At 54.7% G+C, this 57,671-nt stretch carries 48 protein-coding genes and 1 riboswitch (2 of these 49 running past the window's edge); of the genes, 28 read left to right on the forward strand and 20 right to left on the reverse strand.

From position 1 onward, the window contains the following. The 4 genes from AWR27_RS18400 to AWR27_RS18415 form a co-directional block, all read right to left on the reverse strand. On the reverse strand, window positions 1-1,305 hold the 5' portion of the coding sequence (locus AWR27_RS18400) for a TonB-dependent receptor plug domain-containing protein (protein WP_232325869.1). The gene continues 639 nt to the left of window position 1, outside the view; the window shows 1,305 of its 1,944 coding nt (coding positions 1-1,305); it begins with the start codon at window positions 1,303-1,305; the stop codon falls past the left edge of the window. Window positions 1,306-1,366: 61 nt separating this feature from the next. After that, window positions 1,367-1,569, reverse strand: a riboswitch (cobalamin riboswitch). Between the two features lie 41 nt (window positions 1,570-1,610). Continuing rightward, window positions 1,611-2,186: a Uma2 family endonuclease gene (locus AWR27_RS18405; RefSeq protein ID WP_077132546.1), complete on the reverse strand. Its 576-nt coding sequence runs from the start codon at window positions 2,184-2,186 to the stop codon at window positions 1,611-1,613. Window positions 2,187-2,228: 42 nt separating this feature from the next. Beyond that, window positions 2,229-3,596: a M16 family metallopeptidase gene (locus AWR27_RS18410; RefSeq protein WP_077132547.1), complete on the reverse strand. Its 1,368-nt coding sequence runs from the start codon at window positions 3,594-3,596 to the stop codon at window positions 2,229-2,231. 98 nt (window positions 3,597-3,694) lie between these two features. Continuing rightward, complete coding sequence (locus AWR27_RS18415) at window positions 3,695-5,038, reverse strand: M16 family metallopeptidase (protein ID WP_077132548.1); 1,344 nt, start codon at window positions 5,036-5,038, stop codon at window positions 3,695-3,697. Window positions 5,039-5,085: 47 nt separating this feature from the next. On the opposite strand from AWR27_RS18415, the gene AWR27_RS18420 reads away from it, so the two are divergent. After that, a complete protein-coding gene (locus AWR27_RS18420) occupies window positions 5,086-5,856 on the forward strand; it encodes an SDR family oxidoreductase (protein WP_077132549.1) in 771 nt (256 codons plus the stop codon). A 72-nt stretch (window positions 5,857-5,928) separates the two neighbouring features. Here AWR27_RS18420 and AWR27_RS18425 read toward each other — a convergent pair whose 3' ends face one another. From AWR27_RS18425 to AWR27_RS18435, 3 genes are read right to left on the reverse strand one after another with little or no spacing between them, the layout of a single operon-like run. Further along, a complete protein-coding gene (locus AWR27_RS18425) occupies window positions 5,929-6,852 on the reverse strand; it encodes a sugar phosphate isomerase/epimerase family protein (protein ID WP_077132550.1) in 924 nt (307 codons plus the stop codon). A 54-nt stretch (window positions 6,853-6,906) separates the two neighbouring features. Next, a complete protein-coding gene (locus AWR27_RS18430) occupies window positions 6,907-8,619 on the reverse strand; it encodes a hypothetical protein (protein ID WP_077132551.1) in 1,713 nt (570 codons plus the stop codon). Window positions 8,620-8,671: 52 nt separating this feature from the next. Beyond that, window positions 8,672-9,910: a hypothetical protein gene (locus AWR27_RS18435; RefSeq protein WP_077132552.1), complete on the reverse strand. Its 1,239-nt coding sequence runs from the start codon at window positions 9,908-9,910 to the stop codon at window positions 8,672-8,674. Between the two features lie 162 nt (window positions 9,911-10,072). Between AWR27_RS18435 and AWR27_RS18440 the strand changes: the two genes are divergently transcribed. Beyond that, window positions 10,073-10,657, forward strand: coding sequence for a hypothetical protein (locus AWR27_RS18440; RefSeq protein ID WP_077132553.1), 585 nt, complete (start codon window positions 10,073-10,075; stop codon window positions 10,655-10,657). Between the two features lie 5 nt (window positions 10,658-10,662). Here the strand turns inward: AWR27_RS18440 and AWR27_RS18445 are convergent, their stop codons facing one another. Together AWR27_RS18445 and AWR27_RS18450 are read right to left on the reverse strand one after the other, a co-directional pair. Beyond that, complete coding sequence (locus AWR27_RS18445) at window positions 10,663-11,415, reverse strand: LytR/AlgR family response regulator transcription factor (RefSeq protein ID WP_077132554.1); 753 nt, start codon at window positions 11,413-11,415, stop codon at window positions 10,663-10,665. Window positions 11,416-11,427: 12 nt separating this feature from the next. Then, on the reverse strand, window positions 11,428-12,588 hold the full coding sequence (locus AWR27_RS18450) for a sensor histidine kinase (RefSeq protein ID WP_077132555.1): 1,161 nt from the start codon (window positions 12,586-12,588) through the stop codon (window positions 11,428-11,430). A 258-nt stretch (window positions 12,589-12,846) separates the two neighbouring features. On the opposite strand from AWR27_RS18450, the gene AWR27_RS18455 reads away from it, so the two are divergent. Further along, on the forward strand, window positions 12,847-13,185 hold the full coding sequence (locus AWR27_RS18455) for a hypothetical protein (RefSeq protein WP_157579266.1): 339 nt from the start codon (window positions 12,847-12,849) through the stop codon (window positions 13,183-13,185). Between the two features lie 6 nt (window positions 13,186-13,191). Here AWR27_RS18455 and AWR27_RS18460 read toward each other — a convergent pair whose 3' ends face one another. Continuing rightward, window positions 13,192-14,544 carry an Nramp family divalent metal transporter gene (locus AWR27_RS18460; protein WP_077132557.1) on the reverse strand — a complete coding sequence of 451 codons (1,353 nt, stop codon included), beginning with the start codon at window positions 14,542-14,544 and terminating at the stop codon, window positions 13,192-13,194. After that, window positions 14,541-15,653 carry a PAS domain-containing sensor histidine kinase gene (locus tag AWR27_RS18465; RefSeq protein WP_077132558.1) on the reverse strand — a complete coding sequence of 371 codons (1,113 nt, stop codon included), beginning with the start codon at window positions 15,651-15,653 and terminating at the stop codon, window positions 14,541-14,543. The genes AWR27_RS18460 and AWR27_RS18465 overlap by 4 nt, the downstream gene beginning before the upstream one ends. Window positions 15,654-15,727: 74 nt before the next feature. On the opposite strand from AWR27_RS18465, the gene nfi reads away from it, so the two are divergent. Genes nfi through AWR27_RS18480 form a run of 3 tightly spaced genes read left to right on the forward strand, consistent with a single transcriptional unit; the run spans window position 15,728 to window position 17,939 of the window. Next, window positions 15,728-16,438: a deoxyribonuclease V gene (gene nfi / locus AWR27_RS18470; RefSeq protein ID WP_077132559.1), complete on the forward strand. Its 711-nt coding sequence runs from the start codon at window positions 15,728-15,730 to the stop codon at window positions 16,436-16,438. Then, on the forward strand, window positions 16,435-16,869 hold the full coding sequence (locus tag AWR27_RS18475) for a hypothetical protein (RefSeq protein WP_077132560.1): 435 nt from the start codon (window positions 16,435-16,437) through the stop codon (window positions 16,867-16,869). The genes nfi and AWR27_RS18475 overlap by 4 nt, the downstream gene beginning before the upstream one ends. After that, complete coding sequence (locus AWR27_RS18480) at window positions 16,866-17,939, forward strand: saccharopine dehydrogenase family protein (protein WP_077132561.1); 1,074 nt, start codon at window positions 16,866-16,868, stop codon at window positions 17,937-17,939. Before AWR27_RS18475 ends, AWR27_RS18480 begins: the two co-directional genes overlap by 4 nt. A 25-nt stretch (window positions 17,940-17,964) precedes the next feature. Here the strand turns inward: AWR27_RS18480 and AWR27_RS18485 are convergent, their stop codons facing one another. Further along, window positions 17,965-19,809, reverse strand: coding sequence for a glycoside hydrolase family 2 protein (locus AWR27_RS18485; protein ID WP_077132562.1), 1,845 nt, complete (start codon window positions 19,807-19,809; stop codon window positions 17,965-17,967). 108 nt (window positions 19,810-19,917) lie between these two features. On the opposite strand from AWR27_RS18485, the gene AWR27_RS18490 reads away from it, so the two are divergent. The 3 genes from AWR27_RS18490 (at window position 19,918) to AWR27_RS18500 (ending at window position 25,773) form a co-directional block, all read left to right on the forward strand. Beyond that, the gene (locus AWR27_RS18490; protein WP_077132563.1) at window positions 19,918-20,259 is read left to right on the forward strand and encodes a winged helix-turn-helix domain-containing protein; all 342 of its coding nucleotides are present in this window, start codon (window positions 19,918-19,920) and stop codon (window positions 20,257-20,259) included. A gap of 150 nt (window positions 20,260-20,409) precedes the next feature. Further along, complete coding sequence (locus tag AWR27_RS18495) at window positions 20,410-23,052, forward strand: beta strand repeat-containing protein (protein WP_083732907.1); 2,643 nt, start codon at window positions 20,410-20,412, stop codon at window positions 23,050-23,052. 168 nt (window positions 23,053-23,220) lie between these two features. Continuing rightward, window positions 23,221-25,773, forward strand: a complete 2,553-nt coding sequence (locus tag AWR27_RS18500; protein WP_077132565.1) for a TonB-dependent receptor plug domain-containing protein — start codon at window positions 23,221-23,223, stop codon at window positions 25,771-25,773. 53 nt (window positions 25,774-25,826) lie between these two features. Here AWR27_RS18500 and trxA read toward each other — a convergent pair whose 3' ends face one another. Beyond that, window positions 25,827-26,129 carry a thioredoxin gene (trxA, locus tag AWR27_RS18505; protein ID WP_077132566.1) on the reverse strand — a complete coding sequence of 101 codons (303 nt, stop codon included), beginning with the start codon at window positions 26,127-26,129 and terminating at the stop codon, window positions 25,827-25,829. A gap of 338 nt (window positions 26,130-26,467) precedes the next feature. Here trxA and AWR27_RS18510 point away from each other — a divergent pair, with 338 nt between their 5' ends. Next, window positions 26,468-27,283 (forward strand): M57 family metalloprotease, encoded by an 816-nt coding sequence (locus AWR27_RS18510; RefSeq protein ID WP_077132567.1) that lies wholly within the window; start codon window positions 26,468-26,470, stop codon window positions 27,281-27,283. Window positions 27,284-27,466: 183 nt separating this feature from the next. On the opposite strand, the gene AWR27_RS18515 is transcribed toward AWR27_RS18510, so the two are convergent. Beyond that, on the reverse strand, window positions 27,467-29,809 hold the full coding sequence (locus AWR27_RS18515; RefSeq protein WP_077132568.1) for a S8 family serine peptidase: 2,343 nt from the start codon (window positions 29,807-29,809) through the stop codon (window positions 27,467-27,469). 149 nt (window positions 29,810-29,958) lie between these two features. On the opposite strand from AWR27_RS18515, the gene AWR27_RS18520 reads away from it, so the two are divergent. Genes AWR27_RS18520 through AWR27_RS18530 form a run of 3 tightly spaced genes read left to right on the forward strand, consistent with a single transcriptional unit; the run spans window position 29,959 to window position 34,069 of the window. Beyond that, entirely contained in the window at window positions 29,959-31,608 is a 1,650-nt protein-coding gene (locus tag AWR27_RS18520; protein WP_077132569.1) for a hypothetical protein, read from the forward strand. 10 nt (window positions 31,609-31,618) lie between these two features. Beyond that, window positions 31,619-31,954: a tRNA-binding protein gene (locus AWR27_RS18525; RefSeq protein WP_077132570.1), complete on the forward strand. Its 336-nt coding sequence runs from the start codon at window positions 31,619-31,621 to the stop codon at window positions 31,952-31,954. 42 nt (window positions 31,955-31,996) lie between these two features. Then, window positions 31,997-34,069 (forward strand): plastocyanin/azurin family copper-binding protein, encoded by a 2,073-nt coding sequence (locus AWR27_RS18530; protein ID WP_077134070.1) that lies wholly within the window; start codon window positions 31,997-31,999, stop codon window positions 34,067-34,069. A 146-nt stretch (window positions 34,070-34,215) separates the two neighbouring features. Here AWR27_RS18530 and AWR27_RS18535 read toward each other — a convergent pair whose 3' ends face one another. Continuing rightward, the gene (locus AWR27_RS18535; RefSeq protein WP_077132571.1) at window positions 34,216-36,750 is read right to left on the reverse strand and encodes a tetratricopeptide repeat protein; all 2,535 of its coding nucleotides are present in this window, start codon (window positions 36,748-36,750) and stop codon (window positions 34,216-34,218) included. 122 nt (window positions 36,751-36,872) lie between these two features. Here AWR27_RS18535 and AWR27_RS18540 point away from each other — a divergent pair, with 122 nt between their 5' ends. The 15 genes from AWR27_RS18540 (at window position 36,873) to AWR27_RS18610 (ending at window position 51,443) form a co-directional block, all read left to right on the forward strand. Next, on the forward strand, window positions 36,873-37,127 hold the full coding sequence (locus tag AWR27_RS18540; RefSeq protein WP_077132572.1) for an AbrB/MazE/SpoVT family DNA-binding domain-containing protein: 255 nt from the start codon (window positions 36,873-36,875) through the stop codon (window positions 37,125-37,127). Next, complete coding sequence (locus AWR27_RS18545; protein ID WP_198045029.1) at window positions 37,121-37,444, forward strand: type II toxin-antitoxin system PemK/MazF family toxin; 324 nt, start codon at window positions 37,121-37,123, stop codon at window positions 37,442-37,444. Before AWR27_RS18540 ends, AWR27_RS18545 begins: the two co-directional genes overlap by 7 nt. Further along, window positions 37,411-37,995 (forward strand): hypothetical protein, encoded by a 585-nt coding sequence (locus tag AWR27_RS18550; RefSeq protein WP_232325870.1) that lies wholly within the window; start codon window positions 37,411-37,413, stop codon window positions 37,993-37,995. Before AWR27_RS18545 ends, AWR27_RS18550 begins: the two co-directional genes overlap by 34 nt. A gap of 54 nt (window positions 37,996-38,049) precedes the next feature. Continuing rightward, window positions 38,050-38,913, forward strand: a complete 864-nt coding sequence (locus AWR27_RS18555; RefSeq protein WP_077132574.1) for a tetratricopeptide repeat protein — start codon at window positions 38,050-38,052, stop codon at window positions 38,911-38,913. A 10-nt stretch (window positions 38,914-38,923) separates the two neighbouring features. After that, entirely contained in the window at window positions 38,924-40,330 is a 1,407-nt protein-coding gene (locus AWR27_RS18560; protein ID WP_077132575.1) for a M20/M25/M40 family metallo-hydrolase, read from the forward strand. A gap of 34 nt (window positions 40,331-40,364) precedes the next feature. Then, entirely contained in the window at window positions 40,365-40,682 is a 318-nt protein-coding gene (locus tag AWR27_RS18565) for a hypothetical protein (RefSeq protein ID WP_077132576.1), read from the forward strand. Beyond that, on the forward strand, window positions 40,679-41,023 hold the full coding sequence (locus tag AWR27_RS18570; RefSeq protein ID WP_077132577.1) for a toxin-antitoxin system TumE family protein: 345 nt from the start codon (window positions 40,679-40,681) through the stop codon (window positions 41,021-41,023). Before AWR27_RS18565 ends, AWR27_RS18570 begins: the two co-directional genes overlap by 4 nt. A 96-nt stretch (window positions 41,024-41,119) precedes the next feature. Continuing rightward, the gene (locus AWR27_RS18575) at window positions 41,120-42,286 is read left to right on the forward strand and encodes a glycoside hydrolase family 172 protein (RefSeq protein WP_077132578.1); all 1,167 of its coding nucleotides are present in this window, start codon (window positions 41,120-41,122) and stop codon (window positions 42,284-42,286) included. Between the two features lie 113 nt (window positions 42,287-42,399). Continuing rightward, a complete protein-coding gene (locus AWR27_RS18580; protein ID WP_083732908.1) occupies window positions 42,400-42,867 on the forward strand; it encodes a lipocalin-like domain-containing protein in 468 nt (155 codons plus the stop codon). A gap of 233 nt (window positions 42,868-43,100) precedes the next feature. Beyond that, complete coding sequence (locus tag AWR27_RS18585) at window positions 43,101-44,357, forward strand: pyridoxal phosphate-dependent aminotransferase (RefSeq protein WP_077132580.1); 1,257 nt, start codon at window positions 43,101-43,103, stop codon at window positions 44,355-44,357. Beyond that, window positions 44,354-45,916: a flavin monoamine oxidase family protein gene (locus AWR27_RS18590; RefSeq protein ID WP_077132581.1), complete on the forward strand. Its 1,563-nt coding sequence runs from the start codon at window positions 44,354-44,356 to the stop codon at window positions 45,914-45,916. The genes AWR27_RS18585 and AWR27_RS18590 overlap by 4 nt, the downstream gene beginning before the upstream one ends. Window positions 45,917-45,933: 17 nt before the next feature. Then, window positions 45,934-46,929, forward strand: coding sequence for a Hint domain-containing protein (locus AWR27_RS18595; RefSeq protein WP_077132582.1), 996 nt, complete (start codon window positions 45,934-45,936; stop codon window positions 46,927-46,929). 190 nt (window positions 46,930-47,119) lie between these two features. After that, window positions 47,120-48,328, forward strand: a complete 1,209-nt coding sequence (locus AWR27_RS18600) for an acetyl-CoA C-acetyltransferase (RefSeq protein ID WP_077132583.1) — start codon at window positions 47,120-47,122, stop codon at window positions 48,326-48,328. A gap of 68 nt (window positions 48,329-48,396) precedes the next feature. Continuing rightward, window positions 48,397-49,251 carry a WG repeat-containing protein gene (locus tag AWR27_RS18605; RefSeq protein WP_077132584.1) on the forward strand — a complete coding sequence of 285 codons (855 nt, stop codon included), beginning with the start codon at window positions 48,397-48,399 and terminating at the stop codon, window positions 49,249-49,251. 26 nt (window positions 49,252-49,277) lie between these two features. Further along, entirely contained in the window at window positions 49,278-51,443 is a 2,166-nt protein-coding gene (locus AWR27_RS18610; protein WP_077132585.1) for a 3-hydroxyacyl-CoA dehydrogenase NAD-binding domain-containing protein, read from the forward strand. A gap of 85 nt (window positions 51,444-51,528) precedes the next feature. Here the strand turns inward: AWR27_RS18610 and AWR27_RS18615 are convergent, their stop codons facing one another. The 5 genes from AWR27_RS18615 to AWR27_RS18635 all read right to left on the reverse strand — a co-directional run. After that, window positions 51,529-53,997: a M12 family metallo-peptidase gene (locus tag AWR27_RS18615; RefSeq protein ID WP_077132586.1), complete on the reverse strand. Its 2,469-nt coding sequence runs from the start codon at window positions 53,995-53,997 to the stop codon at window positions 51,529-51,531. 60 nt (window positions 53,998-54,057) lie between these two features. Further along, window positions 54,058-54,633 carry a ribonuclease HII gene (locus tag AWR27_RS18620; protein WP_077132587.1) on the reverse strand — a complete coding sequence of 192 codons (576 nt, stop codon included), beginning with the start codon at window positions 54,631-54,633 and terminating at the stop codon, window positions 54,058-54,060. 108 nt (window positions 54,634-54,741) lie between these two features. Then, on the reverse strand, window positions 54,742-55,824 hold the full coding sequence (locus AWR27_RS18625) for a VWA domain-containing protein (RefSeq protein WP_077132588.1): 1,083 nt from the start codon (window positions 55,822-55,824) through the stop codon (window positions 54,742-54,744). 18 nt (window positions 55,825-55,842) lie between these two features. Beyond that, complete coding sequence (locus AWR27_RS18630; protein WP_232325871.1) at window positions 55,843-56,814, reverse strand: hypothetical protein; 972 nt, start codon at window positions 56,812-56,814, stop codon at window positions 55,843-55,845. A 7-nt stretch (window positions 56,815-56,821) separates the two neighbouring features. Then, window positions 56,822-57,671, reverse strand: partial view of a DUF58 domain-containing protein gene (locus AWR27_RS18635; RefSeq protein WP_077132589.1) — the 3' portion only. The gene runs 11 nt beyond the window's last position; 850 of the gene's 861 nt are visible here — the last part of the coding sequence; its start codon lies beyond the right edge, outside the window; the stop codon is at window positions 56,822-56,824.

Here is a 57,671-nt window from a genome sequence, read left to right on the forward strand (position 1 = left end):
TTCGTTCAGCGTTGGTACGCGGTAGCTGCGCCCAACCGAGCCTTTGGCAGTCAGCGTCAGACCTTCCCGGCGCAGCAGCGTGTACTCGGCTCCCAACGAAGGCGTCAGGGGCGGGTTGAAGCCCGTCACGAACGCCTGCCGAATGTTGGCCGATACGAGCCAGCGGGCCGTTTGCAGCCGCAGCAGTGCATACAAGTCCTGTCGGTTTTCGGTAATCAACTGCCCGCCGTAGCCATCGGTATAGGTCCGAAAGTGCGACCATTCGCCACCAAGCCGCAGGTTTAGCTGCATCGCCGACCGACCCGGCCACAAGGCAAATTCCCGTTCGGCGCGGCCAATAAAACGGTCGGTACGGGTGCGGTCGTTCTGATTGAAGTTACCCACAGCATAATCGAAGCGGTCGCGCAGCCAGCCGAGCCGGAGCGTGAGCCGGTCGGTTTCGTAACTCGTTAGCAACCGGGTGGCCTGTGTGCGGGTGCGGGTACGCGATACCGTATCCTGGGGCGACACCACGAGGTCGTTGTCCGTCAGCCACGCATTCACCGACAGTACGTTGCCACTTTTGTGACGGAAAAACAAATCCTGCACCAGCCCGCGCTGCGCCGTCTGCGACTGTTCGACAAAGTAGTTGCGCCGTTCGCGGTAGGGATAATCGTTGTTGAGCTGACTCCGGTACGCGAACGACTTCCCCGACACCTGCCAGTTCCGGCCCAGCGCACTGCCGTAACGTAGCCCAAGCTGCGTCTGACTGTTTCGGAAGCTTGCCACCTGCTGCCCCAGCGTCACACGCAGGCCGCTCATATCGACCGGCCCACTGCCGAGCAGCACGCTGCCACCCACCGCATCGGACCCGACTACGCTGGCCGACGAGCCATACTGCACCGCCAGCCGGTCGAATCCGGCCACGGGCAATGTCGAAAAATCAGACTGGCCGAGGTTGGGCTGATTGATGTTGATGCCGTTCCAGAGTACCGCCGTATGGTTGGCCGACGTGCCGCGAAAGGCCACCGTTGCCAACTGACCGGGGCCGTAGTTTTTAAACGCTAACGGGGTGTTAAACGTCAGCAGGTCGGTGAGCGAGCCAAACCGAAACTGAAGCAGCGTGGTGGAGTCAATAAGTTGCCGTTTTTGCCCCGCCAGAAATCGTTCGGGCGTGATGGCCCGGACCGTCACCACCGACAGCGACTGCACACCTGATTCGCCGGACGAATCAGGCAATGATGCGTTCGGTTGTGCGCCGACGCCGGATATGGCCCCAACACCAACGAACAGCGTAACCCACCAGTATGGGGTTCGTTTTATCACGATCAAACCGTAAAAAAAGTGCTACATAGCACGCGGTTGGGGTGTTTCCTCCGAACACCGAAACAACGGATCGTCGTCGGCAGGTCTCCTGGCTTATCTTTCCGGTTCGGGCCTTCCCGCACCGAAGCGCAGTGACCATGCAGAAGAACCGGATGTTACTAAGACGTACAGTTGCGGGGACAGCTCCGGCCTTTACCGGATTCCCTTTTAAGCCGTGAAAGCTACCATGAAGCAGCATCAGGCACCGAAAACTCTGGGACAAAGGTAAGGATTATATAATCACAAAGACGTGGAGATTTTGTTGGCTACAACAAATCACTCAGCCTTAACGTAAAACCGGGCAAGACATCTTCGCCAGTTAGTGTGTCCACAAATAGCATGGTTGTCGTTTCCTGTCCGGGGCGGTAAACAAGCGTTTGCTTACCAAATGGATCAATGAGCCAGCCCAGCCGAACACCGTTTTTTATATACTGGCTCATCTTCTTTTTCAAATGCACCAGATCATCAGATTCAGACGCCAGCTCGATAACGAAATCGGGGCAGACGTGGGCGAATTTTTTCAGGTCATCAGGCGATACCGTAGCCAACCGTTCGTGGCTAACCCAGGCCACATCGGGCGCACGCATCGACGTGTCGGGCAACGTGTAGCCGCCGTTCGAGTCGGAGACTCGGCCTAACTTTGTTTGCCGGTTCCATAAACCGACCTCCATACCAATATCGAAATTGCGAAAACTACCTTCTATTCCGGTGGGCATATTGATGTATATCTGCCCGTCTGCATCGCGTTCGATGCGGAGTTTGGGATTCATCTGGCAGAACGCAAACAGTTCATCGTCTGACAGGCGACTATCCTGAACGGGCAGATTAATAGGCATGATCATAGCAATCTGACGGTTTATTTTTCCGATGTAACGCAAAATACCCTAAAAACCTTCGGCTTTGATTTCCCGCTCCGTAACGGTGCCGTATTTTTTTACCTTGTCGCGAATGGCGTCGGCTTTGCCAATCAGCACGAATTGCAGGTTGTTCTTCGGAAAATACTGGTCGATAATCTGGCGCGTTTTTGCCACTGTCAACCCGTCGACGTTCTTCTGGAAATTGTTGATGAACGACTCATCGAAACCTAAGCTGAACATATCGGTCAGCAGGCCGGCCAGTTCCGATGCCGATTCGTAGCGGGGCGGGAAGTCGGCTTTGACGTAGTTTTTGGCCGAGGTCAGTGTTTTTTCGTCGATACCAGTTTTGTGCAGGCTGTCGAGTACGACCAGCGCGAGGTCGATAGCTTCGGTCGTCGTGCTAACCTTCGTAAACGTCGAAATGGCGAACGTGCCGCTGTTTCGGTATGTACCGAAGCGGCTTCCCGCGCCGTAGGTCAGGCCCGAATTCACGCGCAGGGCGTCGTTGAGCCACGACGTAAATCGCCCGCCCAGAATAGTATTGACCACCGTAACCGGAATAAAGTCGGGGTTATTTTGGGTAATACCTTTTCCCCCAATCAGGAACGTGGTTTCGCGGGCATCGTCTTTGTTGACCAGCAGCACCCGGCTTTTGTCGAACGATACGGTTGGCTCGGTCAATTTCGGGGCCGATGCTGCCGCCGTTTTCCAGCCGCCAAACAGAGCGGTCAACCGTTTTTTCATGTCGGCAGTATTGAAATCGCCCACAACGGCAATGGCCGCCCGGTCGGCGGTGTAGTAGGTCTGGTAAAATTGCCGCGCATCGCTGGCTGTAATGGCCGACACCGCCGAGGGCGTTCCGGCAATGGGGTTGGCATAGGGGTGCGCGTTGAAGACCAGCCGGTTGAAATAATTGTTCACCACGGCGCGGGGGCTTTCTTTCTGCTGTGTGAGCGTAAGCAGTTGCCGCTGTTTGTATTTGTCGAACTCGGCAGCGTCGAACGTAGGCTTCGTCAGCACGTCCTGAATCATGTCGAACAGCAAATCCTGGTCTTTTACGGCAAACGAAGCCGATACTTTAGCCACTTCTTTACCTGCGTAAGTGCTCAGGTCGGCACCAACGTACTCGGCTTTCTCCTCAAGCTGGGCTTTTGTGTATTTCGCGCTACCGAACAGCAGCGCATCGGCGGTCATATTGGCTAAACCGTAGCGGTTGCCATCCTGCACGGCTCCGGCATCAAACACCGCCGACACGTTAATGAGCGGCACTTCGCGCTGCTCCATCAGGTAGATGGTCAGCCCGTTTTTGAGTTTGAACTTCTGGTACGGCGGCACCTTGAACGTCTGCGCCGTAGCGGCTCCGGCAAGGAGCAGAAAGAGAATGATGTGTTTCATAGAAAGGGGTTAAACGCAGAGAGACAGAGATTTACGCAGAGTACACAGAGACCCTCAGCGACCTCTGCGTAAATCTCTGTCTCTCTGCGTTTAAATTTTCAGTTAGAGCCAGCCGATTTTTTTGGTTCGGGAAGCAGGTAGCCTACCGTGCGGTTGCGTTCGGTGAGGTAGGTACGGGCCACGCGCTGCACGTCTTCTTTGGTCACTTTTTCGTAGAGCGACGGAGCTTCGTAGAGTTTTCTGTAGTCGCCAAAAAACAGTTCGTAAGTACCTAAGCTGTTGGCTTTGCCGTTGATGGTTTCCATTGTCCGGTAAAACTCCATCAGCTTCTGGTTTTTCAGCTTTTGCAGTTCAACGTCGGTAATCCCTTCATTGACGAGCTTATCGATCTGATATAGCACCGATTTCTCCAACTGCGGGGCCGATACGTTGCTGGCGGCAATGGCGTAAATCGAGAACAGGTTCGGATCGAACGACTCGCCAAAGCTGCTGAACGCCCGCGACGCAATCGTAGAATCGAGTACGAGGGCTTTGGTCAGCCGAGACGAGTTGCCGGTGGTTAGAATGCCGCTCAGCAGATCGAGCGCGTAGTAGTCGGGGTGGCGGGTTTCGGGGGTGTGCCAGGCCAGCAGAATATTAGGCGTCGCTATGTCTTTATAGGTTGTTACACGCCGTTCGCCATTTTGGGGTGGCTCAACGGTACGCAGACTATCGGGCAGTTTCTGGGCCGGAATGGGTTCGATATACTGCTCGGCTAATTTGCGTACCTGTGCTGCCGTAACATCACCAACCACCACAGCCACAGCATTGTTGGGCGAGTAATACGTTTTGAAATACCGCTCCAGGTCAGCCTGCGACCATTTTTTAATGTCGGACTCAAACCCAATTACCGGAAACATATACGGATGTTCCGAAAATGCCGTAGCCTGAACTAATTCGCTGATGACCCGGTAGTTGGAGTTCTCTAAACCCGTACTGCGCTCCGACAGCACCACGCCCCGTTCACTTTCTACCATCTTCGGGTCGATGGCGAGGTCGCGAATACGGTCGGCTTCGAGGTCGAAGATGGTTTCGAGTGCCCCGCTCTGAAACCAGTCGGTATAGACCGTCGTATTTTGGGTAGTATAAGCGTTGTTGGAGCCGCCGTTGGCCTCCATAACCCGGTCGAACTGCTTGGGGCCGTATTTTTTGGCTCCATTGAACATCATGTGCTCGAAAAAGTGCGACAAGCCCGTAACACCATGTACCTCGTTGCGTGAACCAACCCGCCAGAAGGTGTAAAAGTTAGCGTTTGGGATGGAGTGGTCTTCAAGGACCATGAACTTCATGCCGTTTTTGAGCGTAAAGGTCTGGACGTCTTCGGGTTTCGGCTTGTTTTGGGCAACTGCCAGAAAACTCGCTGAGAGCAGCAGAGCCACCAGCAGCCCGGTTCGTTTGTTCATTTGTGTTGATCGATTGGGAGAATGCCTAAAATTAGGCAACTTCCCGTATGAATCAATCTCTCTGGACCCTCAACGGGCAACGCGCCCTCGTTACGGGCGGCACAAAAGGCATTGGCGAAGCTGTTGTCCGACAGTTTCTCGACCTCGGCGCATCGGTTTTCCTCGTAGCCCGCGACAACAACCGGCTACAAGCCCAACTCGCCGACTATCGGCAACAGGGCCACTCGGTCGATGGCATGGCCGCCGACCTCAGCCAGCCCAATGCCGTAGCGGAGGTCGTATCCGCCCTAAGCGACCACTGGGGTGCGCTCGACATCCTGGTGAACAACGTTGGCAGCAACATCCGCAAACCAACCGTTGCATACACACCCGACGAGTACGACTACGTACTGAACACAAACCTCCGTTCGGCCTACGCGCTCACGCAGGCGGCTTACCCGCTGTTGCGGGCGTCGGGCGATGCAAAGGTGGTGATGGTATCGTCGGTATCGGGCCTGACCCACACCAGCAGCGGGTCGCTGTATGGCATGACCAAAGCGGCTATGCTGCAACTGACGCGCAATCTTGCCGTTGAGTGGGCTGGCGATAACATCCGGGTCAATGCCGTGGCTCCGTGGTACATACGAACCCCATTGGCCGCCCCCGTGCTGAATAATCCCGAAAAATTGGCTGGCATTCTGGCCCGCACGCCCATGAACCGCATCGGCGAACCGCACGAAGTGGCATCGGTAGTGTCGTTTCTGGCGATGCCTGCCTCGGGCTACGTAACCGGGCAAACCATTTCGGCTGATGGCGGACTGCTGGCGTGGGGATTTTAACAGTTGACAGTTAACAGCCATCAACCAACAGTGTTTCCGGTACATTCACTGTTGGTTGATGGCTGTTAACTGTCAACTGTTAGCGGCCATTGCCTGCATTTTCTGGAACGCCGTTTTTGCCACCACGTCGGCGGGTTGGGCGTAGTAGGTCTTGTTAAAAACTTCGAGCGAAAGGACGATGGGCTTTGTCGGGTCTTTAATAATATTGAGCGTCTCGCGGATGGGCGCAACACCATCGCCCGGAAACACGCGGTCGGCGTCGGTAATGGCGGTGCGGGGCAGGTTGGCAGGATAATCGTTCACGTGAAAGATTTCAATGCCGGGCTTACCCGCCAATGGCAAACTGGCCGGGCTGGAGCCGCCTTTGTAGAGGTGGTAAATGTCGAGCAACACCCGCGCCGAAGGGTGGCCGCTTTCAATCGCTACAAACATCACCTCGCTCAGTTTATTCAGGTTTTTCGAGAAACCCCACAGTTCTAACTGCGGCACCACGCCGGTTTGGTCGCCGAGTTCGAGGATGGCGCGGTAACGTTCTGCCGCTTTGTAGAGGTCGATGACCGGAGCGTCGGGTGTTTGGGCACCGATAGAGGGGGCGGCTGTACGCTTGCAGCCAATTTGCGCCAGCAGGTCCATTTCTCGTTTGAGCTGATCGAGACCTTTGGCGCGGGCGGCAGCGTCGTCTACAATCCACGGAGCAAAGCCAATGGTATTTTCTACCGTTATGCCCAGATCGCCGAGCCGTTTGCGAAGGTCGGCGGCTGTACCGGTTTTGAGGTAATTCTGGTACGTATCCATCCAAATCTCGACCGACCGAAATCCGGCTTTGGCGGCTGTTTCCAGTTCGCTCACTAATCCGAGTTTATGCCCTCGAATGGTACTCATGTTCAGGCAAAGCGTAAACGGCTGGGCGGCTGTTGGCATGCCCTGGGTAATGTCGGGCAGAAGGGTTGTACCGGCCACGGTGGTAAGAGCAGTAAGAGACTGGCGACGGTTCATGCAGATTCGTTCGTAGGCTTGCGGAGGACGTAGCCGTCCAACCTACTTCTAAAGCTACAGCAGCGGCTCTTTTACTACTGTGTCGAACACGCCCGTCAGCACACGGCCTTTGCGTTTTACCTGAATGAACAGGCGGTATTGCCCGGCGCGGGGAAATGCATACGGAAACTCGACCATGTTGTTGGTTTTCATGGCATGACGCATACCCGGCATACCTGCCATCAGCAACGGGCTACGTTCGGCATCGGGCAGGGCATTCAGGCGGGCTACGTAGCGGTCGATGCTGTCACGGAAACGGTTGGCGTCTGGATACCGAAAAGTGCGGGCAGTGTCGGCAATACGCCCAACCAGCGACCCTTCGGCAGCCATCGAATACGTGCCAACGGGGTGCAGGTGAATGTACACCGTGCCATCCTGACGCAGCACAACCGCGTGGCCGCTCATGCCCAGATACGGCTCCAGCGACGTGGCCCGGCCCTGCTCATCAGCTACGGCAAATTTCAGCGTGTAAAGCTGACCGGCATCGAGCGTAGGAGCGGGTTTGTCCATCCAGATCATCGACGAGCCATCGGCCAGTGTTGCGCTGGCACCGGGCTTACCGCAAACGGCCATGTCCTGATCCAGACGCAGGGGAGTCTTTGTATCGGCGGCTACACCGATAGCTTTCGTGATAAGCCAGCTATCATCGCGGTCGGTTAGCGCAACGGGCGGGGCCGCTGTGGCAGGAGCGGGTATGGCAATGGTATCCGTCAGGGTTTCGGCAAAGCCGGAGCGATAGACTATATCACTGTATAACAAGTACTTACCAGCGGGCAGAGCGGGCAAATTGGTGGTAAACGTCAGCGAATCCTGCCGGGCCGGGTGCAGGTGGGCGAAGGCATCCAGCCCCGGCAAACGAACCAGAAACGTATGCATGAGTTTGCCATGATCGGGAATTATGAAACTGAGCAGCCGACGGGTCGACAGGCGGCTCCGTCGGCGAACTGTGCCGCTCCCATCGAACGTACTTGTATCCGCCCGGATTACGAGTTTCGTAGTGCCGTCATTTGCCAGTGCCAGCGACGTTTGAATAGGCATCGGCCTATACAGTTGCTCGGTTTGGTAAATCTCGGCTTCGCTGGTCCACCAGGTCCGCCAGCCGGTCAGGACCAGGGCCATCACGACCGCCCCCGACACGATGCCCACCACCCGCCGACGCCGGAGTTTGCTTACGTCGACCGCACCGGGCAAACTGACGCCATCGGCATTACTGGCCCCAATAATGGTAATCATCATAGCTACCAGCAGCAGGCCCATCAGAGCCAGTGCCACACCCGTACCGGCGGGCATGTCGCGAACCGCCGTAGCCACTGACATAACCGGCACCACCACCGTTTGCTGACCATCGGGGCCGTTCAGTTGCAGTTCAACGCTCGATGAACCCGAATCCATCAGCCACAAATCGCCTTCGTAGCGGTTGTCGACAGGTGTTAGCTGGTCGTACATGGGTGCGCCTTTGTCGCCAGACCGGAAGTAGATCGGGCGGGCACCAATGCTGGTCAGGCGTCCCTGTTCAACAAAAACTGTCACCTTCGCCGTGCCAGGCACTACGTCGGGCGGCTGTATGCTTACCAGCAGCCGATATGCGCCAACCTGTTTCTGAACAATCACGCCCGAACTCCCTACGTGTGCATACGTATTGACTGAATGAGTGATTGACTGAATGAGTATAAAAACGAAACTTAAACGTCCTATCCAGTTGCTGAATCTACCCTTACAACTAATCATTGCTTCATCCACCTTTTAGCTCGATCATTCAATCATTCAGTCATTCAATAGCTTACCGCACTACCCGTTTCATCCAGTTGCCCCAGAGCAGCCCAACGCGGGCCGAGAGTATAGCGTACAGACATGCTTTTCCGAAGCCAATGGCAAAATCGGCGGTCGATTGCAGGTTCCAGGGCGCAAAGGCATAGCGATACTCCCAGTCGGGGGGGCTGTTGTAGGTCCAGGAGTACGACAGAAATACGCCGTTTTGAGCGTAGGGCGATGTCAGCAGAAATTCGCCAAACGGCCATTGCACGGCCAGTAGCAATCCCATAAATACCAAGCCGTAGACTCCGGCCAGCAACCAGTCGTTGGGTTTTTTGCGCGTTTTCGTCTGCTCAAACCGACGCATGAGCCAGTCAACGCCTAATGCAGGCACAACCAGCAGAAGCGGAAAATGAAATGGCTGATACTGCGTAATCGGGTTCATGACCGGGCCGAGCCGGGGCACAGCCTCGAAGTTCTGAATCACCCAACTGGGCAGCACCAGAAAGAGCATGAACAGCGCGGCAATGATGGTAACGGGCCAGCGCAGCAGCGACGCCCTGCCTACCGCAAACAGATAAAACGGCAGCACAATGGCCGCAGTGACGTAATAGACCGAATGGTGCGACTCGTGCATACCCATCGACTCCGATGCAATGGTAAACAGCATGGTCAGCAGCAGCCCTGCCGCAATGGCAAACAGCCACTTGAGCCGGGTCGACTGCGCCAGTTGGTCAGACCGGGATACGTCGATACCGCGAAACTGGTTTTGTAAAGACAACACGCCAATCATAGCACCAAACTGCACTGTCATGATGCCGATAGCCAGAATAGTGTGGGGGGGCGTCAGAATCTGCACGTCGAGACCGTAGGTATTGTGCCACCAGTCGTCGAACGGGGCCGAGGTGAGCATGGCGAGTGCGCCCCATACGCAGAACATAGCACCCAGCGGGCCATAAAAAACGCCCCAGAACGGCACGGCCACCGCCCGGCCCGGATGGTTTTTGCGGAGCGTCAAATTCAGGATCTGATAGGCCGAAAACAAACCGGCCACCACCGCTCCTACGTAGATAACCACGTGTGGGGGCGCAAACAGCCCATCGCGGCCAATGCTCATGTGCCACATGATATCCCAGAGTAGCCCAACGACAACACAGAGCGATGAAAACACAACCGCATAGATGTATGTTGGAATACCCAGCCGCCAGTCAACGGAGCGCGGTACTGCCGGTGTTGGAGCGGGTATCGATTGAATCGCTGATTGCATGGTTTAGAGAAGTTTACGGAATAGATGCAGAAAGATACGAAAAGGTTGCCGTACACAAAATGACGGTGTGACGTTCCGACGATCAGGTTCGTCTTAGTTTAGCCAATGGCTCACTACTTCGGGCTATTTCAACGTTATTTGTACGAACAACGACCCATACTCATGAAATACTACCTGATCGTTTCACTGGTATTATTGCTCAGTGGCTGCGTACCCGACTTTCTGGTATCAGACCCCGACTGGGTGGTCATTGAAGCGGGCAATCACGAGCCGCTACCCAAGCGCAACGCGGGCATCGTAATCGCCCCAACCGAAATTTCGGCAACCGTTACGTTCGACAGTTCGTGCATCTACAACCTCGGCGACAATCAGGGGCAGGATTGGAACAAGGTTATCGGGCTGGGTTTTGTTGGCTCAAAGAATCAGGACATTTCGACGGGCACCCCACCCCACCAGATCGACGGGGTGCGCGTGGGCTGGCGTTGGAACCCACAACGCGCCCGCATCGACCTCGGCGCATACATATACGTCGATGGCAAACGCATCGATTTTAAAGTAGCCGAAACGCTTATCAACACGCCTACCCGCCTGACCATCAAAATTGATTACGACCGCAAGCTGTATCAGGTGCTGGGTGGTCAGCCGGTAGCATTCACGCACAACAAGACCTTCGCCTACAAAACCGGGCTGTATTTTGGCGGCAACTGGCCCGCTCCGCACAAGATTCGGGTGAAGATTGTGGACTAATGATGCTAATCGCTCTTCAGTACGCGCCCTACATCCTTCTGATACAACCGTCCGATAGGTAATTCCAGCCCCTCGATGTCGATGTGCGTTGGCGTATATGCCCTGATTTTGTCTAACGCTACGATAAACGAGCGGTGGATGCGCACGAAATCGTCTTCGGGAAGCATGGCCTCTACAGAAGTGATACTTTGTTTGACAATCAGTGGTTTACCCGCCGTCGTGACAATCTTGACGTAATCCTTCAGGCTCTCGACGTAAACAATTTCGTGCGTGAAAACTTTCACCATTTTACGGTCGGCGCGGAAGTAGAGAAAAGCGTTGCTGGGGGTCAGACTGACCGTCTTATCGGTTGGCAGAGCGGGCAGCGGGCTACTTACCGACGCAATGGTTTCGGTTTTCATAACCTTCGATACCGCCCGCAGAAACCGCTCGAACGAGATGGGTTTCAGCAGATAATCGACTATATCCAATTCGTAACCATCCAGCGCGTAATCGCGGTAGGCAGTCGTGAAAATGACTTTGGGCGGTTGTCGCAGGCTCCGCAGAAAATCTGTACCGAGCAGCTTCGGCATCTTGATGTCCAGAAATATCAGATCGACCGGAACGCTGTCTGCCGATGTTTCCTGCAAGCGGCTGAACGCCTGAACGGCATTGGAACACTTCCCGACGACTTCCAGCCCGTCGATCATCTCGATGTACGACTCGATCACTTCCAGGGCGGGCGGTTCATCATCCACTAAAAGGCAGCGTAGGGTCATGGTGCATTGGCGTTAATGAACTTCTTCGACAGCAAAGACGGGCGAAGCGGTCGGTTTTGGGGCAGACGACAGGTCTAACGTGAGCATGACCATGAACGTTTCGGGTTCGGCTGTTAACCGCAGGTCGTGCCGGTCGGGATAAAGCAACCGAAGGCGTTTCTGTACGTTTCGCAGGCCAATACCGCCCACATAGGACTCGTCGTGTTCGGCGGTTTCGCGGCTGTTAATCAGCTTAAACTTGAGCGTTGTATCCTGCACCGACAGATCGAGGTGCATCCAGGACTGCTCCAACTGTTCGCTCGTGCCATGTTTGAACGCATTCTCCAGGAACGGCACGAGTAGCAGCGGGGCAATCAGTTTGTCGTGATAATTGCCCGTAATCTGCACCGACATATCGAGCCGGTCGCCGTAACGCAGTTGTTCCAGCCCGATGTAGTTGCGCATAAACTGAATCTCTTTTTCCAGCAGCACCTCGGTCGCGTTACAGTCGTAGAGCATATAGCTGAGCAATTCCGACAGTTTCAGCACTACCGTAGGCGAGTTATCGGCCTTGCGGAGGGTGAGTGCGTAGAGATTATTGAGCGTATTGAACAGAAAATGCGGATGCACCTGCGACTTGAGCAACTGTAGCTCGGCCTGTAGCTTCTCGCGCTCGATCTGCTGATACGCCTGCTGCTTCAGATACCAGACCTTCGCCAGCCGAATAGCAGCCGCAAAACCGCCAATGGTAGTACCTCCCCGCATACCGGCCATGATGGCACCAACAAACGTACTGCGCGACATAGGCGCACCGAAGAACGCCCGGATGGGATCAACTACGTAGATCGAGAGTATTGCCGACGTAACGGCTGTACATAGCAGAATGGCTACCAGACAGATGAAGCCCCATTCATACCGACCTTTGATTACGAACCGGGGCAAAAGCCAGTATAGAATGCTATACGTAAACAGCATGTGAGCAGGCATGAACAACACTGCATCGATTAAGGCCAGCGTAAACCCTTTGGCATACGCTATAGGCCAGCTAACTCCCTGACGAAGCAGAAAAGCAGCGGGCAGAAAGCTGTAGGTAATCATGAAATAGACCAACCATACCACCCAGAACAAACCGTGCCGGGCCAGCCAGTGCCGGGGCTTATCGGAAAAGACAAACTCGTTGGTTAACAGTTGCATACGTTGACGAATTGCTTACCCGAAGATAGCTAAACGCAATGGGTTCGTCTACGGGCAGGGGTGTTTATCGACAAACGACAGCCTACCGTCGCCGAACCGCAGATTGGGGCGTCGTTCGGCGTTCGGGTGCTACAACAGGGCGTGTAGCGGCCATTGGTCGGCACCGGGCGAAAATGTCGGCGGAGCGTTGGCGGTGTTACTATGTTTGGTGCAGTAAACGACTAAGCGCAACACACTAAACACAAAAATACAATGAACATGATTGCTAAACTCCGCCCGATTCTCATCGCCACCCTGTTTGTTCTTGCTACCGTCACCACATACGCCCAATCGAAACGTGCGCCTATCGTTGCCCGCGAGGGTTTTTGGGTGACCGAAACACCCGCCAAAGGCCAGTACACCATTGTCCGGTTCTACACCAACCAAAATCAGTTGGTCTATGAAGAAACCATAGAACGGCGACTAAACATTGCCCGGCAACAAACTAAGCGTCAGCTTAACACAGCTTTAGAGCAGGCCATGTTTGTCTGGAACGCCACGCACAAAGTCCCGACCGAGCGGCAATGGGTAGCCGCACAGTTCGCAGGTCGGCGGTAAGGTAATTTACGTAACCTGCCAGACGCCGTACACACTGACGCCCAGAATAGCCGCTACGCTTGCCCACAACCACAGATCGTAGAGTGCCGACGGCTTCAGATTGACCGGTAGTTGCCGGTAGCGGAAATGCAGAGCCGCATAGACCACCACCAATAATAAAACCGACGTGGCAATGCCGCCCAGCAGAATCATCAGAACGGGCAGTTTGATAAACAGAAACAGGATGCACCACAAGGCCGGAAACGCCCATGAGAGTGTAGCCATAACCCGGCTGCGCGACGCAACGTCGGCGAAATTGACCCAGCCTAATTGCCCGAACGCATCGGCAAAAATTCGCACCCAGCTTGCCGTAGCCGTAAACAGGGTAGAATACAGCACAAAAAAAGCACCGACTAAAAACATGATTTTTGCGCCCGGCCCCAGCGTGACGGTAAACAGCCGCGACAGCGTTTCGACCATCGCATAGCCTTCGGGTACTTGCCCCTGCTCGTGCAGCAGCGACGCCCCCAGCAGGTAGAACGCTGCCGTAACAACGGTGTACACGACCATCGAACAAAGTGCATCGAGCGTCATGACCCGAATCCAGCCCCGCGCCCGATTGCGCCACTCGGTCGAGTTTTCGTAGGGTCCGGTATACCCTGCGTAGCCTTTTTCGATACACCAGTACGTGTAGTACATGATTTCGTCGCCCCCAACGCCCGTGATGCCGAATGCGGCTAAGGCTACACCCACCGTAGCGGGCGGCAGCGAAAACGTTAGCCCCGACACCAGATTGGCCCCGCTAATGGCGTATTCGGTTTGTTGCAACAAGGTCAGCGACAGCAGAATCAGGGCGGTGAAACCCATAATCATCAGCAGCGAACCGCGCTCAACCCAGCCGTAGCGACCGCCGTAGATGAGCCACCCCGCCGAAGCTGCCGACAGCACGGCCCAGGTCCATACCGGCACCGCCGGAAAGCCCATATTCAGCACCAGAGCCACCCCGCCCACAATACCGCCGACCTGTAAAACTTTGAGCAGTTGCAGACTCAGCCACAGCCAGATTGTCCAGTGGCCGCGCCCCAGCCGCAGCCCCGGCAGCCGGTTGAGCGACTGCATGGTTGGGAGGCCGCTGTAAATAGCGTTTTTACCAAACTCCACCTGTAAGGCCACTTTTACGAAGCAACTAACCAAAATAACCCAAAACGTGATGAAGCCGGCTTTAGCACCTAATGCCGTGGTGGCAATCAGCTCACCGGAGCCAACAATAGCCGCCGACAAAATGAAGCCGGGGCCGAGGTGCCGCAGTTGGCCGCGTATGGTGGTGGGTGCCGCCCGGATGCGGTCGGGGGTAAGCGTGTAGCGGTCCAATGAACTCATTTCGCTAAGGGTATCGAAAACCCAACGACACTTCCCTCGTTTTCTACTGATTTCAGGTGAAAAGTCCCGCCATTGGCTTCGATCATTTCCTGCGAAAAAGCCAGACCCAGTCCCGTCCCTTTTTCGTCGGCGGTACCGGGCCGGGTGCTGCCAATTTCCCGGCGCAGAATACGGTGAACCAGGTCGGCAGGCATACCAATGCCCGTATCGGTCACGTCGACATAGGCAAAAGGCGGCTGCACGTAGTATCGAACATAAATTGACTTCCCTGCGGGCGTAAACTTGATGGCATTGTTGATGATGTTGCGGAGGGCAATGTTAATCATGTCATAATCTACCCATACCAGCACCGGCTGCCGTTCCTCTAACGAAAGCTGTATTTTTTTCTGCTGCCACTGCCCCTGCAATAAACTCAGACTCGACTCAATGATGTGCAGAAAGTCGATACGCATGGGCCGGGGTTCGCGGTGCATCAACTGGGCCGATGCCCATACCAGCAGGTTATCGAGAATCAGATACACCTGAGTTAACTGATGATTTATTACGGGCAGATAATCAAAGAATTTCGTCACCTGACTCGGGTCGGTTTCAACCTGGGCCAGTACCTGTTGCAGGCGGGCCAATGGTGCCCGAAAATCGTGCGAGATAATGGAAAAGAGTTTGTCTTTGGCCGAATTGAGCTGTTCGAGATGCTCTCGCTGACGCGTCAAATCGTCAATGTCGACAAAAGTGGTCAGCGCAATCGTGTCGATCCAGACGCCACTTTCAATTTCGAACCAGCGTTTTTTACCGTCTTTGCAGCGGACACAGGCGCGTATGGGTTCAATAAACTCAGAGCCAATCGCATACATTCGATGAGTACGCCTGTTCCACTCCCGAATCATGGTTTCCTGCTCTTCCGGTTCCGCATACGCCTGTTTATACCACTCGCGCATGGTCGGTATTTCGTCAAGGGTATAGCCGATAATTTCTCCAAATTTCTTGTTTAGATGAAGATGAATAGCCAGATCGCCATCGTAGTGCGATAAAATAATTGGCACAGGCAGAAAATCGAATAGCCGTTTCAGAAAAGGCAGGCTATCGGTCAGATGAATCGGAAAACTGGTCATACGTACAAGTCTTGGTGGCACAATTTATAAAACAAGCAAGAGAAGCCGTTGGTTGTCTCTGCAAATAACCCGCGATGGCCTCCTACGAACTGCTGCATCCCTGGACCGACATAAGCCCTGCCGACGCCGTTGCGCTTCAGCAGCAGCTACGGTCGCAGGTTCGAATCCTGCCACCCACCGGGCCACTGCGCACCATTGCAGGCTGCGATATTTCGTTCAACAAGTTTGAAGAAACCGTGTACGCAGGCATTGTAGTGCTGGATTTGGAAACGCTCGAAACCATCGACGAAGCAGGCGTTGTCAGCACGGCTACGTTTCCCTATGTGCCGGGGCTGCTATCGTTTCGGGAGATACCGTCGCTGCTCGAAGCCTGGGCCAAACTAACGACCGAACCCGACGTAGTGATGTTCGATGGGCAAGGCATAGCCCACCCGCGCCGAATCGGAATTGCGTCGCACGGGGGGCTGTTTCTGAACCGGCCTACGTTCGGCTGCGCCAAATCGGTGCTGGTGGGTAAGTACAACGAACCCGCTCCCGAGCGCGGTAGCTGGTCGCCCATGACGCATTACCGCGATGTGGTTGGGGCAGCTTTGCGGACCAAAAACCGGGTCAATCCAGTATACGTGTCGCCGGGCCATCTGATTGATTTGGAAACAGCCATTGCGCTCACGCTACGCTGCGATGGTAAATACAGACTTCCCGAACCTACGCGCCGGGCGCATAATTTGGTAAATACGTTACGGCGCAATGGTAGCCCGTATCAACAGACAACTCAACCATCATGAAAAACGCGTTGCTTTCTGGCCTGATTGGGGCCGTTGCGCTGAATCTGCTACACGAAACTGTTCGGCAAGTAGTGCCCGAAGCTCCCCGCGCCGACGTACTGGGTAAACGTGCGCTGAAAATACTGGGCGAGAAAACGAACACGCCCGTTCCGTCTGGCAACAAGTTGCACTACACCACCTTGGCTGCCGACGTGGCATCGAACGCCTTGTACTACAGCGCAATTGGCATGGGCAATCCGGCCAATGCGTTATGGCGGGGTACGGGCCTGGGCCTGTTGGCGGGCATCGGAGCCGTTACACTGCCCGGCCCGATGGGCTTAGGCGATGCTCCGACCACCCGCACCCCAGCCACAACGGCTATGACTATTGGGTGGTATCTGACGGGTGGTCTGGTAGCCGCAGCCGCCTATCGCTTTTTGAAGAGCCGATGACAACGAACCAATTTTTGCTATATGGAGCCAACGGGTATACAGCCCGGCTCATTCTTGAAAAAGCGGCCCTGTTTGGGCTAACACCCGTTCTGGCGGGCCGTAGCGAAGCCAAACTCCGCCCATTGGCTGAGCAACACGGCCTTACGTACCGAGTGGCCGACCTCAACGACCACACCGCCCTCGACCGGGCATTGGCCGACCTGCCGGTAGTGTTGCATTGTGCCGGGCCGTTTTCGCAGACGGCTGCCCCCATGCAGGAAGCCTGCCTGCGTACCCGAACGCATTATTTGGACATTACGGGCGAGGTGGCCGTTTTTGAGCACGGTCAAACCCTCGACCGGGCGGCTAAAGAGCAAAATATTCTACTCATGTCGGGCGTGGGTTTCGACGTGGTGCCTACTGATTGCATTGCCCGTTACCTGCATGAGCAATTACCCGATGCCACACACCTGCAACTGGCTTTTCTGAACGACGGCGGGGGAATTTCACACGGCACCGCCCAAACGGCACTCGAAAACGCGGGGGCTGGCAGTCTGATCCGGCAAAACGGACGGTTGGTATCCGTACCGACCGCTCATAAAACGCTCACCATCGATTTTGGCGTGGGTGAACCACGCAGTTGTATGAGCATTCCGTGGGGCGACCTGTCAACCGCCTATCACACCACCGGAATTCCAAACATTGACACCTTTATCGGCTCGTCGGCGGGGCAGATTCGGCTGGCAAAAGCGGGCAACCTGCTGGGCGGGTTACTCAAAAACAGGATGGTGCAGAATTTCCTCCGTCAGCAACTCACCAAGCGCATCAGCGGCCCCAACGAAGTTACGCGTCAGCACGCCCGAACGCACGTGTGGGGCCGAGTCACCAACGCAGGCGGGCAAACTATAGAAGCACGGCTCCACGGACCCGAAGGGTATACGCTCACTGCCGAAGCCGCTCTGCTCATCACAAAAAAAGTAATGGCCGGACAGTGGCAGGCTGGTTATCAAACGCCCGCCGGGCTATACGGTGCTGATTTAATACTGGAAATTCCAAACGTGACACGGATGCACCCCACCCCCTCTCCTTAAAACAAAGGGAAGGGGGGTAAAGTAGTTAACTTCCCGACCTCAGCAGGCCAGCAGGCACCAGTAGCTCGCCCGTGTGGAAGTCGATCAGGCCATTGCGCTCATCTTCGATATTGGTGGCCTGCGTATATACGTCACCGGCGATGGGTCGTTCCCGCAACTCCCTCTTGAACAGCCGGATGCGGTCGGTACGGTCGTCGGCATCGGTAGGGCCACCGTAATTGGCAAACCCGAATCCACCCCATTCACTCACGAGCAACGGCACCTGTCGCCGGTAAAAAAAAGGATCACCCACAACAAGCGGAAATGCGGCTACACCCTCCAGTTCGCCTTGTGTCAGGCGGTCGAGCAGGTTGCGCCAGTGGCCGGGGTCGGGCGTGTAAAGGTGAGCCGTAAGCAAATCTGACTTAAGCCGCCCCTCGTGCGAAACATGGTGCCATCCGTCATTATCGACTACTAAAAACTGCGGATGGTGAATTTGCATGTGGTGGTAAAGATTGGCGATATACTGCCGCGTTACAGCGTTGGTGGCAATATCCTGCGCGCCCCAGTCCTCGTTATACAGGCTCCAGATAATAATAGACGGATGCGTTTCCATCAGGGCCAGCATTCGCAGCAGTTCGGCCCGGTGGTTTTCGCGGCTGCGGGCCGTTGACGAATGCGGGCTTGGCACCTCCACCCACAACAGCAACCCCATCTCATCGGCCAGTTTGTACAGGCGCGGGTCGACCCCGGCAATGTGCACCCGCACAAGGTTACAGCCTAATTCTTTCATCGCCACAAAATGCCGCTGCATTTCCTCGAATGTAGCCGTACCGGGCTGATACAGAATGCCATCCAGATACACCGACCTGCCGTTCAGGTACACGCCAGAACCCCGCGCTTCGATCTTGCGTAGCCCTACGTGCGCTTCAATCTGATTGGTGTAGCCGCCACCATCGATAAGTTTGCCGACTAACCGATACAGCTTCGGCGATTCGGGCGACCACAGCTCAACGCCGGGCACGTGGATGACCAGCCGCTGCATTTTTTGCCCTGCATCGAGCCGAATCGGGAAGTCGGACGTAGCAAGGGGCAGCGCGTTGGCGGGTGCATCGGAGTCGAAAACATCGAGCCGAATGGTATACTGGCCGGGGTCGTGAATGCGCGTCGTCAGGTTTACCCGCATCAGCTCGTCTTCGGTTACGCTAACCACGCCCACCCGCGAGCGCAGGCGGTTGCGCCCCACGGTTTCGATCCAGACGCTCCGCACGGCTCCGGTATAGGTCTGATACCAGATGCCCCCCCGTTTGTATACGTGCGACTCCTGTTTGCCGCGCGGAATTTCGGCGTCCATCGAATCGGCGATACGTACCGTCAGGCGATTGACGGGCCGTAACAGGTTCGGTTCCAGTTCAAACGAGAACGACGTGTACTCGCCGTAATGCACTTTTTCGCCCTCAATTGTTTCGAGTGGTTGCCCGTTGAGCCAGACGCGGGTTTCGTAGCCGCAGGCACCAAACGTAAGTTGATACAGGCTATGGCTACTGGTACCGTTCAGTTCGTCGGGCAGGGTGAAAGTGCGCTCATACCACGCAACAACGCTGTCTTGCCAGGCAGGAAGCGGAGTATCTTTCGCTTCGGCCATGTGTTCTTCAATAGATCCGGGCCACAGTGCCGTTCGGGTATAGTCGTGGCCGAGGTGCCAGTTTTCGAGCGTTCCCCGGTTGTCGGGGTCAAGAGCAAATTGCCATTCGCCATCGAGCAAATGAAACGCATCGGGCCGACGAACGGCACGGGGCAGATCGTCGGCAGAAGGCAGGGCTGGCGGTAATGACGAAGACGTTTCTTCGCGGCATTCGGTCAGGGCGTAGTTCAGTGTCGTTGAGTCCATACGACAGTAAACGATACAAGCCACGAACGAGTTTTGAAAACTTGCCGCTTAAACGATGTTGATTAGATAGCTACTAACTTCGCCCAATCAATCACAGTAGTTCCGATTATGAATAAACTACGCGTAAACGGTCGAATCTGGCTTGAAACGGTTTCCGATACCGGTTCGGAGCGGTTTATGGGCATTGGACGCTTAGAATTGCTGCAACACATTCAGCGCACCGGTTCCATTAATCAGGCCGCCAAAGCCATGCGTATGTCGTATAAACGAGCCTGGGAACTGGTGCAGTCAATGAACGCACAGACCGACACCCCAATGGTGATTACCCAAACCGGGGGCGACCGGGGCGGTGGTGCCACCGTAACGCCCGAGGGCGAAAAGTATCTTGCTCTTTTTCAGGCATTACAGGGCAAGTTTCAGCAATTCCTGGAACAGGAAAGCCTTTTTTAATAAACCCATTTTTTATATAACATTACCGAGAAAAGACCGTCCAATAAATATTTTTACGGACCATTTATACATTAGCATACATTTATGTGTTCGGACTTTTCTCAGAAATTCAGTAACAACACGATCATTACAAACTAAACCAACTCTCTCATGAGGAACCTTCTCCTATTGGGGGCCACGCTGCTGGCCCTTACTACATTCTCTTACGGGCAAAACACGACAACCCTCAACCAAAACGGCTCGTATCAGGCGGCTGTACAACAGCAAACGGGTAACAACCAAAACTCAATCATCAACCAAACGCAGGGATCGGGTACAAACATTGGCAACTGGGCCGGTACGTACCAGACCGCTACCAGCAGCAACACAGCCACAATCAATCAGAAAGATGGTTCGCAGGGCAACCGGGCGGGCCTGACGCAGCAGGGCGGCTCGGGCAACAACGCCACAATTAACCAGAATAACGGCGCGCTGGGCACAAGCGGCACCACCACCTCAACCGCCGTGGCTACGTCGCTGGCAGCAGGAGGTACGGGTAACTTTGCCGGTATTCTGCAAAATGGCAGTAACAACACGGGTGTACTTATCAACCAAAACAATAACAGCAAGAGTAATTTCGGCGAAATCTGGCAGAATGGGAATAACAACAGCGGTTCTACCATCAACCAAAACGATAATTCAACGGGCAACCGGGCCACTGTTTTTCAAGGGTTTATCGACCGGGGCATCATTGGCGGGGTTAGCAGTAACAACACGGCTACCATCGACCAGAACGGTACGGTAAACGGAGCCTCGCAAAACAACCTCGCCACCGTGACACAGGCCGACGATGGCAATACGGCAACCGTTGGGCAAAGCAGCAACAGTTCGAGCAACACCGCTACCGTCGATCAGAGCGGCTCTATCGTAGGCAATACGGCTACTATTACCCAAAGCGGGGGAATAGCGGGCAGCAGCTCGGAAAACACGGCTACCATTACACAGGCGGGCGACGAAAATACGGCTACCATTTTGCAAAGCAACGGCACAACCGGCGCGGGCGCATCGACCCTGAATATGGCTGCTATTGGGCAGAATGGCGATTTCAACACGGCTTCCATTTTTCAGCAGCCCGGTGCCGACGGTGCGTCGAGCAATAACAAAGCCACCATCGAGCAAACCAACGACGACAACGGAGCTACAATTTCTCAGAACAACAATTCGACAGGTAATGAGGCACTGATTCAGCAGTCGGGCAGCGGTAGCACGTTCAATACTGCAACTGTTTTTCAGAACGATAACAGCAGCAACCAGAAAGCTACGGTTGTGCAAACCGGCACGAACCTCTTTGCCGACGTGAAACAAAACGGGCAGGAACTGGGAACCGCCGGACAAATCAGCGAGGGCAACTCAGCTACGGTGACGCAAACGGGCGATGCGCATCAGGCTTTTTCCGAACAAAGTTCAGGCTTTGATAGCAGCGAGGATAACATTGTCAATATAACACAGATTGGCACCACTGGCGGCCACACCGCCGAGGTGACCCAGAACGACCTGAGCCTGCGTAACACAGCTACGGTTGACCAATCGGGACAGAGTAATTTCAGCGAGGTGAATCAATCTGGTTTCTCTTTTAATCTCGCTGGAATAGGCAGCACAGATAACAAAGCCACGGTCGTTCAATCGGGTACGTCGAATACAGGCCGAGTGTTTCAGGCTAATAACGCAGACGAAAACGTTGCTACGCTCACCCAATCGGGGCAGGGTAACAGCGCCGAAATCTATCATGTCTCTAACGTTACCAACAACACCGCTACCAGCACACAGAGTGGCGTAACAGGGTCGGTCGTTATTCAGCAGATTCGCGGCTCCGATCAGGCTACAGCCACGGTTGTGCAGAGCGGCACCAGCAATAACGGCCAGATTTACCAGTATCGGGGAACGGGCAACGTAGCCCTGATCGACCAGCTTACGACGGGCAGCAGTAACCGAGTCGAAATCTACCAGGGTGATACTAGTAGCTCACTTGGCGCTTCTTTTCCAACATCGAGTAGCAACAACTCAGCCGTTACGCAACGTGGCACATCGAACACGGCCCGCTTAGACCTGCTCGGTAATAGCAACGTGACCACCATGTCGCAAACGGGCCGTGCCAACCTCATCCGGGGTATCACGGGCGTGTCGCCATTTTCGACTTACGCGGGTGTATATGGCAACAACAACCTCATGACAGTGACGCAGGTAAGCGGAGCAGCGGGTACGGGCAACACGGCAAATCTGGATCAGCGCGGCAATTTCAACGTCATGACGGTAGATCAGAACGGCCAAACCAATAGCAGTACCACGCGTCAGGTTGCCAACGTAACCAGCAGCACCATCACTGTTACGCAGAGCGGCACCAGCAACACTGGCTCGGCGGCTCAGTTTAACAGCACCAACAGCACGGCTATAATCGAACAGTTGGGGGCCAGCACCAGCAATACGGCCACCATCTCGCAGGGTAGCAGTGCATCTGCCGTTAGCAACAACAACATGTCGATGATTACGCAGGAGGGTACGCTGAACGTAGCCCGGTTCCAGGTAATTGGCAGCGACAACACGGCTACCATGACCCAAACGGGCGGCAATAACGTGATTCAGGGCATAACCGGCTCGTCTCCGATTGCCAACACAGCCGGTCAGTATGGCAACAACAACACCCTGACCGTTACGCAGCTAAGCGGCCTGACCGGACCAGCCAATACGGCCAACGTGTTGCAGAGTGGTAACTTCAACACTATCAATATCTCGCAGAGTACGTTAGTAACGCCATAACAGGCACACCCGTAAAGCGGGTGGAAACCCGCCCCATGCGTCAGCCACTGATGTGAATAGCTGACGCATAGGGCGGGTTTCCACCCGCTTTACTTTTGGCGAAAAGTTGCTTCGTTATTTCCGGAATAACATAACACTCGTTATATTTCGTCGGAAATAACGAGCCGAATGCAACACCTTTTCCTTAGCCTTTTTCTCTACGCGCCCACCGCCCTGCCCGACAGCACCATTGCGCCGGTCGATACGCTGCGGCAGCGTGTTTTAAGTGAGGTAATTGTTACGGCATCGCGCATACCGGAAAGCATTCGGAAAGCACCCGTCAGCATCGAACTCCTCGATGCCCGGCAAATTCGGCTTTCGGCGCAACCGTCTTACTTCGACGCAATTGAGCATGTAAAAGGTATACAAGTACTGACGCCAAGCTTAGGTTTCAAAGTCTATAATGCGCGCGGTTTTGCCAACCCAACCAACGTTCGATTTGTGCAGTTGGTTGATGGAATCGATAGTCAGGCTCCGCACATCGGCGCACCGATTGCTATTGCACTCGCCCCGTCGGACCTCGACATCGACCGGGTTGAAGTGGTGCCGGGCGCGGCTTCGGTGCTGTACGGACTGAACGCCCTGAACGGCATGGCGCAGTTGATTACCAAAGACCCGTTTACGTCAACGGGCCTGAGTGGTAGCCAGAAAACCGGCGTCAATCACCTGAATAATCCGCTGGTGTCGGCCAAAATCTTCAGCGAAAGCAGTATACGCTATGCCCGTACCATTGGTTCGCGGCTGGCTTTCAAGGTGAACATGACGTATCAGCGCGGCTACGACTGGATAGCCCGCGACGAAACCGACCTTAACCCGAATGCCAATGCTTCTCTGAACCTGACCGGTCTCACTCATCCTGCCCGCGACCTCGTGAACCGCTACGGCGACGAATCGCCCAATCGGCGGTCGCTGACGCTCGATGGTCGGCGGTACGTAGTGGCCCGAACGGGTTATTTTGAGAACGAAACCTCCGACCTCGGCCTGAGCAACCTGCGGGGCGACGCAGCCCTGTTCTGGCGCATCAGGCCAACTCTTACCGTGTCGTATCGCTACAAAACGGCGAAGCTGGCAACGCTCTACCAGCGTACCAACCGATTCCGGCTCGACCATTACCGGCTCGATCAGCATATACTCACGCTCGAATCACCTTCGCTGCAAATCCGGGCGTATCGCACGAGCGAGAACACGGGTGATTCGTATAACATCCGCTCAATGGCCGAAAACATCGACCGCTCTTTCAAACCTGACAATCAGTGGTTTTCTGACTTTTCGAGCCAGTTTACAAGTAGCACCCGCGCCGGGCAAACGGTAGCCGATGCCCTGCAAACCGCCCGCACCACCGCCGACGCAGGTCGCCCGCTGCCCGGCTCCGACGCTTTCAATGCACAGGTGGCCCGGCTGCGCGACATCAACAACTGGGACGTAGGCGCGGCTTTACGGGTGCGGGCGTGGCTGTATCATGCCGAAGGGCAGCTCGACCTGACGCGCGCTGCCTGGGCTACCTTTCGCGAACGCACGGGCATCGGTATGCAAATAGGATTCGACTATCGGCGATACAGTGTTTTCCCGGACGGCAATTATTTCATCAACCCCGACGGGTCGGGCGACAATTTGGTGTACGATAAAGCGGGGGGCTACGTGCAGGCTTCGCGTTCATTTTTCGGCGACCGGCTTACGCTGACCGGGACGTTGCGGGCCGACAAAAATCGCTATTTCGCGCTGCGGTTCAACCCGCGCGTGGCGGCTGTGTTCGCGCTCACCGACAACCATACGTTTCGATTCTCCTACCAGACGGGCTATCGGTTCCCGTCGCTATTCGAGGCTTTCTCCAATGTTAATTCGGGTGGCGTAAAGCGCGTGGGTGGCCTGCCGATTATGTCGCGGGGCATTTTCGAGCAATCCTATCTGCGCACGTCTATCGATGCCTTTCAGACAGCGATCAACACCGACGTAAACAGCAACCGCCTGACAACCGGGCAGGCCATTCAGAAAAATAAAAACCTGCTCCGCTCCAACACCTATACGTACCTGAAACCCGAACAGGTCAATAGCCTGGAAATGGGGTATAAAGGGCTGTTTTTCAACAAAAAGCTGTACGTAGACGTCGACGTGTATTACAACGTATACCGAAACTTCATAGCGCAGGTTGAAGCCAACGTACCGCGCACTAACAACCCCGATTCGGTTGCTTACGCCCTGGCCGACCGAACGAAACAGGATCGTTACCGGCTCTGGACCAACTCAAAAACAAGAGTAACTAACTACGGAGCCAGTCTGGGGCTGCGTTACGGGATTGGGCGCGGCTGGCTGCTATCGGGCAATGCGTCGCTGGCCCGGCTCGACCGCACAGATCAGGGCGACGGGCTGGAAGAAGCGTTTAATACGCCCCAGTGGATCACGAATCTGAGCATAGGCAACCCAACACTCTGGCGGCAGTTAGGTGCTTCGCTGACCTATAAACGTCAAAGCGCATTTTTGTGGCAATCGGCTCTGGCAACGGGCATGGTTCCGGCCATCAACACCATTGATGGGCAACTTAGTTATACGTTTCCGACAGCGGGCGTGTTCGTCAAGCTCGGCGGCTCGAACCTGCTTAACCGCTACTACACCACCTTTGTGGCCGGGCCGGGCGTCGGCGGTTTTTATTACCTGACCATAACAGCTACCGTATCGGAACGTTGAAGCTCCCGTTTTGTGATTGAGCGCAACACCATACCGGCGACTCAACCAGCGTTTTACATGGCCTGTTTCACCAGATTTTCGAGTGTATGCAGCGGCTGAACACCCGATTTGCGCCAAACGATCCGGCCTTTGTGAAACAGAATCAGCGTCGGTACGCTCTGAATCTGGTATTGAGTAGCAGCCGCCCGGCTCCGGTCGATGTCGATTTTAATGATTTTCAGTTTCTCGCCCATGCGGTCGGCTAATTGCTTCAGCAGGGGAGCCTGTTGTTTGCAGGGGCCGCACCAGTCAGCATAAAAATCAACCAGCACGGGCGTATCGCCTTTGATAAGTTCATCAAACGGTGTCTTGCTCATATCGTTAACGTTGTTTTTGTATAACCGAACCGGACTTTGTTTCGTTACCCTGCCTGTTTATCTCCTCTGCCCGAGCATATTGGCCGACGTATTGACCAGACAAGTGAGACGTATAGGGGGTAAAAAGTAGAACCGTAGTCCTGGTTACTTATCAACTCTTCAGACTACAATAGCCCGAAAAACATCCTCTCTGTCGACCGGAATGATTTTTTTTCAACAAACTGACGCATCAGTCACCGCCCAATAAATATTTTGCCCTATTATTATGAATGCGGTGTCAAAAACTGTTGATTTGTTCATATTGATTCCTGTTTTCTCACAACTTCTTTTTGTTTCTCATGAAAACTATTTTTTACCTCACTTCATTAGCTATCGGCAGCGTGTTGTACGCCTGTCAGCCTACCCCAGTTGAGACGGCCCAGCCTGCTGCCCGGCAGGAAGTACCTACAACGGTGAAAGCTAAAGTCCGGGCTATGGGCTTCAGTACCTACAACATCCAGACGGTCGACGACGGTTATATTGTTGAAAACGACATCTTCCTCGACAAGAAACAGCTTGACCTCGCCCAGCGCAAACAGGCGATTCGCGTAGGTAGTGGCGAACAGTACCACACAACTTCGCTGGTGAATAATCTGCCCCGCGTTATTCGCATCAGCGTTGCCAACAACCTTCCTCAGGTGTATGTCGATGCCACCATCGAAGCCATCAACCGCTACAATGCACAGAACCTCTCCCTCCAGTTTGCCTACGTGCGGTCTGGGGGCGACATTCGGGTGCTGGCTGCGCCGGCAAATGCTCCCTATCTGGCGTCGGCTGGCTTTCCGAGCGGGGGCAATCCGCACAACTTCGTGCGCGTCAATAATGCTTTCTTAGGCAGTACGAACGATGCCACGCGGGTCGCTTACATTGGTTCGATTATGGCCCACGAGTTTGGGCACTGCATTGGTTTCCGCCATACCGATTACATGGACCGCTCGTATAGCTGCGGAGGAGCCAGCCCACAGGACGAAGGCGAACCACCAATTGGTGCGATCCAGATTCCGGGTACACCGGCTGGTCCAGACCCCAACTCGTGGATGCTGGCCTGCATCGGTAACAACGTCAACCGCCCCTTCAATGCCAATGACATAACCGCTCTCGATTATTTGTACTAACACCAATTTGAATTTGCTGTGGCGTATTGCTGACGCGAGGGAGACGCAAAGGGTTGATGGTCAACCGTAGAGACGCAACCCTTTGCGTCTCCCTCGCGTCAGCAATACGCCAGCCATAATTCCATATATATACCCCCTGCAACACAGCCAATGCATTGCAGGGGGTTTGTGTTTTTAAGTAGCCTACCGAACAAGCACGGGCATCCGCTGCCAGCCGTGCCGGGTATCTACCTGTAGCAAATGCCACCCCGGCAACAGCCCATCGGTCGGTATTTGTTTCAGTACGCCCGACACCGGCCTGGGCTTTCCCTGACGCCCGTCAGATGTAATCCATGTGGCTGTGGTTTCCTGTTCGGGCATTACCACCGTCAGCGGTTGCCCATTGTCGACGGGGTTGGGGAACACGAATGGCGTGTTCGTTGCAACGCCATATACCAGTTCGTCTTCGGTCAGAATAATCTCGCCGGTTTGGGTTGTCAGCCGCACCCGATAGCGGGTAGCACCGGCTGTAGGGGGGCGGTCGGCGAAAGTGTAGCTGGTTTGGCCTGGTGTGGGCGTCTGGGTTTGCAGCGTTGTGTACGTATCGGCGGTGGCGCGTTCTAATGCCAGACTTCGCAGGTTCCAGACGGTGCCGAGGGTGAGGTCTAACCGAGCGGTGTCGGCCACGAGTTGCCGGGCCAGCCAGTTGGTCACGTAACAGCCCACGCCCTGCCGCTGGTAGTTGATCGTAAAACCGGCCTGCACCGGCCTTCCGGCCAAAACCGGCCACACGGCCACAAACGGCCCATCAACGGGCGATACCATCGCTACGGTGTCTGTAACCTGCCGGGTTGGTTCGAGGTACTGACGCCCTAATCGGTACACCTGATACGTCGACACATTGGGCTGACGCGCCCAGCTTACCACAACCCGGTCGGGGCAGTTGAGCAAGACCCGCACCGGCACCGGACGCACAATGGCAAATGTATCGCTCAGAAACGTGCGCGTACCCGTAACGATGCGAAGGCGAGCCAGTTGAGTACGGTCGGGCGGCAACCACCACACCATCTGATCGGCCAGCCTGACATTCGTAGCGACAGGTTGCCAAGCCGTTTCGCCGACCATCTGCACCGATACTGTACCGCGCTCGTCGGTATTTCCCAGCCAAAGCCAGCGCAGGGGCTGTTGCTGACCGGCCAGTAACGCGGCCCCGGTGGTAGGACTAAACCACGTCATAATCGAATCGGTAGCGTAAGCCACTGCAAACGACTGCGACCCGTCGGGCAGGCGACTGGCACCAACCCAAACGCGATACACGCCCGGCGCAGGCTGCATCAGCGATACCTGTTCAACGTTATTGACCCGGTCGATGCCGCGCCGGGCAGGCAACCGCACCGAGTCGGGATGAATAGCCGCCGACAGCACCCACGGTCGTAGTAACTCGCCGGATTTATCGGCCTTTTCAACCCATAAATCGAGGTCTTGCCGCAGTATACCGTCCGCCGAAGGTGTGTCGTTCCAGGCAAGAGCGACTGCCAGCCGGGCAGCACCGGGTGGCACCGTCAGTGTAAACGATTGGGTAGTATTTATGGTCGATACGCCCGTTTGATAGTACCGGTTTTGGGCGAGCGTAACGGCCCCGAGCGCGTTCAGACTCCCAAATCCCGCGTCGTGGTCGGGGCCGGGCAGGCCAATATCCTGACATGATGCCAGCAAACACGCCCGTACCCACGCTACCGATGGCAGTTGCCCCGTTTGGTAGCGGTAGGTTTGCTGGAGCAATGCCCCTACGCCCGATACCAAAGCCGCCGACTCCGACGTGCCGTTGTTGCCATACGCAACCAGTTCGGGCCGAATGCGCCCGTCGTTGGCAGGGCCACGCGAACTGCGGGGTTCCAGCACGCCCCGGCTGCTGATACCGCCCACCACCAAAACATTTTTTGCCTGCTTGAACTCGCCCGTCAGGGTCAGATATGGCCCCGGCAGGGGTGTATTGGCCGGGCGTTCGTCGCCACTGTTGCCCGACGAAAACACGTGCAGCAACGTTGGCTCCTGCATCACCTGCCGGTCGTAGGCCAACGCTTCTGGGCCGTAGAACCGCTCCATATCAACTCCATACGAATGGTTTTGGACAGACACGCCAAGCCGACGCAGATCGGGCAGGGTATCGGGCAAGAGCCGCTCGAACGACGATGCCGCCAGCCGAACGCCCGGTGCCACGCCCCGGCTGGTACTGGCGGTATTACCGGCCCCACCCAGCAGTGTTGCCATGATGGTCGAATGGTCGGAGAACCGGCTCGACAACGTTGACGTGGGTACGATACGGCCCCGAAAATCGATGTCCGTTGTATCGAACGATGCTTCTTTGACCGATATGGTCAGGCCCGCGCCGGTCAGGTCTGGGTAGCGTAAGCGCACGGCCTGTAGACCGTGTAAACCAAAGTCATAACCGCTAACGGCACGCGCCTGCGGGTCGGCTGTTTGCGCCCGCACGGCCAGCAACGTGCCACTGCTTATCAACCAGAAAAGAGCAAACCATAGTCGCATGGCAATAGAAAAGAGGCTGAAAATCAGTTTAGGCACAATGCACTACAAATAGCAACAAAATACCCACGGATTCAACCTTATTTCACGCCATTTTCGTAAAATCGGGGCGGGTCAGAGGAAAAATTAAGCCAGTTGTACTTATAGACATTATGAACGCGTTCTTCCGTACAATTTCCCGATCCACGGCAGTTGCCATAGGCAGCGGATTGGTTCTGACCACGTCTGGTACATCATCACTGGCGCAGCGTGCGGCACCCCTGCCTGCCAACTGGCAGCGGGCCGGTTCGGTATGGGCTGCACCCGATCAGGCTGCGCTGAAAACCAAACCGGGCGATGCGCTGCTGATTGGCACAACAGGGCAACCCTACGTGCTGGCAACGACCACCAACGATTTTGCCCTGACAATGGACCTGCTGACTACGCCCGGTGCCGATGTGCAGATTACGCTACCGAGCGGTCAGCCCATCCATCTCGGCAATGTCAGGCTTAGCAAAGCACCCGGCTTATGGCAATCGGTTGAGGTGCGTTACCGGGCAACGGGCAACCGCCCGCCGATGCTCGAAAAACTGGCACTCAACGGCGTAACCATCAGCGAGGGACAGACACTGTCGGCGCAGCGTAATGGCGTGGTCAGTTTGAACGCGCTCAACGGCTCGGTGGCGGTGCGTAATGTGGTCTACAAACCTTTTGCCGCCCGCGAGGTAGTGCGCTGGAGCGGGCCGATTCGGTACGTGATCTACGAAAAAGAAAACCGCAGCCGCGACGAAGCCCAGCAACAAAAAATCCTGAAGCAGGATACAACGTCGCAGCTTACGTATGAAGTGGCTTATGGCGGGCCGCGTCATTACACCATTCTGTTCGATGGCAAATTGAATGCCCTGCAAGGTGGTGATTACCAGTTCGATCTGCACCAGGGCGGTATTGCCGGGCTGTGGATTGATGGCAAACCCGTTGTTCCGGTCGATTATCACGATCTGGGCCAGCCGACGTCGGTCAGAACCAACCTGACTGCCGGTCTGCACGACGTACAGGTAATGTTTACGCGTTCGTGGGCGCGGCCCGGCCTGGGCCTGTTTGTGTCGCAGGATGGCGTTCGTCCACAGGCGTTGCATACGCTATCGTCATTGCCCGAACCCGATCCGGTGGGCGTTATCAGCGTGAAAGCCAACGCCCGGCCCGAACTGGTACGGTCGTTTGTGCAAATGCCCGGCGAAAAAACCAAGCGTACCCATAGTCTGTCGGTTGGCACACCCGATAGCTATCATTTCACGCTCGACCTGAACCAGATGACGCTGCTGCAAGCCTGGAAAGGGGATTTTGCCGACGTAACCGAAATGTGGTACGAACGTGGCGAACCGCAGCTACTGCGCCCGATGGGAACCGTAGTGCGCCCACCGGCCCAGCCCGCTTTAGCCATACTCGCCACCGACGCAGCCGTTTGGCCCGATAGTTTGGCCGATACTATGTTGCAATACAAAGGCCTGGCAGTCGACAAGGCCGGTTATCCAACCATCGACTATGCACTGGCCGGAGCCACCATAACCGATGCCGTGCGCCCCGGTTCGGATGGCATCAGCCGAACGCTGACGGTTAGTGGTTCGCCCGGTGGTACGGTCTACTGTCGGGTGGCGGCTGGCTCATCGATTGAGGAAATTAGCAAAGGTCTGTACGCCGTAAACGACCGCAGTTACTACGTTCGCATCGACCCGAAAGCAAAAGCCAAACTCCGCCAGAGCAATGGCAAACAGGAGTTGCTGCTGCCGGTTTCAGGCGTGGTGCGGTATGAGGTGGTATTTTAACACTGTGATTATGGCTTCTATTACCTGGCCCGACTTTGAGCAAGTAGACATTCGCACAGGCACGGTCGTGGCCGCTGAAGCATTTCCGCAAGCCCGTAAACCAGCGTATAAACTGACCATCGACTTTGGGCCGCTTGGCCTGAAACGCACGTCGGCACAATTGACGAAATTGTATCAGCTAAACGAGTTGGTTGGCAAGCAGGTGGTTGCGGTAGTAAACTTTCCGCCCAAACAAATCGCTACGTTCATGAGCGAGTGCTTAGTGCTGGGAGCCGTACAGGACGACGGCACCGTAACGCTTCTCCAAACCGAACGCCCCACCGAAAACGGATTACGAATTGGTTGAATGAAAAATGCAGAATGAAAAATGAAAAATGACGGACTTGTCATGAAAAAAATACTAACTCTTGGAGCACTGATACTCACTCATTCGCTCATTCAATCATTCACAATTGCCCAATCGCGTCCGGCAACGGAAGGCGATTATTACCGCATCGTTACGCTGCCCATTCCCGAAGACGTTAAACTGGAAGTGGGCGGGCTGGCTCCGATGCCCGATGGTCGGCTGGCGGCCTGTACGCGCCGGGGCGAAGTCTGGATTGTGGGCAACCCCTACATGCAGGGAAGCCGGGTGCCAACGTTCACACGCTTTGCCAGCGGCCTGCACGAGCCGCTGGGGCTGATGTGGCACCCCAAAGGCTACCTGCTCTGCACCCAACGGGGCGAAGTGACCAAACTCATCGACAACGACGGCGACGACGTGGCCGACGAGTACCGCTCGTTTTACAAATGGCCGCTGTCGGGCAACTACCACGAGTATAGCTACGGCCCCGTGATGCTGCCCGATGGCAACATGGTTATTACGCTCAACCTCGACTGGATTGGCTTCGGGGCCAGTTTAGCTAAATGGCGCGGCTGGATGCTGAAGTTGAACGACAACGGCGAAATGACGCCCTGGGCTACGGGCCTGCGCTCACCGGCAGGCTTCGGCGTACTGCGCGATGGCAGTATTTTCTATACCGAAAATCAGGGCGACTGGGTTGGTTCGGGCCGGATGACGCATCTTGAACAAGGCGACTTTGCGGGCAACCCCGCCGGGCTTCGCTGGACAAGCGAAGCCGGTTCGCCCCTGACGCTCAAACCCGAAGACGTTCCGAGTACGGGGAAGCCCATGCATGAAGTGGCAAAAACGGTGAAAAACCTGAAGGTGCCCGCCGTGTGGTTTCCGCATACGCTGATGGGCATTTCAACTTCAGACATTAAAGAAGATACCACCAACGGCGCGTTCGGGCCGTTTTCTGGTCAACTGTTCGTAGGCGATCAGGGCCACAGCAAACTCATGCGGGTGGCGTTGGAGAAAGTCAACGGCGAATGGCAGGGCGCGTGTTTCCCCTTCCGCGAAGGATTTCAGTCGGGCATTCTGCGGACGGTTTGGGGGCAGGACGGTTCGCTGTTTGTGGGCATGACCAACCGGGGCTGGGCCAGCACGGGCAAAGACCCCTACGGCATTCAGCGGCTCGTCTGGACCGGCAAAACGCCTTTCGAGATGAAAACCATCCGCTCGAAACCCGATGGTTTCGAGGTCACGTTCACGCTGCCCGTTGATCGGAAAACCGCCGAAAACCCCGACAGCTACGGCCTGAACAGCTTTACCTACAAGTATCACAAAACCTACGGCAGCCCCATCGAAGACGCCCGCCCGGTGCCGATTCGGGGCGTAATCGTGGCCGCCGACGGCCTGAGTGCCCGCATCGTGGCCGATACCACCCTGCGCGAAGGATACATCCACGAACTGAAAGCCGAAGGTATCCGGTCGGCATCGGGGCTGTCGTTGCTGCACAACACCGGCTATTACACGCTCAACGCTATTGCACCGGGTGAAAAAGCCAACGTACCCGCCCGCGTCGTAGCTTCGGCGGCACCTGCGCACAACCACGCTGATATGGTGGCTCGGCCTGAATTGGCGAGTGCTTCAACAAAACCCGCCCCTACAACCGGTAAAGGCAAAACGACTGCGACGAAAGGCAGTCCAGCCGCCAAAGCCACCGCAAAGCGCGTCACCGACCAACCCGCCGACTGGACCAACGGCCCCGACCAAACGCTGACCATCGGCACCAAACCGGGCCTGAAATTCGACACCGAAAAATTTGAGGTAAAGGCCGGAAGCCGCGTAAAGCTCGTCTTCAACAATAACGACGACATGCTGCATAACTGCGTGATTGTGAAGCCCGGCGCGGCCAACGCCGTAGGTAACGCAGCCCTGCGCCTGAACCTCAACGGCCCCAAAATGCAGTACGTACCCAACTCGCCCGACGTGCTGCATCACACCAACATCCTGCAACCCGAAACCGCCGAAAGCATCTACTTCGTAGCCCCCACCGAACCCGGCGACTACCAGTTCGTCTGCACCTTCCCCGGCCACTCCTCGCTGATGCAGGGCACGCTGAAAGTGGTGAAGTAAGGACACCCCACCCCAACCCCTCCCCATTAGGGAGGGGCCAATAGCGAGACTACTTTCTCTTTCTGAGGTATTGGAGTGGGAAAGTAGGTCACCTTTCTAAAGCCCCTCCCCTTTTTTTAGGGGAGGGGTTGGGGTGGGTCTATCACTCAACCAGCATTTTTATTCCGCTCCTCGATAGCCTGCTCAATAACAGCCAGACTTTTCCGCGAACTAAGCAAGTCAGGATGCTCTGCCGGAAGTACCCGTTCCCATATTGTCAGTGCCTTCTGCATATAGTCAAGTGCCTTGCCTAAATCTCCAGTGTAATAATAGGTAGCAGCAATGTTGTTGAAGGATTGAGCCAGATCAGGGTGATTGGCCGGTAGCACTGCTTCCCGGATAGCCAACGCTTTCAGATTGTACTCTAAGCGTTTATCCTGCTGGCCCAACGCACCATACGCTTCGGCAATATTATTGATGGATTGGGCCAGATCAGGGTGATTGGTGGGAAGTACCGCTTCAAAAATAGCCAAGGCGTTCTGGTTGTAGGCCAGGCGTTCATCGTGCTGGCCCAACGCACGATATGTAGCAGCAATGTTGTTGAAGAAACGGGCCAAGTTGTTGAAGAAACGGGCCAAGATTTCGTTTTTTTCATTCGCAAAAAGAGTCAGCCATTCAGCCGTGTAGGGTAGATATACCTGCTTATCGAGCGGATTCTCAGTTGGCTCCGTGTATAGCGCGTCTGCCATGCCATCCAGTAACCGTTCGCAGTTGGTGGCTGTGGGCTGTAATCGTTCGCGCATTGTCCATTGCACTAAGCCGTGCATGGCAAAATAGCGGTTGTTGGTGTCGTCTAACCAACCCAGACGGGTCAGTTCCTGCAAGGAGGTCTGTAATTGCTGCTGTTCGGCGGGGGTGTTGGCTCGTAATATTGTCGCTAAGTGCGTTATGGGTACGTCAATCGTGGGCAGCACGGCGAAGTAGCGGAGCAGTTGTTGGGCGTCGTCGCTTAGGCGGTCGGTGTCGAACAAATCGAGCAGGATGCGGTAGATGGCTTTCGTCTGGTCGTCTACCTCTACGGGATAGTTGATGGCTTCGTGCCGGTACTCTTTCTGCTCAACAATTGCCCGCAGGTCGGTCAGTTGGAGCCACGAATTGGCGTAAGCCGCCTTCGCCAGTACCTCAATTAGTTTGGGATGGTAGAATGCCTTCTCCAGTATGGTTTTGACCAATTCGTCTTCGGCATCGGTCAGGGGGATTGGATACAGGTTTTTAAATAATTGCAGGGCGTCGGCAGGGGTCAATTTCTTTATTTCCTGCACCTTACGTTCCTGCACAAACGTTTGCGGGCGCGCGCGGCCCGTAATCAGCACTCTCCCGGCTAAACTCTCCAATGCCCGTTGCCGGAGCCTCAGATCATCGGCATCGTTGGCGTTGTCGAGTACGAGCAACAGGTTCGGAATCCGGCCCAGCGTGTCGATAAGTGCCTTGAATTTATCGTCGGTGCTGTCTGCCAGATTGGGCGTAAACGCTACGTCGGGCGAGTTACCCAACTGAATCAGGATACTGTCGGCAATGGTTCCTACAATTTCTACGTAGGCGAGGTGGTCATATCCATCACGCGACCGGGCCATATACGCTTTGGCGAGGGTAGTTTTGCCAATGCCGCCCATGCCCCGCAGCAGCAACATGTCGTGCCGGGCAAAATGCGCGTCAATCTGACTGAGTTCGTCGGTGCGGCCCACCAGATTCGTCAGATCGTAGTGGGCAAAGGTGTTGAGGTATTTCTGGCGGGCGGGCGACGTTGGCAGGAGTTTATCAACCTTCTCACGGATATCAGTCAGGCTTTCGTTTGCCTGCCCAACGCCAATCTGTACCGTATCAACTTTGTTTTCGATACGTTCCAGCGTAATCAACATGTCATCCAACCGGCTCATTACTTCATCGAAACGGTCCACGATGGGCTGCATGGCCTTACCGAGTTGGGCGGCCAAATCGGTCAACTGCTCCGGCGAAATACTGATTTGCGGCACGTTGGCCTTAACGGTCAGCAACAACTCCTTTACGTCCTGAAGCAGATTGGTCTGGACGACGCTTTGCAGGCGGGTGTTGGTTTTGAGGCTTTCCGCAAAAAATGCACACAGCAACTCAAACCAGTCCATCGACTGGCCTTTGTCCGTCCAGCCCGTCAGGATGGCGGTGCGTAGGTCGTCTTCAATGCCCAGATTAGCCTGTTCCAGTTCCTGCAACATACCCTTCCGGACCTGTAGCTGTAGTTCTGCCAATCGTTCGCTGGCCGGTACGCCTTTGGGTTGCAACAGCAGTTCGTATTCGGTCACGGCGGGGTTGTCGGGCAGCGCGAATTTGACATCTGACAGTTGTTTGCGCTGCTTCTTCAGGTAGCTGATTACCTCTTTTAAATCCCAGGCCGGGAAATGGAACAAACGGTCGGCTACGTTGTACTTATTACGGAGCAGATGCTCGCAGATAACCAACGTAGCGTTCAGGTGCGCTTCCCGAACCGCCCGGTGAATATCGTGATTGACCGGCTGGGTCTGGGTGCGGAGCCGCTCGTAGATGACTTTGCCCGCTTTGCTCAGTAGCTGGTCGCTACCTTTGCCTAACCAGTTACCGATCAGGCACTCTGCGATTTTGGTAGTGGTTAAACATTGGGTAACAAGCCCGATAGTCAATGGGTCCATATGACGGATAGAAACATTGGTGAAAAATAGCCAATTTTCTAACGTATCGTGCAGGCAACGGGGCGTTTTGAAATGATACGTATCTTAGTTACCTTTGTAATTACAAAGTAGCTACTTTTTTTATGCGCTTATCTGTCGTGTCAATCGGTAATTCCAAAGGCATTCGGATTCCGAAGGCAGTGCTCGACAAATACCGGATTAAAGATTCGGTGGAGGTTGAGATGCGTGACGATGCCTTAGTGCTCAAACCCGTTCGCACCCCCCGCGAAGGCTGGGAAGAGCAGTTTAGGCAGGCTATTACTGCCGGTGATTTGCCCGACGAAGAATTGCTTGAACCATTTCCGAACGACTTCGACACTGACGACTGGACATGGTAGTGAAACGCTTTGAGGTCTGGCACGTGAACCTCGAACCAACCGTTGGCAGTGAAATCAACAAAATCCGGCCCTGTCTGATTATTTCCCCCGACACTACGAATCAATTTCTAAATACAGTGACTATTGCCGCACTGACCAGCACCCGAAAACGTTTTCCAACAAGGGTCAATTGCCTGTTCAATGCCCGCGAAGGGCAAGTGGCATTAGACCAGATCCGGTCGGTAGATAAACGGCGGCTACTCAACCGAATAGGCGAACTTGATGTCGCCACTGCTAAAGAAGTATGTCAAAAATTACAGGAACTTTTCGCGTATTGACGGCCACTGAGCAACTGACCGCCGTTATGACGCTACTCATCGTTTTGCTTACCCTGACAACCACTCACGCCCAGCAGCGCAGGCGCGCCGACGATTCGGCGTATTACCGCAGCGAACCGATTCCGGCGCATTTGCAGCCAATCGAGCGGGCGGCTGGTTCGTCGGCCCTCGGCAGCGTGTATTTTTACGGTGGCAAAAAACTATCGTCGCCCTATTCGCTCGAAGTGCCGTTTTATGAACTCAACGACCCAACGATCAATCATCATTTCAAAACGTTCCGCACGCTGACTACCCTGGGCCGGTTGACGGGCTTAGTGCAATTAGCTTACGTAATCTTCCAGCGCAACCGGAGCAACGGCACCTACTGGACCGTATTCGGCGGCTCGGTGGCGGCCACGCTCACGTTCACGATTATCGGTAACAGCCATGTCAACAAAGGCGTTACTCGGTACAATCAATTGCTTCGGCAACCGCGCGTCGGGTTCTCGGCGGTGCCCGTGTCGGCAACGGGGCAAATGGCCGTTGGGCCGGGCGTGTCGTGGGGGTTTTGATGAAGTATTCGTGGGTTTCTGTGCAGATTTGGACCGCGTATCGTACTTTGCGGCATGGAAATTCTGATAACGGTAGCCGTCATCAGCTACATCATTTATCTGCGCTATTACGCCGATCTCCGTACCCCTTCCGACAAAGAACTTGACCGGCTTCAGGTTGGCGTGAAACTTTATAACAGCAACCAAATCGAGTCGGCGTTTGCGTATTTCGATCAGGTTATTCGCCAGCATCCGCAGTGGAGCATGGCGTATTTGTATCGGGCGCGTTGCCACCTCAAACTCGGCGATACCGATGCCGCCCTCGCCGACCTTCGAACCGCCGGGAGTTACGATAATACGGTAGCAGACATTCACACCGAAACTGGCCGAATTCTGTATGACCGGCACGACTATGATGCAGCTTTTACGGAGTTCGACAAGGCTATCTTCCACGCACAGGGCCGCGACGCCATGCCGTATTACTGGCGGGGCCGCACACGGCAGAAACTGGGACAAAGTCAGGAGGCCGAGCAGGATCTGGAACAGGCTACGGCTCTCGAAGAACAAAGCCGCACGACTTCCGGCAAAACAGACAACCAGCCTACGTCGTTTTTCGATAAACGGCTGCTCACCAATGCCGCTTTTGTCTTGCTTCACAGCGTAGTACTTTTATACGTCGTGAAGCAATCGCCCGTCATTCACTGGCCGTATCTGATGGCGGCTGTTTCGGCGGCTGCCATTGGTTTCGCCGAACCGCGCAAAGGCTGGTCGCTGGCAATTTTACAGGCCGCTGCCCTCTGGATTGGCTACCAGTTTACCGACGCGCCCGACAATGGGGGCGAGCGCGAACTGGAAGCGTTCTGTCTGTACGGGTCCATGATTTTAACCTTCATAGGCAGTTTCATCGGCAGTGTGCTGAAACGGGCAATGGCAAAGTGATTTTAAAACTATGAAAAAGCAACTACTCGTCACGTCTTTCCTCTTCCTTTCTTCCCTTGCAGAAGCCCAGACCATTCTGAACCGCGACCCACAAATTGCGGAATTGGTGACGCAAATTTCTGCCGATAGTTTGCGGGCGCACATCAACGGTTTGGTCAGCTTCGGAACGCGGCACACGCTCAGCGTATCCACGCCGGGCGCATCCACGCCGGGCACCACTACTGCCCCTAAAAAAGGTATTGGCGCGGCCCGGCAGTGGATTCTGGGTAAATTCCAGCAGTACGCCAGGCAATCGGGCGGGCGCATGACGGCCTCGCTCGACACCTGGACGCTCCAACCCGACGGTCGGCGCATCGATAAACCCGCCGACATGGGCAATGTGATGGCCGTGTTGAAAGGTACTGACCCCACCGATACGCGTGTGTTCATTGTGCAGGGCCACATGGACAGCCGCGTCTCGAACGTGATGAACCGCGAGGCCGACGCGCCCGGTGCCAACGACGATGGCTCTGGCACGGCGGCTGTGATTGAACTCTGCCGGGTATTGAGCCGGGCGCAGTTTCCGGCTACGATTATTTTTGCTACGCTGACGGGTGAAGAGCAGGGTCTGCTGGGGGCAGAACACCTCAGCGAACGGGCCGTGAGAGAAAAGTGGAACCTCGAAGCCGTGCTGAACAACGACATCATGGGCAGCAACCACAGCAACGAAACGAATATTATCGACAATACCCGCCTGCGCGTGTTCAGCGAGGGTCTACCCGCCAATATGCTCAAAGACACAACGGGTCGCATTGCCCAGATCAGAAACTTCGGCAACGAAAACGACGGGAAAGCACGCACCCTGGCCCGCTATGTGAAAGAACTCGGCGAACGCTACGTCGAAAACCTGGAGGTGGTGCTGATTTATCGCAACGACCGCTACCTGCGTGGGGGCGATCATACGCCGTTTGTGCAACGCGGATTTGCCGCCGTGCGCCTGACCGAGATGAACGAAAATTACAACCATCAGCACCAGGACCTGCGTACCGAAAACAATGTAGAGTACGGCGACTATGCCAAACACATGGATTTCGAGTATCTGCGTAAAAATACGGCAGTCAACCTCGCCACGCTGGCAAACCTCGCCAAAGCCCCCGCCGTACCGCACGACGTGCGCATCGACGTGCGTAACCTGACCAACAGCACTGCACTCTACTGGCAGGCTCCGAAGACAAGCGGAGCGGCCTCCCGCAACGTGAAGGGGTATTACGTGCTGATGCGTGAAACGCACTGGCCGTTCTGGCAGAAAAAATTCTTCACCACCAAACTCGGCATGACCCTCCCCTACTCAAAAGACAATTATTACTTCGCCGTGCAGTCCGTCAGCGACGACGGCAACGAAAGCCTGCCCGTGCTGCCCGCGCCAAATCTGCGGTAGTCGTGTTATCTTTGTCTCTAAACAGTAGTACGCTATGACTGCCTACGCCAATTTATCGGTTTCCGAAGACATTATCCGAGACCTCGGCTACCAGACTATCGACGATTTTTTACGCATACAGGCTCGTCGTGCGCTTGAGCAGAAAATAAGTTACTATCAAAGCCGGGTCGATTTCTACGAACGGAAGTATGGTATGTCATTCACGGAGTTTCGGCAACGGATACAGAACGCTGCCGATGAAACGCTGGCACCGTTCAGCGTTATTGAAAAAGAGGACGATGATAACGACTGGGACGACGCGCTTGATTTTATAAGAATTTACACCGCCGACCTGCTCCGAATCAGACCATGAATGAGGCTGTAGAGCCATTTAGCTCATTTATTCGGCTGAGTAGGTTTGCTATTGAGCAGGCTGGTCCTAAACGTATCGAGCGTTGTGAACTTGTGTTTATCGACGATACAAGGCTGGTTGGCTATGAATCGCGAATGGGTGCTAAATTTAAATATACTTACCAATGGATGAACAGCGACAATCAGACCTTGTGTCGCTGGGATAACACGCCCCATTTTCCTCAGTTCAATACTTATCCGTTTCACCGTCATGTGGGCATTGACGAGACGGCAGAACCATTCGCTAACGTATCTCTTGCAGATGTAGTGGCGTTTGTTACCCAACAAATTGCAATCTCCTGACTTAGGCTTTATTAGGATAGTGCGACACCCGCCCAGCAAAGGGGTAATCTGCCAGGAACAACTCCTTTTAGCGGAAAAACAAAACCCTTCTCCGCTATGCAACGTCTCGGTTTACTCGTCTGGCTGCTTTTCAGTAGCGGTTGGGCAATGGCCCAGCGCACCAACGTGCCCTTCAACGGGCTGGAAATGAACCTCGGCAACCTGTCGCGGTTGTCGAATGCTAAAACCCGGTCGATTAGTCCCGAAAATTTTACGGGCGAAAAAGGCAAAGGTGGTATGGACGAACCCACCGACACCCGCCCCAACCACGCTAACGCCAAAAACGAAGCCCGCGACCTGGGCCGGGGCTGGAAACTGAACCCATTTATAAAAGTGGCCGCTGGCGAAACCTTTACGCTGGCCGACATCAGCGGGCCGGGAGCCATTCAACAAATCTGGATGACGCCCACCGGCAACTGGCGGTACTCGATCTTAAGGGTTTACTGGGACGACGAAAAAGAGCCATCTATCGAAGTGCCCGTCGGCGACTTTTTCGGGATGGGCTGGGGCGAATATGCGCATCTTAACTCGCTGGCCGTGAGCGTTAATCCGGGTAGCGCGTTCAACTGCTACTGGACCATGCCGTTTCGGAAACGCTGCCGGATCACGCTGCAAAACATTGCCGAGAAAGATGAAATGCGGTTGTATTACCAGATTAATTACACGCTCACCGACGTACCCGACGACGCGGCTTATCTGCACGCGCAGTTTCGGCGCACCAACCCAAATACGTACAAAAAAGACATTACGCTCATCGACGGCATTCGGGGCAAAGGGCATTACGTGGGGGCTTACTTAGCCTGGGGCGTAAACAACAACGGCTGGTGGGGCGAAGGTGAAATCAAGTTTTTCATGGATGGCGATACCGACTTCCCAACCATCAACGGCACCGGCACCGAAGACTATTTCTGCGGGTCGTACAACTTCGACCGGGGTGGGCAGTATGTGCCATTTTCAACGCCGTATGTGGGGCTGCATCAGGTGATTCGGCCCGATGGCACCTACAAATCGCAGCAGCGGTTTGGCATGTACCGCTGGCACATCATGGACCCGGTTCGGTTTGAGAAAGACCTGCGCGTAACCATTCAGGATTTGGGCTGGCGCAGTGGCGGGCGGTATCTGCCCCAACTCTCCGACGTAGCGAGTACCGTATTCTGGTATCAGGCCGAGCCGCACGCGCCCTTTCCGAAACTGCCTGCCAAAGATGAACTGGAAGTGAATTGACCAAAATTAATTTGGCAAACAGTCATACGGGCGTAACGAGATCGAACGTTTTTTGCTAACTTACCAACGCTTAGTTTGTTAACAATCTGATTTACTCTTAAAGTCTTTCTTGTATGAAGCGTTTAGTATACCTATTTAGCCTGCTTGTGGCCCTCACAGCGATGCAGGCTTGTCAAAAAGATGATCCCGAACCTACTCCACCCGTAGTAGGAAGGTGGACGTTGGAACGTGTTCGATTCTCTGGTTATCCCGCCCCATTTACGTCACTAAATGCTGACGAGACTCCAAGCCAATATGGCCTGTCAGGATCATTTTCGATAAAAGCCGATAAAAACTTTGATGAAACATTTGGTGCAAATGGCCGAATTGTTGATTTAAAAGGTTCATGGGAACTGAGCAATAACCAGTTGCAACTGAAATACGATACAGGCGATGATGAAACGTATGAATTAGATACATCGCGCGAACCAGCGAAGTTAATATCAACCGCTATTTCAGCCGTTGACACCCTTCGTAATCCGCAAACGAATGTTGTACAGGCTGTACCTTTCAAATACCAATTTGTGTATTCGAAGCAGTAACAATTAATGTTCCGCTAAATACCCTGACTTGCTCATTTTGTATGGAGTCAGGGTATTTTCATTTACAGTGTATTTTACATAAAGCACTATTTTCAAAATATTATTCTTATCTCAATCTGCTTTTCCGCTATTTATTTCCTATTTTTCGAGAATCAGCCGAATACGAATTAATCGCAACAACCTGTAATTGAAACGTTTAATTTTATCTAAGAAAACACCAAAACACTACAGATATGTCTTCTCAATTCTCCCGTCGCGACTGGTTGCGCGTTAGCGGTTTGCTCACAGCCGGGCTTGGTTCGGGGTTGCGTTTTGCCAAAGCAGCCCCTTCGGTCGGGCGGGGGCAATCCAGCCTGGGGCAATCCAGCCTGGGGCAATCCAGCCTGGGGCAATCCAGCCCGGGGCAATCCGTATTCGTCAATGAATTTGCTACCCTGGCTACCCCGCCCGATCTGCCCAAGCTGCGGGCGCGGCTACTGGCAAACGAAAACCCGCTCGGTATTGCGCCCAGTGCCAAAGAAGCCTTAGTGAAAGCCGCCGAAATCGGCAATCGCTACTGCTGGATGGAGTTTGCCCAACTCAAGCAACTCATCGCCACCGATGAAGGCGTGAAGCCCGAAAATATTATGGTCACGCCCGGCTCGTCGGACGTGCTGATGGCGGCTGCGGCTCACTACGCCAAAAACAGCGACCAAACGCGGCCCGACCGAACGGGACCCGGCATCATTCTGACCAGTGCCATGACCTACGACGACCTCCTGGAACGGGCGTCGGATTTTGGCGCGAAAATCGAGGCCGTGCCAATGACCAAAGACTATAAATACGATCTGAACGCCATCCAGGCGAAACTCACGCCCGATGTTAAGCTCGTTTACATCGTGAACCCTAATAACCCGACCGGCACGGTGGTTCCGGCGGCTGATCTGGAAGCGTTTTGCCGGGCCGTTGCGCCAAAAGTGCCGGTCTTTATCGACGAAGCCTATATCGACTTCTACGAACCTGCCGAGCGGCCCCGGCTGGGTAAGCTCGTATCTGAGGGACTAAACGTGATTCTGGCCCGCACGTTCTCGAAAATTCACGGATTTGCGGGGTTGCGCTTAGGCTACGCCGTTGCCCAACCCGACACACTCAAGTCGCTCCGCCAGTATACCAACGGCGAATTTGCAGTAGGCGTTACGACCATCATGGCCGGCATTGCCAGCTACAAAGACAAAGACTGGCAAAACCACTGCCGCGCCGAAAACGCCAAAGCCCGCACCTACACCACAAAAGCACTGGCCGATATGGGGTACGAGGTCATACCGTCGTCGGCAAATTTTATCCTGTTCCCGATTCGGATGAAAGCCAAATCGTTTAGCAATCAGATGTTTGCCAATGGTATCGGCATTCAGACCCGCGAGTTCAATGGGCAACCTTATTGCCGCGTCAGCGTTGGCACGATGGACGAGATGGCGATGTTTATGGATACGTTCAAGAAAGTTGTTGGATGACCCGTCGTGATTTTATAAACCAAACATCAGCCAGTTATGCGGGCCTGCTGGCGTGGGGATTGCTCCAGCCCGCCCCGGCTTCGGCCCTGAAAGCAGCCGCCAACGGTAGGCGGGAAAATGGTAAACCGCGCACGGTGGTGGTGTTGGGCGCGGGTCTGGCCGGGCTGACAGCCGCCTACGAACTGGGCAAACTCGGCTACGATTGTACGGTGCTGGAGGCCCGCAACCGAACCGGCGGGCGCGTCTGGACCGTTCGGGGCGGCACCTCTGAAACCGAACTCGGCGGCACCCCGCAAACGTGCCGCTTCGAGGAGGGCCATTATTTCAACGGCGGAGCGGCCCGGATTCCGCACCACCACCAGCTTACGCTGCACTACTGCCGCGAGTTGGGCCTACCGCTCCAGATTTTCAACGGCAACAACGAAGCCGGGTTTCTGTACAACGATCAGCCCGATAGCACGGGACCGCTGGCGAACCGGCGGCTACGCATCAAGGAATACCACAACGACATGCGCGGCTACACCGCCGAACTGCTCACCAAATCGCTTGATCAGAGCGCGTTAGATCAGCAGCTCACGAAAGAAGACATCGAGAAACTAATTGATTTTCTGAAGAATGAGGGCGATCTGAACACGGCCCGTCTGTATAAAGGCACCAACCGGCGCGGCTATAAATCCAATCGCGAACCCGGCGCGGGGCAATCGCCCGGCGAACTGACCGACCCCTTCGGCCTGACCGACCTGCTGCGATCAGGCTTTTCGCAGCCCGTGTTCTATAACGTTGGTGATTACATCTACGAACAACAAACCACGCTGCTACAACCCGTGGGCGGTATGGACGCTATTCCGAAGGCATTCGAGAAGAAATTAGCCGGTAAAATTCAGTTCAATGCGCCCGTTACCGAGTTGCGGAAGACCGAAAATGGCGTTCGGGTGGTGTATCAGAAAAACGGCAAACCAACCGAATTGAGTGCCGATTTCTGCGTTTGCACACTGCCGCTGCCCATGCTCAAAAACCTCGACTCCGACCTGTCGGGGGCGGTGAAGCGGGCGGCTGACTTTGTACCGTACATCAAAACCGGCAAAATCGGGCTGCAATTTAAACGGCGGTTCTGGGAAGAAGACGACTGGATTTATGGCGGCATTTCGCGTACCAACATGGACATCAACCAGATTTGGTATCCGTCGTTCGGATTTCAGGGTAGCAAGGGCGTACTGATTGGCTATTACAATTTTTATGGCCGGGCCGAAGCTGTGGGTGCCTTACCCGTGGCCGAGCGGGAGAAACTGGCTCTGGAGCAGGGCCGTAAAATTCACCCGCAGTATGCCACCGAGTTTGAGAACTCGTTTTCGCTGGCCTGGCACCGGATTCCCTACAGCGGGGGCGGCTGGGCTACCTATGACGACGCGATACGCAAAAAACACTACCCTGCTCTGCTGGAACCCGATGGGAACATCTATTTGGCAGGCGAGCATACTACTTACCTCACCGCCTGGATGGCTGGGGCGTTCACGTCGGCCCGGCGGGCTGTTGAGGCCATAACGGCGCGGGTGGGCTAATCAATAAACATACAACCATGAAAAACAACGTACTCTCCTTTCTGTTCTTCATTGCCTGCGCCATAGCAACGCAAACCATCAGCCAGCGCGTTTGGGCGCAGTCGTCGCCGGGTAGCATGACCCTCGATCAGCTTAAAGCGGTGAAAGCCATTAAAATTGCCAACCTCGACAAAGACACCTATCTGAAATCGGGCGGGTTTATTTTGGACCGTTACGAAGAACGCCCCGCCTACGTATTTGCCTACAGCGACGGCATTACACGCAAGATTTACCTCTACAAAGTGTATGCCGCCGACGATACCAAAGACCTCGGCCTGCTGGCAATCTACAAAAACGAAAAATCGGGCGAAGTAAAGCCGTTCGTGGTGCCGGGAGCCTCGGCAGACCGCAAAGCCTGGGACGCCTACATCGATGATTTAAAATATGTGGGTGAAAAAGAACCCGGTCTGATGTCGGCCCTGACGTTCGTACTGTCGCGCGAGATGGCGAACCTGCTGGCGGGCGGCACGGGCAAAACTGACGAGGGCGGTGCAAAGAAAAAAGAAGAATATAACTTCTGTTTCGCGTCCGACGCGCCCATTACAATGGCCGACGGCACCGCCAAAGCTATTGCCAATGTAAAAACGGGCGACGTTGTGCTGGGCTACAATCCACAAACAAAAACCGTTACGCCTACCCGCGTTACCCGCATCGATACGCACACGGGCCAATTTGCGCTAACGGGCGTGTGGCTTGTTCCAGCCAACGCGCTCACCGCCGACATACGCCAGATTCAAACCCGGCCAACGCTATTTGAGGCTACGCCCAACCACCCGGTGCTGACCAACACGGGCCGCAAACCACTCGGCGAGGTAAAAGCAGGCGAGTTGCTTTACCAGATCGAAAACGGGCAGTCCATGGCGTATCGCGTTGCTGGCGTCGACAAAGTAACACGCTGTGTAGAAACGGTTTATAATCTGGCAACAGAATCGGGCGCGTATGTCGTGCATGGCGCGGTTGTATTAGACAAGTAAACGCAGGCATTTTTCACCGGCACGATGAAGTCCTCGCGCCAGAACGCCCCGGTCAACTGACCGGGGCGTTCTGGTTTATGCTAAACTTTTTGTAGAATTAACCCAAATCGATTGCCCAATCTAAAGCAATCCCGTACTTTTGTTCGACTAAAAACAGTATGCACGCATACTACTTTTTCAGAGAGAAGCTATGGCAGAAGCCTTCATTTATGACGCCGTTCGTACACCACGCGGGCGGGGCAAGAGCGACGGATCGCTCCACGATATTCAGCCGATTACGCTGCTAACCAGCGTATTAAGCAAACTCCGCGACCGCAACCAACTCGACACGTCGCTGGTCGATGACGTGATTATGGGCTGCGTGACGCCCATCGGTGAACAGGGTGCCGACATTGCCCGCACTGCCGCTCTCGAAGCCGGTTACGCCGAAACCGTAGCAGGCGTTCAGTTGAACCGCTTCTGCTCGTCGGGGCTGGAAGCCATCAACATGGCCGGGGCCTACGTGATGTCGGGGCAGGTCGATGCCATTGTGGCGGGGGGTGTCGAAAGCATGTCGCGGGTGCCGATGGGCAGCGATGGCGGGGCTATTTTCATGAATCCGCAGATTGTGGCCCGCCATAACATTGTTCCGCAGGGCATTTCTGCCGACCTGATTGCCACCAAATACGGCTACTCGCGCAACGACGTCGACGCGTTTGCGGCTGAGTCGTACCGCCGGGCCGAAGCCGCACAGGCCGACAACCGGTTTCATAAAACCTTAGTGCCGATGAAAGACGACATCGGCATTACCGTACTCGACCGCGACGAGGGCGTTCGGCCCGGCACCACCGCCGAGAGTTTAGGGAAGTTGAAACCCGCTTTTGAGATGATGGGGCAGATGGGTCTCGATGCGCTGGCGTTGCTGAAATATGCCAGTTTCGATAAAATCAATCACGTTCACCACGCAGGCAACTCATCGCAGATTGTTGACGGTGCGGCTGGTGTATTGATTGGCTCGAAGGAATTTGGCGAGAAAACCGGATTGAAGCCCCGTGCCCGCATCAAAGCCTTTGCCATTGTCGGCTCTGAGCCAACCATTATGCTCACCGGCCCCATTCCGGCCACGCACAAAGTGCTGAAACGGGCGGGTATGAGCGTTAAAGACATCGATTTATTTGAGGTGAACGAAGCCTTTGCTGCCGTGCCGATGCTGTTCATGGATGAGTTTGGCGTTGACCACGGTCAACTGAACGTCAATGGCGGGTCTATTGCGCTGGGCCACCCGCTGGGTGCTACCGGAGCCATTATCTCGGCAACCCTGATTGACGAACTCGAACGTAGCGGCAAACAGTTTGGTTTATCGACCCTATGCATTGGGGGAGGTATGGGCATTGCCACGATTTTTGAGCGCGTGAACTGATACACGATGCTGGCCGACGCACAGCGACGATTGGAAAACATCGGCTTGACCATAAATCGTAAAACAAGATGGGTCGAATCATCCTGTATCTGATTGGTGCTGCGGGTGTTGTGTTCGTGATAGGCGTTGGCTATCTGATGTACATAACACAGAAAAGCGTTGTGCCGGAAAATGCCGAAGAAACCAATTACGACGAAACGGGGCTGGTGGTCAACGGCTTTGCCATCCTGACCAAACGCCACCCGAACGACCTCTGGGGAAACGGACAAAATCGCTACGGCTTTGTCGACGCCCGTTGCAACCGAATCACCTTTGTCAAGTACCAATCCGTGCGCAACTTTGATGAGGGTGGACTGGCCTTCGTGCGTGGCACAAACGGGCTTTGCGGATTCATCGACACCACCGGGCGTGAAATAATTCCGCTTATTTACGCCAACGCTGCGGCTTTTATCGACGGGCTGTGTTTGGTACAAAAGGGTCAGAAAGGTGTGTTCGCTGTTGGTTTCATTGACCGACAGGGGCGCGAAGCGGGGCCATTCACGTACACGAAATTTGGCGATTTAGGCGGACACTATTACGCCGTAGGTCGTGGCCCCATAAACCAGGAAAAGTGGGGCTACGTCGATACAAAAGGCCGCGAAGTTATTCCGCTACAGTTCGATGAAGCCTCGCCGTTTCGGGATGGCTACGCGGTAGTGGGCAAGCTCGACCCCGAACGGCACCTTATGTTTCGGGGGTTGATCGACAGCACCGGGCGGGTGGTTTTCCCGTTTCTGTACACAGGCATCGGCCCCTATGACCCTCAAACCGGCCTTTGGGACATAATTAAACCTTACGAAGAAAACGGGCAGTGGCATTCTATGAAAGGCAGAGCAAATAGTCGGCACGAGTTTGTGGAACCACTGACCAAAATACCCGACTGACCAAATCAACAAAAGAATTTTCTATCATGGCAATTCACTATGCTGTCAGCGATTCCGTCGCTGTTATTACGTGGGAAATGACGTCGTCGCCGATGAACGTGCTGAACGACGAATCGATCCCGCAGTTTGAAGAAGCTCTTCAGAAAGCTTATGCCGACGAGTCGGTGAAAGGCATTATCGTTACCTCGGCCAAACCGGAGTTCGTGGCCGGAGCCGACTTGAAAATGATTCTGCGCAACAACGATAAAGACCCCACCGAAATGCTGACGGTGTCGTCGGAGTTGAACCGGGTGTTTCGGAGCATCGAAACGAGCGGCAAACCTGCCGTGGCCGCCATCAACGGCACGGCCCTCGGCGGTGGCTACGAAATCTGTCTGGCCTGCCATCACCGCATTGCTTTAAATAATCCGAAGACCCAAATCGGGCTGGTCGAAGTAACCATCGGTCTGTTGCCCGGCGCGGGCGGTACGCAGCGACTGCCGCGTATGATTGGCATTCAGGCCGCGCTGCCGCTCATTGTGGAAGGCAAAAAAGTGGGCGTTCAGGAAGCCAAAAATCTCGGCATGATCGACGACATCGCCGACACACCCGAACAGCTACTGGAAAAGGCCCGCGCCTGGATTGCGGCCAACCCGAAGCCCGTAAAACCGTGGGACGAAATTGACCGCAAGACGGGTAAAATTGTTGGCAAAGACAATTTCAAGGTGCCGGGCGGGAACATTCAAAGTCCGGTTGGCGCACAAACCTTCGCGGCTGGCACGGCCATGCTGATGGACAAAACCAAAGGCAACTACCCCGCCCCGCTCGAAATCATGGCCTGCGTCTATGAAGGCTTGCAGGTGAATATCGACCGGGCGTTGGTGATCGAAGCACGGCATTTCGTGAAAGTGGCTACCTCAAAAGTAGCGAAAGCCCTGATTGGCACCATGTTTTTGGGCATGAACGAAGCCAACAAAGGAGCAAGCCGCCCGAAAGACGTGCCGAAAACCGATGTAAAGAAGGTCGGGATTCTGGGCGCGGGCATGATGGGCGCGGGCATTGCCTACGTATCGGCGCAGGCGGGCATCGAAGTTGTGCTGAAAGACGTGTCGGTCGAAGCGGCTGAACGCGGTAAAGACTACTCGCGCAACCTCCTGAAAAAAGGTGTCGAACGCGGCAAAGTCGACCCGCTGAAAGTAGACGGCGTACTGAATCTGATCAAAGCCACCGACAAGTACGCCGACATGCAGGGCTGCGACCTGATTATCGAAGCCGTTTTCGAGAAGCAGGAACTGAAAGCGCAAGTCACGAAAGAAGCCGAACCGATGTTGGCAACCGGGGGCAATCCAGCCGGGGGCGTATTTGGCTCCAACACGTCTACGCTGCCTATTTCGGGACTGGCGCAGGCGTCGGCCAATCCGCAAAACTTTATCGGCATCCACTTCTTCTCACCCGTCGATAAGATGATGCTGGTCGAAATCATCATGGGTCAGCAAACGAGCGATTACGCCCTGGCGGTTGCCATCGACTATACCCGCAAAATCAGGAAAACGCCCATTGTGGTTAACGACAGCCGGGGCTTTTACACGTCGCGCTGCTTTGGCACCTACACTGCCGAGGGCATGGAACTGCTGAACGATGGCGTATCGCCGGTGCTGATTGAGAATGCGGGAAAAGCTGCCGGTATGCCCGTTGGCCCGCTGGCCGTACACGACGAGGTGGCCCTTGATTTAAGCCTGAAAGTGATGACCGAATCCATCAAAGCCGGTGCGCTCTCTGCCGATGAACCGACGTATCGAATGGTACAGAAGATGAATGAGTTAGGTCGTGTTGGCAAAAAAGCGAAAGCCGGTTTTTACGAGTATCCCGATGGCGGACAGAAGGTTATCTGGCCCGGTCTCGCCGAACTTTACCCGGTTGCCGACGAGCAGCCGGGTTTGGAGGAAGTAAAAACGCGGTTGCTGTATCGGCAGGCCATTGAAGCCGTGCGCTGTTTTGAAGAGGGCGTCGTTCGCACGAAGTTAGATGGCGACCTCGGTTCGATTCTGGCGTGGGGTTTCCCGGCCTACACCGGCGGGGCACTGTCGTTCGTTGATTTCGTCGGCGTCGAAACCTTCGTACAAACCCTCGACCGGCTGGCCGACACCTACGGCGAGCGTTTCCGGCCTACCGAGAAGTTGCGCGAACGAGCAGGCATGCAGGAAGTCGTGTAATCAGTGATTTTTTTGTGACAATGCCGGACATTCATTATTGACATGTCCGGCATTGTTGTTGTTGAGATGTAGCTCGTTTATTGACTTATCGAGGTGGTATAAGTAGACTTCCAACCGTGCTGCCAAATCGGAGCCGGGCGTTGAAGAGGTAGTTTACGCTCCCTAATAGGCGTAACGATTGAGCTTCTGCCGTAATGTTAGCAGGTATGGTAACGATATGGCCGGCCTGGATTGTTACGGGTGACAGCACATCAGGAACCCGATTACACGACCAGATGGCGGGGTTTGTCCAGCTACCCGATTGCCGCGATACAGTGTTGGGCGATACGACTATTACGCTCGTTTGGCTGGATGAGCAGCCATTTTGTGTGCAGGTCGCCGTATAGGTTGTTGTTTGGGTAGGGGCTACCACAATCGAACTGCCGCTACTGCCCGACGACCAGGCCACTGTACCGGGGCAGTTTGTGACAGTCAGTGATGTACTTTGCTGACAGCTTATTGCCGTTGATGATGCAATAATTGTGGGCGTTGGCGGGCAACCACCATCGATAAAAACCTGATAATCTTCCGTTTCGCCATAATCAAGCGTACCGCATGGGTCGGTAACGGGCAACCAGAATTGATTCCGAATCCGCATTCGGCGCGTTACCCCGGCGGGTGCGCCAGCAGGCAGCGAGAACGTAGCCACAATGGGCGTTGTAAACTGCTGCGTAGTGGCATATACCCGCTCGCTCAGGTCAAAAATATAATCCTGATTCAGATCGATCCAGACCGAAACCTGTTGCCCGTTGAAATAGCCCAGAAAGTCAATAGCGAGCGTGTTGCTCGATGTACGCGAGACGCTGCCTACCGGCGATGAGAAATAGGTGAAATAAATGGGCGAACAGCCAGTATTATTGCTCAACGCCGTCCCGCTCAACACAACCCGATTGATGCCAATACCAAACGAACATCCGTTATTGCTGTATGTTGGCGTGCAGTAAACAGGTTGCCCGGTCGTAAACGTAGCTTCTGCCGAATAACCGCTGGAACACTCACCCGTTACACGCCAGGCATACGCAGTGCTGGGCTGCAACCCGGTAAACGAATACTCCTGCCCAACTACCGGCCCAACGGTTGTCCAGGTAGCGGTAGCCACAGGCCGGTATTGCAGCGTGAAAGTAGTACTGCCGGCATTCGATTGCCAGTACACCTTCGCCGTTGTGGGCTGAACGTTTCGGAAAGCCAGATTCGTTGGCAGACCAGTAGCCGTACTAACACAGGTGCTGGCCGACACTCGGTTGCGGAGCAGATTGCCGGGAAGCGGGCCAAATGCGTTAGCGAAATTGATGCCGACGAATGTCGTGTGGCAATAACTCATCATAGTCCCCCCGTTGGTTGGCGACGGTCCGGGCTGGCAATTGCCTTCGGGCTGGGCGCAGTTGTCGATAGGGCCACCCGGCCATAGGCAACTATGCGTGTGGGGCGAACCGAAATTATGGCCTAATTCGTGGGCCAGTACGTTAACCTCCCACGAGTAGTTAACCAGATCGACATACTGCACCTGCATGTTTGCGTTGACGCCGTATTTGAGCGAAGGCACGCATAACACATCGATATACGCCCGCCCGCCATCTAACTGACGCGTCGATAGCAACTGTGAAAGCTGGCTACTGATGCCCGGCGGTGGATTCGTATTCTGGTAGTTAGTAAACGTAATGAGCAAATCGTTCGTATTGATCCGACTTGCATACGGGTCGGTGGTTGTCCAGACCTTGATACCGGCTAAGCTAATGGCAATATTTTCGCGGTTGTAGATAGTAGCCACCTGATTGAAAAGGCTGGTGATGTAATTGGTTGTGGCAACAACGCTCGATCCGTTCGCGATGTACATCTGATAATCGGCCTCCAGATAAATGGCAACTACCTTACAATCAATAGCCTGGGGTGCTACCGAATTCTGCAACTCAACAGGCGTTTTGGAGTCTTCCGTCTGGCAGATGAACGGACGTTGGCTGGCAAGCGTATTGTCGTAGAAAAACAGGTAGTTATCTGGGGATTTCGGCAATTGGCTAAGTACCCGGTTGCCCGTTTCGTCGGCCACGAAGCCGCTCAGTACGCCATCAACGATACTGACCGAGGCCAGCGAGTTGGCCTTATTTTTGATAAACCCCTGATAGAATACGCCCCGATTCATAGGAGCCTGCTGCGTACCGGCATCTGTGCCAATCAACAGTGCGAAATCGGGGGCAAACAGGTTTACGGGTACTAATTCAAGATCGATAGGGCCATTTATTGCCGGAATCGATAGCGCAAGCAGGGCGGGGCGTTCGCTGACAATTTGAGACAGTGCGCGGCTGTCGATACGAAGCGATACGGGCGGCTGACCCGCTTTAAATTGAGCCGCACTGTAGTTAACTGCATTCGACACGCTAAACAGGTCGATTGTCTGCGGGCTGTTGGCAGACCGTGCCGCATCAAGCTGTTGGCGCAGCCGATTTCCGGTTGTATTCTGAGCAAGTACCGGAATAGCACAGAACAGAAATACTATTGTACTTATATAGAATTTATACATATATTATTTTTATTAATTTGCCAAATTTAAACTATCCTGTTAAATTATTCATGGCGTTAATCACATCAGCCGAAAACTCATGCGGTGATACTTGGTCGGGCCGAACTGCCGAATGGCGTTGCGATGGGCGGGCGTTGGATAGCCCACATTCTGCGCCCAGCCGTAGGCCGGAAACTCAGCACCCAGCCGTTCCATCAGGTCGTCGCGGTAGGTTTTGGCAAGAACAGAAGCCGCTGCAATCGAGAGGTAGTGGGCGTCGCCTTTCACGATGCAGGTATGCGAAATCATCGGGTACGGTACAAACCGATTGCCATCGACCAGCAGGTGTTCGGGCCGGGTGGTGAGCGCGTCGACGGCGCGGTGCATTGCCAGAAAGCTGGCTTTCAGAATGTTGATTTTATCGATGTCTTCGTGCGAAACTTCGGCCACGGCCCAGGCCAGCGCGTCGCGTTCAATGTCGATGCGGAGCGTTTCGCGTTGAGCGCGGGTTAACTGTTTGGAGTCGTTTAGGACGGGGTGGCGGTAATTGCGTGGCAAAATCACCGCAGCCGCTACTACCGGCCCGGCCAGACAACCCCGCCCTACCTCGTCAAGTCCCGCTTCGAGGACATCGGCATTATAAAACGATTTCAGCATACGTGTTAAAGAGGAACACAGATTGAACGGATGATACGGATTCACACGGATAGATTACAGCTAAAATCCGTGTGAATCCGTAACATCCGTTCAATCCGTGTTCCATCATCAATCTTCCAGCACATTGCCGAAGATGGTAATTTTAAGGAACAGCGCAAAGAGCAGAAAGGCGATTCCCCAGTACATATACACCCGGTAATAATCCTGTACGTCTTCATAAACCTGCACCCGTACCGGGGCTTTTTCGAGCCGATTGATCTGCGCAAACACAGCCCGAAGCCGCCGGGCATCGGTAGCGCGAAAAAAACTGCCGTTACCGATACCGGCAATTGTTTTCAAAACGCCTTCATCGACTGTGGTAGCTGTCGAATCAGAACGAACGGGCCGACCAACGGCAATGGTATATAGCCGGATACCAAATGCCTTTGCCAGCCGGGCGGCTGTAACGGGGTCGAGGTTTCCGGCAGTGTTATCGCCATCGCTAAGGAGAATAATTACTTTACTCCGGGTTTCAGCAAACTGATAATCAACCTGTTGCGTGGCAGTATCTTCAGACGATTCAGACTGGTTTCGCATTCGGTTAATACAACGGGCGAGCGCATCGCCAATAGCTGTTCCCGACGTGCGAATCATCTGATCGTTCAAATCGCCCAGATATTGCTTCACCAAGTCATAATCGGTGGTGAGCGGGCAGAGTGAGAAAGCCTCACCAGCAAAAATGACTAACCCAATCCGATCATCTTTACGACCATTTACGAACGACTGTGCCACACGCCGGGCCACAGCCAGCCGGGTAGGTGGCAAATCGGTTTCGGTCATCGACGCCGATACGTCTATTGCCAGCATAATATCGATGCCTTCCGATTGTTCATCGCGTCGTTCACGCACAAGTTGCGGGCGGGCCAGTGACACCAGCAACAGGCTTACGCCGGTAAAAACAGCCACCGGAAGCAAATACCGAAGTTTACTTACAAGCGAAAAAGCCGTCTGAAGCCAGTCGGCCCGGCCCGATGCCGCAGCGAGTGGCCCCAGCGACACATTTAGCCGTTGCTGGTTTTTGCGACCTATGTAGTGGCGTAACACAAACAACAACAGCACCGCCGGAATAAACCACAACACACTTGGGTTGGCAAACCGAAAGGCGTGCCATTGCGGTGGGCTAAACCAGTGAAGCGAATACCAGGGCTGCATAATTGCTAAAAATTGGTTTCAGGCCGGTTCAGTTTGAGGTTGCGTTCGCCGATGTTGCAAAACAGCCCGACGACGGCGGTAGGCCACGGTGGCAATATCGCTCAAAACGCGCAGAGCCGACTGCGAGTGTTCCGTAAACACTCCGCCGTAAATCATACGGTCGGCCTCGCGCAGCGCGTTCGTAACGCGTTCATCATTGATACGCTCGGCTATTTCGGGAGTGGTTAGCGACATATAAGGCTGTTTATCAAGCCGCTCAAGGTATTTTTTCCAAAGAACGATGGCGTCGTTGGCAATGTCTGATGCGGTATCTGCGGTAAGGTTTCGGCTAAGTCGATTATAGGTTTTTATAAATCGGATATGCCGCCGATTAAGCCGGTAGAGTCGCCACTGTCGGGCAACAATGCGCCCCAGCAATCCATAGGCCAGCAGAGCCAATGCGCTCAGCCCGGCTATGACAAATACCAGAACGGGGTAATTGAACTGTTGACGAAGCGGAACCAGCGTTGTATTAGCCGCCAGCGTTTGCGCTACCGGCCCGGTTGTTAATTTTGAATGCAGGAAAACCGTGTCGACAGGCGCGTACACGTCTGTGCAATCCGTCGAGCCAATGAGCCGTATTGGGACCTGCAACGTTTGCAGCGAATCGGTTTCAAACGACAACAGCGTATACACAGCACTATCCCGGCTGATTGCCGTTGGGCCGCTGCCAGTAGTTTGCGTGGCATATACGTCAACGGCTCTTACCAGATAGGGCGCAAACTGCCGGGCCGTGTCGGGAAACAGCACATCGACATTAGGCGCGTGACGATACGTCAGCGAATACCTGAACGGCCTTCCGATCTCGATGCTGTCGGTCAGAAACTTGCCAACGGGCTGCGCGTGGGTAGTGAAAAATGAAAAATGAAAAATGAAAAATGAAAGCAGTGCAACGATACGCTGCCCTACTAACGTATCGGTAACACTATGAAGCCATTTTTCACTTTTCATTTTTCACTTATTTTCTCACCCGGAATAATTCTACGAGTTTTGGGACAAAATCTTCCTGTGCATCGAGGGCGAGGTAATTGGCGTTGTATTGGCGGCATAGGCGTTCGAGTCGGGTTTGATTCTGCCGGAAGGTGTCGTGCAGGCGGGTTCTGAACGCAGGCGACGAGGTATTGACCCAGACGGTACGATTCATTTCGGTGTCATGAACCGGAATAATGCCCAGCCGTGGCAGGCTCACTTCGCGCTGATCGTAGAGATGCAACACCACCAGATCGTGTTTTTTTGCCAACGCTTTCAGGTTGTGCTCGTAATGCTGATCGATGAAATCAGACAGCAAAATTACGACACTCCGGCGTTTGAGGGCGTTGAGGGTAAACAGAATAGCTTCCGACAGATTGGTTCGGATCGACTCCGGTTGTAGTCGATACAGGCTCATAATCAGTTGATACCCTGTTTTCATGCCATTAGCCGGTTTGATGTACCGCTCTTTCTGGTCCGAAAAACAATACAGCCCAACGTGGCTGGCCTCGCGAATGGCCGACAGGGCCAATGTACCGCAGATTTCTTTGGTCGCATCCAGTTTGTGCCGGTGGCGCGGACCTACCTGCTGCGACGCACTCACGTCGACCAAAAAGAATACGGTCTGGTCTTTTTCTTCGCGAAAAACCTTCACGAACGTACCATGTCCCTTCGACGATACGTTCCAGTCGATAGCCCGAATGTCGTCGCCATACTGATACGTGCGCAGGTCGGCAAATTCCAGACCGGACCCTTTGAACACCGAACGAAACGAGCCACGTATCTGCGAGTTAACAGCCTTTCGGATGCGAATATCAAAGTTTCGGAGCCGGGCTATG

The sequence above is a fragment of the Spirosoma montaniterrae genome (assembly GCF_001988955.1).
Taxonomy (GTDB): domain Bacteria; phylum Bacteroidota; class Bacteroidia; order Cytophagales; family Spirosomataceae; genus Spirosoma; species Spirosoma montaniterrae.

Coding starts and splice junctions, on each gene's coding strand:
- AWR27_RS18405 (WP_077132546.1), bottom strand. CDS start 2,186: ATGATCATGCCTATTAATCTGCCCGTTCAGGATAGTCGCCTGTCAGAC.
- AWR27_RS18410 (WP_077132547.1), bottom strand. CDS start 3,596: ATGAAACACATCATTCTCTTTCTGCTCCTTGCCGGAGCCGCTACGGCG.
- AWR27_RS18415 (WP_077132548.1), bottom strand. CDS start 5,038: ATGAACAAACGAACCGGGCTGCTGGTGGCTCTGCTGCTCTCAGCGAGT.
- AWR27_RS18420 (WP_077132549.1), top strand. CDS start 5,086: ATGAATCAATCTCTCTGGACCCTCAACGGGCAACGCGCCCTCGTTACG.
- AWR27_RS18425 (WP_077132550.1), bottom strand. CDS start 6,852: ATGAACCGTCGCCAGTCTCTTACTGCTCTTACCACCGTGGCCGGTACA.
- AWR27_RS18430 (WP_077132551.1), bottom strand. CDS start 8,619: ATGATTAGTTGTAAGGGTAGATTCAGCAACTGGATAGGACGTTTAAGT.
- AWR27_RS18435 (WP_077132552.1), bottom strand. CDS start 9,910: ATGCAATCAGCGATTCAATCGATACCCGCTCCAACACCGGCAGTACCG.
- AWR27_RS18440 (WP_077132553.1), top strand. CDS start 10,073: ATGAAATACTACCTGATCGTTTCACTGGTATTATTGCTCAGTGGCTGC.
- AWR27_RS18445 (WP_077132554.1), bottom strand. CDS start 11,415: ATGACCCTACGCTGCCTTTTAGTGGATGATGAACCGCCCGCCCTGGAA.
- AWR27_RS18450 (WP_077132555.1), bottom strand. CDS start 12,588: ATGCAACTGTTAACCAACGAGTTTGTCTTTTCCGATAAGCCCCGGCAC.
- AWR27_RS18455 (WP_157579266.1), top strand. CDS start 12,847: ATGATTGCTAAACTCCGCCCGATTCTCATCGCCACCCTGTTTGTTCTT.
- AWR27_RS18460 (WP_077132557.1), bottom strand. CDS start 14,544: ATGAGTTCATTGGACCGCTACACGCTTACCCCCGACCGCATCCGGGCG.
- AWR27_RS18465 (WP_077132558.1), bottom strand. CDS start 15,653: ATGACCAGTTTTCCGATTCATCTGACCGATAGCCTGCCTTTTCTGAAA.
- nfi (WP_077132559.1), top strand. CDS start 15,728: ATGGCCTCCTACGAACTGCTGCATCCCTGGACCGACATAAGCCCTGCC.
- AWR27_RS18475 (WP_077132560.1), top strand. CDS start 16,435: ATGAAAAACGCGTTGCTTTCTGGCCTGATTGGGGCCGTTGCGCTGAAT.
- AWR27_RS18480 (WP_077132561.1), top strand. CDS start 16,866: ATGACAACGAACCAATTTTTGCTATATGGAGCCAACGGGTATACAGCC.
- AWR27_RS18485 (WP_077132562.1), bottom strand. CDS start 19,809: ATGGACTCAACGACACTGAACTACGCCCTGACCGAATGCCGCGAAGAA.
- AWR27_RS18490 (WP_077132563.1), top strand. CDS start 19,918: ATGAATAAACTACGCGTAAACGGTCGAATCTGGCTTGAAACGGTTTCC.
- AWR27_RS18495 (WP_083732907.1), top strand. CDS start 20,410: ATGAGGAACCTTCTCCTATTGGGGGCCACGCTGCTGGCCCTTACTACA.
- AWR27_RS18500 (WP_077132565.1), top strand. CDS start 23,221: ATGCAACACCTTTTCCTTAGCCTTTTTCTCTACGCGCCCACCGCCCTG.
- trxA (WP_077132566.1), bottom strand. CDS start 26,129: ATGAGCAAGACACCGTTTGATGAACTTATCAAAGGCGATACGCCCGTG.
- AWR27_RS18510 (WP_077132567.1), top strand. CDS start 26,468: ATGAAAACTATTTTTTACCTCACTTCATTAGCTATCGGCAGCGTGTTG.
- AWR27_RS18515 (WP_077132568.1), bottom strand. CDS start 29,809: ATGCGACTATGGTTTGCTCTTTTCTGGTTGATAAGCAGTGGCACGTTG.
- AWR27_RS18520 (WP_077132569.1), top strand. CDS start 29,959: ATGAACGCGTTCTTCCGTACAATTTCCCGATCCACGGCAGTTGCCATA.
- AWR27_RS18525 (WP_077132570.1), top strand. CDS start 31,619: ATGGCTTCTATTACCTGGCCCGACTTTGAGCAAGTAGACATTCGCACA.
- AWR27_RS18530 (WP_077134070.1), top strand. CDS start 31,997: ATGAAAAAAATACTAACTCTTGGAGCACTGATACTCACTCATTCGCTC.
- AWR27_RS18535 (WP_077132571.1), bottom strand. CDS start 36,750: ATGGACCCATTGACTATCGGGCTTGTTACCCAATGTTTAACCACTACC.
- AWR27_RS18540 (WP_077132572.1), top strand. CDS start 36,873: ATGCGCTTATCTGTCGTGTCAATCGGTAATTCCAAAGGCATTCGGATT.
- AWR27_RS18545 (WP_198045029.1), top strand. CDS start 37,121: ATGGTAGTGAAACGCTTTGAGGTCTGGCACGTGAACCTCGAACCAACC.
- AWR27_RS18550 (WP_232325870.1), top strand. CDS start 37,411: ATGTCAAAAATTACAGGAACTTTTCGCGTATTGACGGCCACTGAGCAA.
- AWR27_RS18555 (WP_077132574.1), top strand. CDS start 38,050: ATGGAAATTCTGATAACGGTAGCCGTCATCAGCTACATCATTTATCTG.
- AWR27_RS18560 (WP_077132575.1), top strand. CDS start 38,924: ATGAAAAAGCAACTACTCGTCACGTCTTTCCTCTTCCTTTCTTCCCTT.
- AWR27_RS18565 (WP_077132576.1), top strand. CDS start 40,365: ATGACTGCCTACGCCAATTTATCGGTTTCCGAAGACATTATCCGAGAC.
- AWR27_RS18570 (WP_077132577.1), top strand. CDS start 40,679: ATGAATGAGGCTGTAGAGCCATTTAGCTCATTTATTCGGCTGAGTAGG.
- AWR27_RS18575 (WP_077132578.1), top strand. CDS start 41,120: ATGCAACGTCTCGGTTTACTCGTCTGGCTGCTTTTCAGTAGCGGTTGG.
- AWR27_RS18580 (WP_083732908.1), top strand. CDS start 42,400: ATGAAGCGTTTAGTATACCTATTTAGCCTGCTTGTGGCCCTCACAGCG.
- AWR27_RS18585 (WP_077132580.1), top strand. CDS start 43,101: ATGTCTTCTCAATTCTCCCGTCGCGACTGGTTGCGCGTTAGCGGTTTG.
- AWR27_RS18590 (WP_077132581.1), top strand. CDS start 44,354: ATGACCCGTCGTGATTTTATAAACCAAACATCAGCCAGTTATGCGGGC.
- AWR27_RS18595 (WP_077132582.1), top strand. CDS start 45,934: ATGAAAAACAACGTACTCTCCTTTCTGTTCTTCATTGCCTGCGCCATA.
- AWR27_RS18600 (WP_077132583.1), top strand. CDS start 47,120: ATGGCAGAAGCCTTCATTTATGACGCCGTTCGTACACCACGCGGGCGG.
- AWR27_RS18605 (WP_077132584.1), top strand. CDS start 48,397: ATGGGTCGAATCATCCTGTATCTGATTGGTGCTGCGGGTGTTGTGTTC.
- AWR27_RS18610 (WP_077132585.1), top strand. CDS start 49,278: ATGGCAATTCACTATGCTGTCAGCGATTCCGTCGCTGTTATTACGTGG.
- AWR27_RS18615 (WP_077132586.1), bottom strand. CDS start 53,997: ATGTATAAATTCTATATAAGTACAATAGTATTTCTGTTCTGTGCTATT.
- AWR27_RS18620 (WP_077132587.1), bottom strand. CDS start 54,633: ATGCTGAAATCGTTTTATAATGCCGATGTCCTCGAAGCGGGACTTGAC.
- AWR27_RS18625 (WP_077132588.1), bottom strand. CDS start 55,824: ATGCAGCCCTGGTATTCGCTTCACTGGTTTAGCCCACCGCAATGGCAC.
- AWR27_RS18630 (WP_232325871.1), bottom strand. CDS start 56,814: ATGAAAAGTGAAAAATGGCTTCATAGTGTTACCGATACGTTAGTAGGG.